This window comes from Paractinoplanes durhamensis (assembly GCF_016862175.1).
In the GTDB taxonomy this organism is placed as follows: Bacteria; Actinomycetota; Actinomycetes; order Mycobacteriales; family Micromonosporaceae; genus Actinoplanes; species Actinoplanes durhamensis.
The window spans coordinates 112611-170281 of record NZ_BOML01000057.1 but is presented as its reverse complement, the minus strand read 5'-3'; the positions used below and the strand labels follow the sequence as shown (position 1 = coordinate 170281).

General features: G+C 72.0%; 49 protein-coding genes (2 of these 49 cut by a window edge). 37 read left to right on the top strand and 12 right to left on the bottom strand.

The window, feature by feature from the left end; genetic code table 11:
- The 3 genes in view from Adu01nite_RS34950 to Adu01nite_RS34940 are tightly spaced (at most 58 nt apart) and all read right to left on the bottom strand, a layout consistent with a single transcriptional unit that may run on beyond the window.
- A protein-coding gene (locus Adu01nite_RS34950; RefSeq protein WP_203733561.1) for a COG1361 family protein crosses the window boundary here: on the bottom strand, positions 1-81 show its beginning. 2220 nt of this gene lie to the left of the window's left edge; the window shows 81 of its 2301 coding nt (coding positions 1-81); it begins with the start codon at positions 79-81; its stop codon lies off the left edge, out of view.
- Positions 82-139: 58 nt separating this feature from the next.
- On the bottom strand, positions 140-649 hold the full coding sequence (locus Adu01nite_RS34945) for a HEAT repeat domain-containing protein (RefSeq protein ID WP_203733560.1): 510 nt from the start codon (positions 647-649) through the stop codon (positions 140-142).
- Positions 642-1634 (bottom strand): eCIS core domain-containing protein, encoded by a 993-nt coding sequence (locus Adu01nite_RS34940; protein ID WP_203733559.1) that lies wholly within the window; start codon positions 1632-1634, stop codon positions 642-644. Before Adu01nite_RS34940 ends, Adu01nite_RS34945 begins: the two co-directional genes overlap by 8 nt.
- Positions 1635-1824: 190 nt before the next feature.
- Between Adu01nite_RS34940 and Adu01nite_RS34935 the strand changes: the two genes are divergently transcribed.
- Positions 1825-4632, top strand: a complete 2808-nt coding sequence (locus Adu01nite_RS34935; protein ID WP_203733558.1) for a helix-turn-helix transcriptional regulator — start codon at positions 1825-1827, stop codon at positions 4630-4632.
- Here Adu01nite_RS34935 and Adu01nite_RS34930 read toward each other — a convergent pair.
- Positions 4578-4850: a hypothetical protein gene (locus Adu01nite_RS34930; RefSeq protein ID WP_203733557.1), complete on the bottom strand. Its 273-nt coding sequence runs from the start codon at positions 4848-4850 to the stop codon at positions 4578-4580. The two genes, Adu01nite_RS34935 and Adu01nite_RS34930, sit on opposite strands and share 55 nt — an antisense overlap.
- A gap of 193 nt (positions 4851-5043) precedes the next feature.
- Between Adu01nite_RS34930 and Adu01nite_RS34925 the strand changes: the two genes are divergently transcribed.
- The 22 genes from Adu01nite_RS34925 to Adu01nite_RS34820 all read left to right on the top strand — a co-directional run bounded on the left by Adu01nite_RS34925 (position 5044) and on the right by Adu01nite_RS34820 (position 29661).
- Complete coding sequence (locus Adu01nite_RS34925; RefSeq protein ID WP_203733556.1) at positions 5044-5292, top strand: hypothetical protein; 249 nt, start codon at positions 5044-5046, stop codon at positions 5290-5292.
- Between the two features lie 11 nt (positions 5293-5303).
- Positions 5304-7241, top strand: a complete 1938-nt coding sequence (locus Adu01nite_RS34920; protein ID WP_203733555.1) for a phage tail sheath C-terminal domain-containing protein — start codon at positions 5304-5306, stop codon at positions 7239-7241.
- A gap of 26 nt (positions 7242-7267) precedes the next feature.
- Positions 7268-7771 (top strand): phage tail protein, encoded by a 504-nt coding sequence (locus Adu01nite_RS34915; protein ID WP_203733554.1) that lies wholly within the window; start codon positions 7268-7270, stop codon positions 7769-7771.
- Between the two features lie 10 nt (positions 7772-7781).
- Entirely contained in the window at positions 7782-8642 is an 861-nt protein-coding gene (locus Adu01nite_RS34910; protein WP_203733553.1) for a T4 family baseplate hub assembly chaperone, read from the top strand.
- Positions 8632-9753: a hypothetical protein gene (locus Adu01nite_RS34905; RefSeq protein ID WP_203733552.1), complete on the top strand. Its 1122-nt coding sequence runs from the start codon at positions 8632-8634 to the stop codon at positions 9751-9753. Before Adu01nite_RS34910 ends, Adu01nite_RS34905 begins: the two co-directional genes overlap by 11 nt.
- Positions 9750-10595 carry a Pvc16 family protein gene (locus tag Adu01nite_RS34900; protein ID WP_203733551.1) on the top strand — a complete coding sequence of 282 codons (846 nt, stop codon included), beginning with the start codon at positions 9750-9752 and terminating at the stop codon, positions 10593-10595. Before Adu01nite_RS34905 ends, Adu01nite_RS34900 begins: the two co-directional genes overlap by 4 nt.
- The gene (locus tag Adu01nite_RS34895) at positions 10592-12646 is read left to right on the top strand and encodes an ATP-binding protein (RefSeq protein WP_203733550.1); all 2055 of its coding nucleotides are present in this window, start codon (positions 10592-10594) and stop codon (positions 12644-12646) included. Before Adu01nite_RS34900 ends, Adu01nite_RS34895 begins: the two co-directional genes overlap by 4 nt.
- Positions 12643-13332, top strand: a complete 690-nt coding sequence (locus tag Adu01nite_RS34890) for a hypothetical protein (protein WP_203733548.1) — start codon at positions 12643-12645, stop codon at positions 13330-13332. The genes Adu01nite_RS34895 and Adu01nite_RS34890 overlap by 4 nt, the downstream gene beginning before the upstream one ends.
- On the top strand, positions 13329-13928 hold the full coding sequence (locus tag Adu01nite_RS34885; RefSeq protein WP_203733546.1) for a hypothetical protein: 600 nt from the start codon (positions 13329-13331) through the stop codon (positions 13926-13928). Before Adu01nite_RS34890 ends, Adu01nite_RS34885 begins: the two co-directional genes overlap by 4 nt.
- The gene (locus Adu01nite_RS34880) at positions 13928-15025 is read left to right on the top strand and encodes a phage late control D family protein (protein ID WP_203733544.1); all 1098 of its coding nucleotides are present in this window, start codon (positions 13928-13930) and stop codon (positions 15023-15025) included. The genes Adu01nite_RS34885 and Adu01nite_RS34880 overlap by 1 nt, the downstream gene beginning before the upstream one ends.
- Positions 15025-15867 (top strand): phage baseplate assembly protein V, encoded by an 843-nt coding sequence (locus Adu01nite_RS34875; protein ID WP_203733542.1) that lies wholly within the window; start codon positions 15025-15027, stop codon positions 15865-15867. Before Adu01nite_RS34880 ends, Adu01nite_RS34875 begins: the two co-directional genes overlap by 1 nt.
- A gap of 9 nt (positions 15868-15876) precedes the next feature.
- The gene (locus Adu01nite_RS34870; protein ID WP_203733540.1) at positions 15877-16260 is read left to right on the top strand and encodes a hypothetical protein; all 384 of its coding nucleotides are present in this window, start codon (positions 15877-15879) and stop codon (positions 16258-16260) included.
- Entirely contained in the window at positions 16257-16610 is a 354-nt protein-coding gene (locus tag Adu01nite_RS34865; protein ID WP_203733538.1) for a GPW/gp25 family protein, read from the top strand. The genes Adu01nite_RS34870 and Adu01nite_RS34865 overlap by 4 nt, the downstream gene beginning before the upstream one ends.
- Positions 16607-18103, top strand: coding sequence for a baseplate J/gp47 family protein (locus Adu01nite_RS34860; protein ID WP_203733536.1), 1497 nt, complete (start codon positions 16607-16609; stop codon positions 18101-18103). The genes Adu01nite_RS34865 and Adu01nite_RS34860 overlap by 4 nt, the downstream gene beginning before the upstream one ends.
- Entirely contained in the window at positions 18103-20049 is a 1947-nt protein-coding gene (locus tag Adu01nite_RS34855; protein ID WP_203733533.1) for a phage tail protein, read from the top strand. The genes Adu01nite_RS34860 and Adu01nite_RS34855 overlap by 1 nt, the downstream gene beginning before the upstream one ends.
- Positions 20046-21554, top strand: a complete 1509-nt coding sequence (locus Adu01nite_RS34850) for an IPT/TIG domain-containing protein (protein WP_203733531.1) — start codon at positions 20046-20048, stop codon at positions 21552-21554. The genes Adu01nite_RS34855 and Adu01nite_RS34850 overlap by 4 nt, the downstream gene beginning before the upstream one ends.
- A gap of 12 nt (positions 21555-21566) precedes the next feature.
- Positions 21567-24716, top strand: a complete 3150-nt coding sequence (locus tag Adu01nite_RS34845; RefSeq protein WP_203733529.1) for a vWA domain-containing protein — start codon at positions 21567-21569, stop codon at positions 24714-24716.
- The gene (locus Adu01nite_RS34840) at positions 24713-25861 is read left to right on the top strand and encodes an eCIS core domain-containing protein (RefSeq protein WP_203733527.1); all 1149 of its coding nucleotides are present in this window, start codon (positions 24713-24715) and stop codon (positions 25859-25861) included. The genes Adu01nite_RS34845 and Adu01nite_RS34840 overlap by 4 nt, the downstream gene beginning before the upstream one ends.
- On the top strand, positions 25858-26223 hold the full coding sequence (locus tag Adu01nite_RS34835) for a hypothetical protein (protein ID WP_203733526.1): 366 nt from the start codon (positions 25858-25860) through the stop codon (positions 26221-26223). Before Adu01nite_RS34840 ends, Adu01nite_RS34835 begins: the two co-directional genes overlap by 4 nt.
- Before the next feature lie 234 nt (positions 26224-26457).
- Positions 26458-27867, top strand: coding sequence for a pectinesterase family protein (locus Adu01nite_RS34830; protein WP_239132924.1), 1410 nt, complete (start codon positions 26458-26460; stop codon positions 27865-27867).
- Positions 27867-28688, top strand: a complete 822-nt coding sequence (locus Adu01nite_RS34825) for a rhamnogalacturonan acetylesterase (RefSeq protein ID WP_203733522.1) — start codon at positions 27867-27869, stop codon at positions 28686-28688. Before Adu01nite_RS34830 ends, Adu01nite_RS34825 begins: the two co-directional genes overlap by 1 nt.
- Positions 28689-28698: 10 nt before the next feature.
- Positions 28699-29661, top strand: a complete 963-nt coding sequence (locus Adu01nite_RS34820) for a pectate lyase family protein (RefSeq protein WP_203733520.1) — start codon at positions 28699-28701, stop codon at positions 29659-29661.
- Positions 29662-29668: 7 nt separating this feature from the next.
- On the opposite strand, the gene Adu01nite_RS34815 is transcribed toward Adu01nite_RS34820, so the two are convergent.
- The 3 genes from Adu01nite_RS34815 to Adu01nite_RS34805 all read right to left on the bottom strand — a co-directional run bounded on the left by Adu01nite_RS34815 (position 29669) and on the right by Adu01nite_RS34805 (position 31595).
- Positions 29669-30658: an ABC transporter substrate-binding protein gene (locus tag Adu01nite_RS34815; protein ID WP_239132923.1), complete on the bottom strand. Its 990-nt coding sequence runs from the start codon at positions 30656-30658 to the stop codon at positions 29669-29671.
- Entirely contained in the window at positions 30648-30992 is a 345-nt protein-coding gene (locus Adu01nite_RS34810) for a hypothetical protein (RefSeq protein ID WP_203733518.1), read from the bottom strand. Before Adu01nite_RS34810 ends, Adu01nite_RS34815 begins: the two co-directional genes overlap by 11 nt.
- A gap of 90 nt (positions 30993-31082) precedes the next feature.
- On the bottom strand, positions 31083-31595 hold the full coding sequence (locus tag Adu01nite_RS34805) for a hypothetical protein (protein ID WP_203733516.1): 513 nt from the start codon (positions 31593-31595) through the stop codon (positions 31083-31085).
- 125 nt (positions 31596-31720) lie between these two features.
- On the opposite strand from Adu01nite_RS34805, the gene Adu01nite_RS34800 reads away from it, so the two are divergent.
- Genes Adu01nite_RS34800 through Adu01nite_RS34780 form a run of 5 tightly spaced genes read left to right on the top strand, consistent with a single transcriptional unit; the run spans position 31721 to position 38713 of the window.
- Entirely contained in the window at positions 31721-32218 is a 498-nt protein-coding gene (locus Adu01nite_RS34800) for a hypothetical protein (protein ID WP_203733514.1), read from the top strand.
- The gene (locus Adu01nite_RS34795) at positions 32218-33579 is read left to right on the top strand and encodes a hypothetical protein (protein ID WP_203733512.1); all 1362 of its coding nucleotides are present in this window, start codon (positions 32218-32220) and stop codon (positions 33577-33579) included. Before Adu01nite_RS34800 ends, Adu01nite_RS34795 begins: the two co-directional genes overlap by 1 nt.
- Entirely contained in the window at positions 33576-34859 is a 1284-nt protein-coding gene (locus Adu01nite_RS34790; RefSeq protein ID WP_203733510.1) for a vWA domain-containing protein, read from the top strand. The genes Adu01nite_RS34795 and Adu01nite_RS34790 overlap by 4 nt, the downstream gene beginning before the upstream one ends.
- 12 nt (positions 34860-34871) lie before the next feature.
- On the top strand, positions 34872-35984 hold the full coding sequence (locus Adu01nite_RS34785) for an ATP-binding protein (protein ID WP_203733509.1): 1113 nt from the start codon (positions 34872-34874) through the stop codon (positions 35982-35984).
- Entirely contained in the window at positions 35981-38713 is a 2733-nt protein-coding gene (locus Adu01nite_RS34780; protein ID WP_203733507.1) for a DUF5682 family protein, read from the top strand. The genes Adu01nite_RS34785 and Adu01nite_RS34780 overlap by 4 nt, the downstream gene beginning before the upstream one ends.
- A 141-nt stretch (positions 38714-38854) precedes the next feature.
- Here the strand turns inward: Adu01nite_RS34780 and Adu01nite_RS34775 are convergent, their stop codons facing one another.
- The 3 genes from Adu01nite_RS34775 to Adu01nite_RS34765 form a co-directional block, all read right to left on the bottom strand.
- A complete protein-coding gene (locus Adu01nite_RS34775) occupies positions 38855-39742 on the bottom strand; it encodes an ABC transporter permease (protein WP_203733505.1) in 888 nt (295 codons plus the stop codon).
- 488 nt (positions 39743-40230) lie between these two features.
- Positions 40231-40797 (bottom strand): hypothetical protein, encoded by a 567-nt coding sequence (locus Adu01nite_RS34770; RefSeq protein WP_203733503.1) that lies wholly within the window; start codon positions 40795-40797, stop codon positions 40231-40233.
- Between the two features lie 161 nt (positions 40798-40958).
- Positions 40959-41957, bottom strand: coding sequence for a LuxR C-terminal-related transcriptional regulator (locus Adu01nite_RS34765; RefSeq protein ID WP_203733502.1), 999 nt, complete (start codon positions 41955-41957; stop codon positions 40959-40961).
- A 181-nt stretch (positions 41958-42138) separates the two neighbouring features.
- Here Adu01nite_RS34765 and Adu01nite_RS34760 point away from each other — a divergent pair, with 181 nt between their 5' ends.
- Positions 42139-42627: a hypothetical protein gene (locus tag Adu01nite_RS34760; RefSeq protein ID WP_203733500.1), complete on the top strand. Its 489-nt coding sequence runs from the start codon at positions 42139-42141 to the stop codon at positions 42625-42627.
- On the opposite strand, the gene Adu01nite_RS34755 is transcribed toward Adu01nite_RS34760, so the two are convergent.
- Positions 42553-44220 (bottom strand): hypothetical protein, encoded by a 1668-nt coding sequence (locus Adu01nite_RS34755; protein ID WP_203733498.1) that lies wholly within the window; start codon positions 44218-44220, stop codon positions 42553-42555. The genes Adu01nite_RS34760 and Adu01nite_RS34755 overlap by 75 nt on opposite strands.
- A gap of 374 nt (positions 44221-44594) precedes the next feature.
- Entirely contained in the window at positions 44595-46841 is a 2247-nt protein-coding gene (locus Adu01nite_RS34750; protein WP_203733496.1) for an ATP-binding protein, read from the bottom strand.
- Positions 46842-47046: 205 nt separating this feature from the next.
- Between Adu01nite_RS34750 and Adu01nite_RS34745 the strand changes: the two genes are divergently transcribed.
- The 8 genes from Adu01nite_RS34745 to Adu01nite_RS34710 form a co-directional block, all read left to right on the top strand.
- A complete protein-coding gene (locus Adu01nite_RS34745; protein WP_203733494.1) occupies positions 47047-50580 on the top strand; it encodes a S8 family serine peptidase in 3534 nt (1177 codons plus the stop codon).
- 83 nt (positions 50581-50663) lie between these two features.
- Positions 50664-51146 carry a MarR family winged helix-turn-helix transcriptional regulator gene (locus Adu01nite_RS34740; protein WP_203733492.1) on the top strand — a complete coding sequence of 161 codons (483 nt, stop codon included), beginning with the start codon at positions 50664-50666 and terminating at the stop codon, positions 51144-51146.
- Between the two features lie 431 nt (positions 51147-51577).
- Positions 51578-52696: a TauD/TfdA family dioxygenase gene (locus Adu01nite_RS34735; protein WP_203733477.1), complete on the top strand. Its 1119-nt coding sequence runs from the start codon at positions 51578-51580 to the stop codon at positions 52694-52696.
- A 15-nt stretch (positions 52697-52711) separates the two neighbouring features.
- Positions 52712-54247, top strand: coding sequence for an MFS transporter (locus Adu01nite_RS34730; protein WP_203733471.1), 1536 nt, complete (start codon positions 52712-52714; stop codon positions 54245-54247).
- A complete protein-coding gene (locus Adu01nite_RS34725; protein ID WP_203733470.1) occupies positions 54244-55143 on the top strand; it encodes a ThiF family adenylyltransferase in 900 nt (299 codons plus the stop codon). Before Adu01nite_RS34730 ends, Adu01nite_RS34725 begins: the two co-directional genes overlap by 4 nt.
- A gap of 33 nt (positions 55144-55176) precedes the next feature.
- Positions 55177-55563: an SCP2 sterol-binding domain-containing protein gene (locus Adu01nite_RS34720; protein WP_203733468.1), complete on the top strand. Its 387-nt coding sequence runs from the start codon at positions 55177-55179 to the stop codon at positions 55561-55563.
- Positions 55560-56789, top strand: a complete 1230-nt coding sequence (locus Adu01nite_RS34715) for an acyl-CoA dehydrogenase family protein (RefSeq protein ID WP_203733467.1) — start codon at positions 55560-55562, stop codon at positions 56787-56789. Before Adu01nite_RS34720 ends, Adu01nite_RS34715 begins: the two co-directional genes overlap by 4 nt.
- Positions 56776-57671, top strand: partial view of a hypothetical protein gene (locus tag Adu01nite_RS34710; protein WP_203733465.1) — the 5' portion only. 7 nt of this gene lie beyond the right edge of the window; only the first 896 of its 903 coding nucleotides appear in the window; the start codon lies at positions 56776-56778; its stop codon lies beyond the right edge, outside the window. The genes Adu01nite_RS34715 and Adu01nite_RS34710 overlap by 14 nt, the downstream gene beginning before the upstream one ends.

Below are 57671 nucleotides of genomic sequence, written 5' to 3'. Positions count from 1 at the left end.
TCGGGCCTGCATCGCGGCGGGCGCCATCGGCGTCGCGAACAGCGCGATCGCGACGACGACTCGACTCAGCACGGCAGACATCCCGCTCACCGTCCACCCCCGACGGCGTGAGCGTCAGCCAAATCACGGACACTCCGCGCTATCGGCGGATGCGGATGAGGGCCTGCTGCGCGGCCGCCCGGACGAACGGGTCGCTGTCCCCGAGCGTCGCGGTCACCGCCGCGGTGGCGCGGTCCCCGCGCAGCTCGCCGAGGGCCTGGCAGGCGTTGGCCCGCACGTTCGGGTCGGCGCTGGTCAGCGCTTCGATCAGGTGCGGCACCGCATCCGGATCTCCGATGCGGCCGAGCGCCGCGGCCGCTTCCATGACGACCGCCGGTTCCTCGTCGGTCAGCAGGTCGATCAGCGGGCCGACGCCGCGTTCGCCGCCGACGAAGCCGAGGGCCAGGGCGATGTCGCTGCGCATGACCGGATCGGGCCGGCCCCGGAGGAACTCGAGCAGGCAGGCTTCGGCGTCCCGGCCCTGCCGCACCCAGTCGTCCCAGGTCAGCGAGGAGCCGTGGCCGGCCATCCGGGGATCGTCGCGGAGCGGCCGATTGGCCAGCCACTCCCGGGCGGCGGAGCAGTGGCCGGCCGGATGAGGGCTAGGCAAAGGAACTCTTCGCCCAGTCCGGAGCGCCATTCACCATCGTGAGCACCTGTTTCGCGGTCGCGCCCTTCACCGGATTGGCGCAGGTGGCGCCCGGCCCGCTCTTCACCCGAAGATCGAATTCGAGCGTACGCGTGACGGTGCGTCCCGGTCTTTTGCCGAGTCCCGGCGGATCGTTGATCGTCACCGTCGAGGTGCCGCCGCATGCCGTCGAACGATTGTGCCATGGGGCGAACGTCGGTGACTGCGGATAGAGCTGGAACATTTCGGTCCAAGTGTTCGGATTCATTCCGGGAATAGCGGGAACGTTCGTCTTCTCCCACCATTCAAGAGTGCATTCCGGACCTGGTTTCGGACCGGCTGCCCGCGCCATTTTGATCTCCAGGTCGAAGCTGTGACCCATGTGCGTCGCATTGTCGATCTTGGCGATATTCTTGATCCCCACCGACGACACGCAGCAGTCGCACGTGCCCTGTCGCTGCACGCGCCGGGGGCTGCTCGTCCGCGGGGACAATGCTTGATCGGCGTGGCGAGCGCTGGCGTCGCCGAATTCGTCCGCCGCATCCGGGACGACGCCGGCGTCCCCGCCCGACTGCTGGAGCACATGGGTCAGCTCGTGCGCGATGAGCCGCTGTCCCGACTCGGCCTCGGGTTTGAAGGCTTGATCAGCGAAAACGACATCCGAACCCACGGTGTAGGCCTTGGCGTTGACGGACCGGGCCGCCTCGGCCGCGCGCCCTCCGGTGTGGATCCGCACGTGCCCGAAGTCGTGGCCGAACCGGGTTTCCATCAATGACCGCACCGGTGGATCAAGAGCGCGGCCGGGCTCCGCCGCCACCTCGTCGACGATCGGCGGGGCCTCGATCCGCTGCGCGGCCTGATTGCCGATGCTGCGCCGCAACACCCCGGAGTGGACCCGGCCGGGCATCGCGGAATTGCCGGATGTCGTCCGCTCGGCGCTGTTCGGCTTCTGGGCGAAAGTGCGCATGGCTGATCTCCAGCCGCTCGGTGATCGAACCGCAATGATAGTTCACGAGTCCTTGATCCTGGAGCCTGTGCGCATCGCGTATGCCGTTCCCATGTCCGAGATCCGACTGCTCCGGCCACGTTATTCGATGGAGTTGAACCGCCCCGGCGGCTCATGGTGAATAGTCGTCGAAGCGGTCGGAGGTGAGGCGGTGCCATTTCGGACATTGGCCGATCAATCGATTCTGGTCGGGCGCGAGGGTCACTGCCGGGTCCTCGATGGGCTGGTTGCGGCGGCCGCCGAGGGGCACGGCGGTCTCCTGGTGCTCGCCGGGGAGCCGGGAATCGGCAAGACCGCACTGCTGACGTACGCCCTGGCGGCCGCCCGCGGCGCCACCACGCTGGCGACCACCGGCCTGGAGTCCGAGGCCGCCCTCCCGTACGCGGGCCTGGGTGATCTTCTGCGGCCCCTGCTCGACCTCGTGCCCAAGCTGCCCGGGCCGCAGGCCCGAGCCCTCCGCGCCGCCCTCGCGCTCGAGGAACACGAAACCGAGATCAGCCGGTACGCGGTGTGCATGGCGACGCTGTCGCTGCTCACGATCGCCGCCGACCAGGGACCGGTGCTGCTCGTGGTCGACGACGCGCACTGGATCGACCGGCCCTCGCTCGCCGCGCTGCTGTTCGCCGGGCGCCGGCTGGCCGCCGACCCGGTCGCCATGGTGGTGGCCGCCCACGACACCGCCCTCGACGATCTCGACGCCGCCCACCTCGACGTGCTGCGGGTCGCCGGGCTCGACCACGAGGCGACCGGGCGGCTGCTCGACCGGCTGCGCCCCGACCAGCTGCCGCCGGGTCTGGTGACCGAGCTGTGGCGGGCCACCGGCGGCAACCCGCTGGCCCTGGCCGACGCGGCCGACTCGCTCACCGGCACCCAGCTGGCCGGCGTGGCACCGCTGCCCGACCCGCTGCCGATCCGGGCCGGCCTGCACCGGGCGTTCGCCGCGCGGCTCGCGCCGTTGCCCGCCGCCACCCGCGGTGCCCTGCTGGTGGTCGCGCTGAGCGGCTCGGCCGAGGCGGCCGGCATCCACGCCGCGCTCGACACGATCGGCGCCGGCCGGGCCGCACTCGACCACGCCGAGCAGGCCGGCATGATCCGCCGGGCCGGCGGCCGGGTCGCGTTCACCCACCCGCTGCTGCGCAGCGTGGTCCAGCGCACCGCCACCCCGGCCGCCCGGCGCCGGGTCTTCGACGCACTCGCGGCCACCTCCACCGGCGGCGAGCGCGCCTGGTATCTGGCCGCGGACGTCGGCGGCCTCGACGAGCCGGCCGCGGCCGAGCTGGAACGGGCGGCCGACGAGATGCGCCGGCGCGCCGGGTACACCGATGCGGCCCGCGCCCTGCACCGGGCGGCCGAGCTCACCGCCCCGGCCCGGCGTGCCCGGCTGCTGTTCGCCGCGGCCGTCGACGCGCAGCGGGCGGGCGATCTGACCGAGGCGGCCGCCTGGCTCGACGAGGCCCGGCTGCTCGTCGACGACCCGCTCATCGCCGCCGACATCGCCCTCGCCCTGGGCCGGGTGCTGGCCCGGCGCGGCACCGCGGCGATCGCCCAGCGGGTGCTGGTCGGCGCGGCCGACACGGTCGAGACCGCCGACCCGCGGCGCGCGGCCGGGCTGCTGTCGGCCGCGGTCGACCCCGCGCTGACCGAGGGACGCATCCACGACGCGGTCGCCTACGCCCGGCGGGCCGTCGCGCTGGATGCCGCCGACGGCGGCGCGCGGATCGTGCTGGCCGAGGCCCTCATGTTCGCCGGCGAGCTCGGCGAGAGCCGGGTGCTGTTCGCCGCCGAACGGGACCGCCTCGACCAGCTCGACCCGCTCGCCGACGCGGACACCCTGGTCATGCTCGGGCTGTGCCGCGGGTGGCTGGAGGAGTACGAGTCGGCCACCGCCGTCCTCGGCCGGGTCATCGACGCCGCCCGCGACGCCGGCGCCCTCAGCGTGCTCATCCGCGCGCTGGCCTTCGACGCCGAGGTCCGGCGGTGCACCGGCGAGTGGTCGGTCGGCTACGCCGAGGCCGAGGAGGCGCTGCGGCTGGCCCGCGAGCTGCATGAGGTGGCGCCGGTCGGGTTCGCGCTGGTCGGCCTGGCCCGGTTCGATGCGGCGTGCGGGCGGCACGACGCGGCGCTCGAACGGCTCGCCGAGGCCGCCCGGATCGCCGGCCCGCTCGGCACGCCCGGGCTGCTCATCTTCGCCGGCACGGCCGAGGGCCTGGTGCATCTGGTGGCCGGCGATCACGACCGGGCCATCGCCTGTCTCGACGGCGTACGGGAATTCACCGAGAAGGCCGGTCTCGGCAACCCCGACTTCCTGCCGTGGTGTGCCGACCTCATCGAGGCCTACTGGCGGGCCGGCCGGAGCGCCGAGGCCCGCGAGTTGCTCACCGGGCTGGAGGCCCGGGCCGGCCGCAGCGGGCTCGGGTCGGCGGGGGCCGCGGCCGCGCGGTGCCGGGCGATCCTCGCCACCGACCCCGGCGAAGCCGAGTGGTGGTTCCGCGAGGCGCTGCGCCGGCACGATCTGCGGCCGCAGCCGTTCGAGGCGGCCCGCACCCGGCTGCTGGCGGCCGAGGTGCTGCGCCGGCGGCGACGGCGGGTCGAGGCGCGGGCGCTGCTGCATGAGGCGCTGCCGGTGTTCGACCGGCTGGGCTGCGAGCCGTTCGCGCGCCGGGCGAGCGCCGAACTCGCGGCGGCCGGGGAGCGCGGTTCCGCCCGTACGCCATCGGTGATCCCTCGACTGACCGCGCAGGAGCTGCAGGTGGCGCAGGCCGTCGCCGACGGGATGAGCAACCCCGAGGTGGCCGCCGCCCTGTTCATCTCGCGCAAGACGGTGGAGAGCCATCTGACGAACGCCTACCGCAAGCTGGGCCTGCACTCGCGCACCCAACTCGTGCGGCACCTCGCGCAGAACGGTCAGAACCGGGGGGACGGGTCGGGGAGCCGGGCCGCGACCGACGGGTCGGCGTAGGCCTCCACCACCAGGCCGCGCACGTCGGCGAGGAACCCGGCATCGGCCTCCATCCGGCGCCGGATCGCGCCGGCCAGGTCACGGTCGGCCCCCGGCTCACCGGCGACGGCCGTCCGCACCACGTCGGCCAGCCGGCGCGTGCCGGCCCACGGGGCGCCGGTGGTGTCCTCCCGCAGCAGCAGGACGACGACGGCGGAGACGAACACGGTGTCGACCACGACGCGGACCTCCTCACCGTGTTCCCTTACGTTCCTCGCTCCCGGCCGGATCCGGCCTCGGTGAGATACCCAGGTTGCGGACCGCGTGGACACGCCCGGTGGGCACGGTGCACGGTCAGGGAGTTCCCCGATGCGGCACCGGGGGCGCGGCGGGTGCACTGGGTGGCGAGCTGTCTGCCGAGGGAGTACCCAGATGCCGGTCACGATCACCAACCTGCAGTCCGCCGGGCCGCTGCACGTGCCGCTGGCCAGCGGCCGGACGCTGCGCCTGTCACCCGGCCAGACCTCCGCGGAGATCCCGGACGTCGAGGTCGACGACAACGACGCCGTCGAGCGGCTCCGGAACGGCGGGCTCGTCGAGGTGGCCGAGGTGCGCAAGAGCGCGCCGGCGGCCCGGGGCGGCCGCGCGGCGCGCGGCCGTAAAGCCGGCGACGACGAGTAGAGGAGCGAACCGTGGCCACAGTCAGCTACCCCGGCGTCTACGTCCAGGAGACGGCCGGCGGGAACCGTCCCATCGCGGTCGCCGGCACCTCGACCGCGGCCTTCGTCGGGGTCGCCGAGCAGGGTCCGGACGACGTCGCCGTCCGGGTCACCAGCTGGACGCAGTTCGTCCGGGTCTTCGGCTCCTTCATCGACGACAGCTACCTGGCCCAGAGCGTCTTCGAGTTCTTCAACAACGGCGGCAGCCAGTGCTACATCGTGCGGGTCACCCGGACCGACGCGAAGGCGGCCGAGGTGACCGTGCAGAACCGCGCGGAGGTCGCCGGCTTCAAGTTCACCGCCCGCAGCAAGGGCGCCTGGGGCAACCGGATCTACCTGCAGATCGAGGAGGCCGGCACGGACCCGGGCAACCTCTTCCGGATCAGCGTGCGCCTGCAGGACGACCCGTCCGTGCTGCCCGCCGACTTCCGGGACGTGGCGCCGGTCGAGGTGTGGGACAACCTGAGCACCGTCAAGGGCGCCCCCAACTACGTCGTCGACGTGCTCAAGCAGCGGTCCGCGCTGATCGTCGCGCAGGTGCTGGGCAGTAACGACACCGTGCAGCGTGGCGTGCACCGCGGCGGTCTCGCGCCGAAGCTGCCGCTCGGCGACGCGCGCTCGCTGCAGATCGGCCTCGACGGCGACGGCTTCCAGGCGATCAGCCTCCCGGACGCGGCCGCCGCCTCGACCGACCTCGGGGCGGTGGCGACCGCGATCCGCGACGCCGTGAAGGAACTCCACCCGTTGAAGGCCTCGACGATCACGGACACCTTCCAGAACTTCGCCTGCGCCCCCGAGACCGTCGACGGCAAGCAGCGGCTCGTGCTCACCTCGGGCACGAGCTCGGAGACCTCCGCGGTGCTGGTGCAGCCGGGCGTCACGGCGGACGCCACCGGGCTGCTACGACTGGGTCCGGGCCGCGGCGGCGTCTCCGAGGGCGGTACGGCCCCGAGACGCCCGGCCCGGACCGACATCGTGCAGGTCGGCGACGCCGCCGTCACCAAGCCGGTCACCGCGGTGGTGGCCGGCTTCGACGGGGACGCCGACATCACCGAGACCACCTTCCGCGACGCCTTCCACCGGCTCGACACCATCACCGACGTCAGCCTGCTCGCGGTGCCCGGCGAGGCCAGCCCGACGATGATGGACTTCGGCACCGACTACTGCGCCGGCCGCCCGCTGCAGGACATCTTCTACATCGGCGAGGTGTCGCAGCTCGAGGACACCGCCGAACGGGCCGCCGCCTTCCGCCGGTCGCTCAACTCGGCCAACTCGTACGGCGCCCTCTACTTCCCGTGGATCCGGACGCTCGACCCGACCGGGCGGACCGCCGAGGTGCGGGCGGTGCCGCCGTCCGGGTTCATCGCCGGTCTGTACGCGCGGATCGACGGCACCCGGGGTGTCTGGAAGGCCCCGGCCGGGGTCGAGGCCGGCATCCGCGACGCGGTGGGGCTGGTGGCCGAGATCAGCGACGTCGACCACGGCACGCTCAACCCGGCCGGGGTCGACGTCATCCGGCGGTTCACCGGCGCCGGCATCGTGGCGTTCGGCGCCCGGACCATCACCTCCGACCCGCAGTGGACGTACGTGCCGGTCCGGCGCACCGCGATCATGCTGCGGGTCAGCATCTACCAGGGCATCCAGTGGGCGGTCTTCGAGCCGAACGACGAGACGCTGTGGTCGCAGCTGCGCCTCAACATCGGGTCGTTCATGACCACCCTGTTCCGCCGCGGAGCGTTCGCCGGAAGCACCCCGAGCCAGGGGTTCTTCGTCAAGTGCGACGCCGAGACCACCACCCAGGCCGACATCGACCTCGGCATCGTCAACATCCTGGTCGGCTTCGCGCCGCTCAAGCCCGCGGAGTTCGTCGTCGTGCAGATCAGCCAGCAGGCGGGCCAGTCCGGCCAGTAGTTCCTTTGGAGGGGAGGGCCTCGCCGATGGCGCGGTTCACGGTCAACGCCAACCGGTTCGACCCATACCTGGGCTTCAAGTTCAAGGTGAAGTGGGACGGGCACTACATCGCCGCGCTCAACAAGTGCAGCGCGCTCAAACGGACCACCGAGGTGACCCCGTGGTATGAGGGGGGCGACTCGAGCGGGCCGCACCAGCTTCCCGGCAAGAGCAAGTACGACCCGGTCACCCTCGAAGCCGGCGTCACCCACGACACCGCGTTCGAGGAGTGGGCCAACAAGGTGAACAACTTCGCCGCCGAAGCGACCATGTCGCTGGCCGGATTCCGCAAGGACATCACCATCGAGGTCTTCAACCAGCAGGGGTCGAAGGTGCTGGCCTACAACGTGTTCCGCTGCTGGGTGTCGGAGTACACCGCGCTGCCGCAGCTCGACGCGGCCGCCAACGCCGTCATGATCACCTCCATCAAGCTGGAGAACGAGGGATGGGTCCGGGACCTGTCCGTCGTCGAGCCGCGCGAGACGACGTAGGCGGCACCGGATGCGCGTGACACTGCCGGGTGGTTGGTGGGACGACGGCGGGCGGCTGCATCGTGCGGCCGAGCTCGGCGTCCTCACCGGCCGCGACGAGGAGGCGCTGACCGGCGTGGCGGCGGCCGCGACGCCGCGGGCGGTCACCGAGGTGCTGGCCCGCTGCCTGCACCGGCTCGGCGACCTGCAGCCGGTGCCGCCCGCGGTGGTGCGCGAACTGCTGGTCGGCGACCGGGAATGGCTGCTGCTGCAACTGCGGCGCGCGACCTTCGGCGACCTCGTCCGCGGCGATCTGATGTGCCCGTGGCCGTCCTGCGGCAAGCGGGTGACGCTCGAGTTCTCGGCCGGGGATGTGCCGGTTCGGACCGCACCCGATCCGCGGCCCTGGTACGAGCTGCCGCTGCCGGGGTCGTCGGTGGTGCGGTTCCGGCTGCCGACCGGCGGGGACGCGGAGGAGTTGGGGCCGCTCGCGGTGCGCGACCCCGGGAGTGCGGCGACGCTGCTGCTGGCGCGCTGCATCGGCCGGATCGGCGAGGTGGCCGACCCCGGTCCGGAGGTGGTGGCCGATCTCCCGGCCGACGACCGGTGGCGCATCGAGAGCGAGATGGAACGGCTGGCGCCCGCGGTCGACCGCGAGGTGGACACGCCGTGCCCCGAGTGCGGGCGCACCTTCACCGTCACCTTCGACATCCATCAGTACGTGTTCGGCGAACTGCGCACGAACGTCTCCACCCTGTACCGCGAGGTGCACCAGCTGGCGTCGCACTACCACTGGAGCGAGGCCGAGATCATGGGGATGCCCCGCGATCGCCGCGAGACCTACCTGGACGTGCTGGCCGGCGAGCTGGAGCGGCTGAACGATGGCGCCTGACGGCTACCTGCGGCGGGTGCTGGCCGGCGAGACCCGGGCGTTCGAGCACCGGTCCACCCTCGAACGGCTGCTGGGCCTCTCCACCGGCCCGGCGCTGACCCCGCGCTTGATGCCGGCAAAACCGATTTCGGCGCGTACGCCGTGGGCCGCCCCCACCGACGACCCGCCCGAACCGTTCCTCGGCCGGCCACCGGAACCACCGAATCCACCGGCCGAGTTGCCGAAGCCCGCTCGGACGCTGCCGAAGTCCGCTCGGACGCTGCCGAAGTCCTCGGGCGAGATGCCGGAGCCGGTCGCGGCCGGGTCGTCCGAGACGCCGCCGTCGACGTCGTTCGTGACGGCGCCGGATCGGCCGGTCGCCCCGGTCAGCGTGCGGGTTCCCGGAGTGACCGAACCGCAGCCGCCCGGCGATCGCCGCGAGAGGTCTCGGCCGCCCGCGACCAATCATGGCGCGGCGCCGCAGGACGTCCGTCCGGGCGAAGGGCAGCCGGAGCGTGTGCCGGTCGCCGAAGCCGTCGCCGCGCCGCGTGTGCCGGACCGGCCGCCGAGCCACGTGCCGTCACTACCGGCCACCGACGATCCGGTCCGGGAGCCGGCCCCGAGCCGCGCGCCGGAACGTCCGGCCCGCGCGCCGGAGTCGCCGCGTCGCCCGCTCGCCGCCCACCGCGTACCAGCGGATCCTCAGCCGGCCGCCGCCGTGCCGCCGGAATCGGCCATGCCGCCCAGCGGCCCGTTCGAGATGGCCATCCGCGCTGATCCCGAGCGTGCGATACCGGCTGTCGCGAACGGCTCCGATCGGCGCCCGCGACCGGTCGTCCGCGCCCAGGCAGTGCCCGAGCGCACCGGCATCGTCGAGACGCCGTCGCCGCCCGCCGCACCCGCCGCCCCCGGAGCGACCCGGTCCACCGAGGCCGCCGCAGCCACGATGCCGGGCCCGGCACCGGCCGTACGAGCGAAGCCCGAGGCGAACTCGGCTGATGCGGTGCCGCCCGCCGGGAACGGCAGCCCGGCGGTCCTGCCGCCGCCGGTCCGGTGGGCGGGGCCGGATGCGGCCGTGCAGTTCGCCGAACGACGGTGGCTCCGGCGGGTCCGGATGGGGCTGGTGCGATGAGTGCCTCCACCGCGCTGGGGATGGTCAGCTCCTCGCTGCGCAACATGCTGATCGGTGAGCTCGAGCTCGGCCTCACCGTCGGGGTCACCGTGCTGTCGCCGGACGAGGCGGCCAGCAGCGACCGGCGGATCAACCTCTTCCTCTACCGGGTCCAGGAGAACCCGTTCCTGCGCAACGCCGAACCGTCGGTCCGGCCCGGCAACCCGCCCGTCCTGATCCCGCCGCCGCTGTCGCTCACCGCGCACTACCTGATGACCGCCTACGCCCCCAACGACACCCAGACCGGCAACGCCACCGCACAGCAGATCCTCGGCGAGGCCATGCGGGTGTTCCACGACTTCGCCGTGGTCCCGCCGGTCTACCTCGACGCCGGCCTGATCACCGCCCGCGAGGAACTGCGCGTCACCCTGGGCACGCTCGACCCCGAGCAGATCGGCCAGCTGTGGAGCACCTTCACCAAGCCGTACCGGCTGTCGGTGCTCTACCAGGTCAGCACGATCCAGCTGGACGCCCGGCCGGACGACGACACCGCCGTGCCGCAGCGGGTCCGCCAGGTCGGCGTGCCGGGTGTCATCCAGTTCGCCGGCCCGCCGATCGTGGACGACGCCGGCCCGGCCGCCGGCCCGCCGGGCACCACGATCACCTTCACCGGCCGGCACCTCGCCGGCCATCGCGCCCGGGTGGAGATGGCCGGCGTCCCGCTGCTGGACGGCACGGTCCTGACCGGCGGCGAGACGTTCACCGCCACCGTCCCGGACGACCTCGAAGCCGGGTTCTACGACCTCCGGGTGGACGTGTCGCACCTGTTCCGGCGGCTGTTCCCGTTCGAGGTGACGGCATGAGCGCCATCCACCCGTACCCGAGCGATGTTGCCTTTTTGACGGATGAGCTGCGCCGGCTGAATCTGTTGATCCGGGAGCGGCTGAGCGGGTTTCCGCCGGAGGGGGAGCGGACGCAGTTCGCGCGCAATGTCTATGTGACCCGCGAGGAGGTCGAGGATGCCCTCGGCGCTCCGCCGCACCGCACCCCGTTCTCCGGCGAGGCGGACGCCGTGGCCGCCGAGATCGCCGCCCGCACCGAGGCCTCGGCCCGGCACGGCATCGTGCTCGGCCTGCCCACCCTGACCAGGCTCTTCGGCCTCGACGAGTTCGAACGGACGGTCCTGGTCATCTGCCTCGCCCCGGAGCTGCGCCGCGACTACGACCGGATCTACGCCTACCTGCAGGACGACCTCACCCGGCGGCTGCCCAGCATCGACCTCTGCCTCGACCTCCAATGCGACAGCGAGGCCGAGCGCTGGCACCGGCGCGCCACCTTCGAGGACACCGCCGCCCTGCGCCGGGCCGGCCTCGTCGAGATCGTCGACGACAACCAGAACCCGTCCGGCTCCAGCGGCCTGGCCCGCTTCCTCCGGCTCGACCCCCGCATCCGGGCGCTGCTGGTCGGTGACTCCACGATCGACCCGCGCCTGGTCGGGGTGGCCCGCCCGCTGATCGTGCCGGCGGCCGGCGAGGAGGACGACGCCGGCCTGGAACGCCTGGTGCGCCGCCGGCTCGGCGACCCGGCCGAGACCCGCGCCCTGGTGGTGGGCCTGGCCGGGCCGGGCGGGGTGGAGTCGGCAGCCGCCGTGTGCGCCCGCGCCGGGGTGCCCGTCCTGGTGCTCGACGCCGGCGCCGAACCGGCCGCCGAGCTCGTCCGGCTGGCCGCCCGCGACTGCCTGCTGCAGCAGGCGGCCCTGGTGGTCCGGGACGCCGACCGGCTCGGCGAGGCGACGCTGCGCGCCCTGGCCGCCGGGATCGCCGACTTCGGCTGGCTGGTCGTGCTCGTCACCGCCGAGCCGTGGGTGCGGGCCGAGACGTTCGCCGGCGCGGTGGTGGTCGCTCTGCGGGTCCACCCGCCGACCGGCGACCGGGCGGTCGAGGCCTGGCGGGAACGGCTCGGCCCGGCCCTGGCCCGCCCGCTGGCGGCCCGCTACGCGATCAGCCGCGAGCGGATCGCGATGGCCGCCGACACGGCCGCGGCGCTGGCCGCCGCCCGCGGAGCCGGCCGGCCCGAGATCGCCGACGTGGTCGAGGCCTGCCGCACCCAGACCCGCGGCCGGCTGGGCCTGCTTGCTACCGAGATCGAACCCGAGCGGTCCTGGTCCGATCTGATTCTTCCGGCCGACCTGGTCGACCAGCTGCGCGAGTTGTGCGACCAGGTGCGGCTGGCCGGGCTCGTCCACGACGGCTGGGGTTTCGGGCGCCGCAGTGGCCTGACCGCGCTGTTCAGCGGTTCGCCCGGCACCGGCAAGACGCTCGCGGCCGAGGTGGTCGCCGGGGCGGTCGGCCTGGACCTGTTCGCCGTCGACCTGTCCGCGGTGGTCAGCAAGTACATCGGCGAGACCGAGAAGAACCTGGCCCGGGTGTTCGACGAGGCGGCCGCCAGCAATGCCGTGCTGTTCTTCGACGAGGCCGACGCGCTGTTCGGCAAGCGCACCGAGGTCTCCGACGCGCACGACCGGTACGCCAACATCGAGACCGGCTACCTGCTGCAGCGCATCGAACGGCACACCGGCGTCGTGCTCCTGGCCACCAACCTGCGGCAGAACCTCGACGACGCGTTCACCCGCCGGCTGCGCTTCCTCGTCGAGTTCCCGTTTCCGGAGGAGGCCGACCGGCGGCGGATCTGGCGTGCGCACCTGCCGGGTCGCGCGCCGATCGGCGACGACGTGGACATCGCCCAGCTGGCCCGCGCGTTCCCGCTGGCCGGCGGCAACATCCGCAACGTCGTACTCTCCGCCGCTTTTCTCGCCGCCGCCGACGGCGGCGTCATTCGCCAGCCGCACCTGCTGCACGGCACCCGCCGGGAGTTCGACAAGGTCGGCAAGGTCTGGACCGGGGGTGGGCAATGAGCGACGGGTTCCCCAACAAGCCGCGGATCCTGCGCGGCGCGTTCGTCGAGTTCGGCCTGTCGGTGCCGCCGCTCGTGGTGGTCTTCCAGTTCAATCCGGTCCAGCTCACCCGCAACCGCGGCATCACCTACGCGGTGCCCGCCTCGATGGCCGGGGCGAACGGGCTGACCCTGCGCGATTTCCACAACAAGTTCCCCGACCTGCGGGACGTGCAGCGCGAGCAACTCGTCACGGTGGCCGAGCAGACCATCGGCTTCGACATCCGGCTGGACGCGAGCGACCGGCTCGACGAGGGCGACGCGCTGACCGAGCAACTCGGCATCGGGCCCCAGCTGGCCACGCTCGAGCAGATGGTGACACCGAAGAACGAGAGCCTGATCGGCGGGCTCGCCAACGACATCGGCCGGCCGCTCGGGTTCAGCTTCACCCGCAACAGCAACCCGCCGCTCGTGCTGTTCGTCTTCGGCCGCAAACGCGTGCTGCCGGTCAACATCACCGCGCTCAACATCACCGAGACCGAGTTCAGCGCCGGCCTCGACCCGGTCCGGGCGAGCGCGGCGGTGAACCTGACCGTGATCGAGGGCGGCAACGCGCCGTACAAGTACACCCGGGCCGCGACCGAGGCGATGTCCGTGCTGAACCTGGCCCGGGCCACCGACGTCGCCAACGTGGTGGTGCCCGGATGAGCGAGACCTCCCGCTATCGCGACGTCCCGATCGTGGCCGTCCCGGACGCCCGCGGCCGGGTGCTGGCGGCGCGCGAGCTGCGGCTGCTTCCCACCGTCACCGGCACGTTCACCCATCCGGTGGCGGCCGGCGACCGGCTCGACCAGCTGGCCGCCACCTACTACCGGCGCCCGCTGGTGTGGTGGCACATCGCCGACGCCAACCCGGCGGCGCTGTCGCCGCTGGCCCTGGTCGGGGCCGAGCCGGTGACCACGCTGACCGTCCCGGTGACGATCCCGGGCGACCCGCCGTGGACCGAGGTGCGCCGCGCGCTGGCCGCGCTGGCCGGCGTGGAGGACGTCACGGTCGTGGACGAGGTGGAGCTCGCCGACGAACGGCGCACCGTGGGGGAGGCGCAGTTCGTGGTCACCGTCGGGCGGCCGGTGCGCGCCCTGCGGGTCCGGCGCAACGAGGCGGCCGCCGCGGTGGCCGGGGAAACCGTCGCCGACGTCGTCGCGGTGATCCGGGATGCCGGGTTCACGGTCGCGGCGGTGTCCCGCGACGACGGCGTGGGCGCCCCCGTCCTGGTGCCGCCCGCGCCCGCCGGGGGTGCCTGATGGCCCACGCGAGCCTGGTGCTGACGATCGGCGGCGCGGAGATCGACGAGGTGTACGCCGGTCTGCTCGCGCTCGAGGTCGAGCTGGACGACGACCTGGCCGGCATGTTCCGGCTCAGCCTCGCGCTGCGGCTGCGCTCGGACGGCACCTGGACGCTGCTCGACGACGACGTGTTCACGCCGTGGACCACGGTGGTCGTGCGGGCCGGCGTGGACGACGCCCCGACCGAGCTGATCTCCGGCTACGTCACCCACGTGCGGCCGGAGTTCGGCGCCGTGCCCGAGCAGTGCCGCCTCGAGGTGCTCGGCACCGACACGAGCGTCCTGCTCGACCGGGTCGAGGTGCTCAAGGCGTGGCCGGCCCACAAGGACAGCGACATCGCGGGCCAGATCCTCAAGGACGCCGGCTTCGAGGCGAAGGTGACCGGCACCGACGTGGTCCACGACGACAAGGTCGCCACGATCATGCAGCGCGAGACCGACCTGGAGTTCCTGCGCCGGCTGGCCCGGCGCAACGGCTTCGAGTGCTTCGTCGACGGCAACGTCGGCTGGTTCCGGCCGCCCGCCGTCGCGGAGAGCCCGCAGCCGCTGCTGGCCGCCCAGTTCGGCGCGGAGACCAACGTGAACCGGCTGGTGGTCGAGCTCGACGCACTCGCACCGGCCGAGGTCCACGCGTACGGGATCGACCGGATCACCAAGGAGCCGATCGCCGCCGCCGCGCGCCCGGGGGTGCAGCCCGCCCTCGGCAAGACCGGCGGCGCGGCGCTGAGCACCGGCGGGGTCAAACCGGCGAGCGTGGTGCTCAACCGCACGGTCGCCACGTCGCAGGCCGAGCTGGCGGTGCTCGGCCAGGCCGTGCACGACCGCGCCGACTGGTTCGTGGTGGCCGACGGCGAGGTCGGCGCCGACCGGTACGGCGCGGTCCTCAAGCCCCGGACGACGGTGACCATCAAGGGCGTGGGCAGCGCGTTCAGCGGCGTCTACTACGTCCGCCGGGTGACCCACGTGTTCAGCCCGGACGGCTACCTCCAGCGCTTCTCGGCCCGGCGCAACGCGATCGGCCCCAAGGGCGACGAGAACTTCGGGGGAGGACGCTGATGACGATCGAGCGAGTCGTCGCCGACCTGGCCGAGCGGGTCGACCGGCGCTACTACGGCAAGTACCGCGGCATCGTCGTGGACAACCAGGACCCGAACCGGATGGGCCGGGTGACCGCCCGCGTCCCCAGCGTGTTCGGCCCGGACGCGGTCACCGGCTGGGCCACCGCCTGCGTGCCGACCGGCGGCCTGCCCGGCGAGGGGCTCTTCTTCATCCCGCCGCGCGACGCCGGCGTGTGGATCGAGTTCGAGGAGGGCGACCTCGAGTTCCCGATCTGGGTGGGCACCTACTGGAGCAAGCCCGCGGCCGGCTCCGAGGCGCCCAAGCCGGCCGACAAGACCGGCAAGCCGGCCGGCGAGGTGCAGGACCCGCCGACCTGCCGGGTGCTGCGTACCGGCAAGGGGCACACCGTGCAGTTCGAGGAGGCCGACTCCAACGAGGCCATCACGATCGTCGACGGCGCCAACCACCACGTGATCCGACTCGACAAGACCGGCATCACGATCACCGACGGCGTGAACGCTCACCAGGTGGTCCTCGACAAGGACGGCATCGCGATCGGCGACGGCAAGAACAAGCACAAGGTGGTCCTCGACCAGACCGGCGTGAAGATCGCCGAGAAGGACGGCACCGCGATCGAGGTCACCAACGGCGGCATCTCGATCGGCACCGGCGCGACCGAGAAGCTGGTGCTCGGCTCGGCGCTCAAGACCGCCGTGGACACGTTCATCAATTCGCTCAACACCCACACCCACACCGGCAACCTGGGCGCGCCCACCTCGCCGCCGGCCGTGCCGTTGAGCCTCGAGGTGCCGCTGTCCGACAAGCACAAGGTCAAGTGAGGCGGCGCCATGCTGAATCCCGGAACCAAGGCGGCCGACCAGGGCATGGCCGGCGCCATCTTCGGCCACGTCGACGCGGTGCTGGGCAAGCCGCTGCAGGACAAGGCCGACGCGGCGACCGGCGACGCGAAGGTGGCCGCGCAGAAGATGCTCGACGAGGCCCGGGTCAAGTGGCGGGAGCTGTCCTTCGCCATCGCGGCCGGCGTCGTCGAATATCTGAGGACCAACCTGGAGATTCACGGTGTACGCACGGGGGGCGCGGTCGCGGCCACGGTCGCCGGCCAGACCGAGTCGTCCGCCCCGAGCGCGCACCGGCACGGGATCGGGGTCACCGCGAGCCAGGCCGGCGTCGTCTTCGTACAGACCAACGACGGCGTCGGGCTGATCCGATGACCGGCGGGCCGGACTTCCCCTTCACCCGCGCCGTGGCCACCGACGAGGACGAGGAACTGCGCGGCCGGATCATCCAGGTGCTGTTCACCGCGCCGGGCGAGCGGATCGCCCTGCCCGAGTTCGGCTGCGGCCTGTTCGGGCTGGTCTTCGACCCGGCCGACGCGGTGCTCGCCTCGGCCGTCGAGTTCACCGTCGGGCAGGCCCTCACCCGCTGGCTCGGCGACGAGATCGTGGTCGGCGCGGTCGACGTCAGCCCGGCCGACGAGGGCGGCCGGCAGCTGATCGTGCAGGTCGACTACCTGCGCCGGAAGGACCTCGCGCGGCGCGCGCTGCGGGTGAGCTTCGCATGACCAGGCCGGTGATCGACTACACGGGACGCGACTACGACAGCCTCCTGCGGTCGATGCGCGCCTTCGCCGTGCAACGGTTCGCGGGCTGGGACCCGGCCAACGAGGCCGACGTCGGCAACGTGCTGCTCGAACTGTTCGCGCACGTCGGCGACGTCCTCGCCTACTACACCGACCGGGTCGCCACCGAGAGCTTCCTCGGCACCGCCCGCTCCCGGGCGAGCGTGATCCAGCACCTGAGCCTGATCGGCTACCGGCTCGGCACCGCCGCCCCGGCGGCCGCCCTGCTGACCCTCAGCGTCCCCGAGGCGGTGCAGGACACCGTGACGGTGCGCCGCGGGGACGCGTTCGCCACCAAGAGCGGCCGCGGCGCGCCGAGCATCCGCTTCGAGTACACCCGGGCGGCGCCGCTGGTCATCGACTTCTCGGCGGTGCCGGCCGGCGCCGCCGACCACCGGCGGGTCGTCACCGGCATCCCGGTCGAGGAGGGGCGGCTCTTCACCGACGAGTTCGTCGGCGTCGGCGACGGCACGCCCGACCAGCGGTTCCCGGTCGTGCACACCGGCGTCATGCTGCGCCCGGGCGTCGCCGACGTGGCGGTGCGCGGCACGGTGGCCGGTGGCCCGCCCGGCGACTGGACGCTCGTCGACACGCTGGCCTTCAGCGGCGCGCAGGACCGCCGTTTCGTCGTCGACATCGACGCCGCCGACGGCGCCACGCTGGTGTTCGGTGACGGCACGTTCGGCGCCGTGCCGAGGGCGGGGGAGCGGCTCACCGCGACCTACCGGACCGGCGGCGGCCGGGCCGGCAACGTCGCCGCCGGCACCATCCTGTCGATCGTCGACGCCCCCGAGTTGTCGCTGGTCGGGGCGACGGTCACGAACCCGGCCGCGGCCAACGGCGGCGCCGACCGGGAGAGCGTGGAGCACGCCGTCGAGCACGCGCCGGCGGTGTTCCGGTCACTGCGCCGCGCGGTGACCGCCGCCGACTACGAGGCCCTCGCCCGCGACTTCAAGGGCGTCGGCAAGGTGCGGGCCACGCCCTCCGGCTGGAACCGGGTGATCCTGCGGGTCGCGCCGGCCGGCGGCGGCAAGGTCAACGACGTGCTCGAGGCCGGGCTCCTCGCCTACTTCGAGGACAAGCGGATGCTCTCCCAGGTCATCGAGATCCAGGACGTCGACTACGTACCGATCGTGGTCACGGCCGGGATCACGGTGCGCAGTTACGCGGTGCCGGCCGACGTGGTGACGGCGGTGCGCGAGGCCGGCGCCGGAATGTTCGCCGAGGACGCCGTCGACTTCGGACAGGCGCTCTTCCTGAGCCGCTTCTACGAGCTGTTCCAGCAGGTGCCGGGGGTCGAGTCGGTCACCATCACCGAGTTCCGCCGGACCGGCGCCGCCGACCTCGTCGAGCGCACCGGGCGGATCCTGCTGAGCCCCGACGAGATCCCGGTGGACGGCGGCCTGACCGTCACCGTGGTGACGGGAGCGGTCTGATGCGGCTGCGGAACCTCACGGCGAGTGCGCACGCGGCGGGCGGTCGCATCGACCTCTCCTGGGAAAATCCCGATTTCGTACGCCTACCAGGCGCGCGCGTCGTCCGCCGGGAACGCACCTTCCCCACCGGACCCGACGACGGCGTGGTCGTCCGCGACGCGTTCGGGATCACGTCGGTGTCGGACACCGGCCTGCGCGGCGAGACGGTCCACTACTACGCGGTCTTCCCGTTCGCCGAGCCGGCCGGCGGCCCCCGCACGTACGAGCCGAACTCGGTGAACCGGGTCAGCGCGCTCGCCACCACCACGTACGACTTCGCCGGTCAGCTCTACGGCATGCTGCCGGTCGTCTACCGCCGTTTCGACCCGCCGGACGGGCCACTGCGCCGGTTCCTCGACATGCCCGGCCGCGAGCTCGACGCCCTCTACAGCCTGACCCGGTCGCTGCTCGGCATCCGCGACGTCGAGCACACCGAGGGCGACCTGCTGCCGTTGCTCGCCCAGTGGATCGGCTGGCCCACCGACGAGCGGCTGCCGGTCTCGGCGCAGCGGCTGCAGATCCGGCTGGCGCCGCGGCTGTACGCGGTGGTCGGCGCGCCACCGGTGGTGCGGTCCACGGTGGCCCGGATCACCGGCCGGAGCAGCCAGGTCAAGGAGTACGTGCACAACGTGGCCCGGACCAACGACCCGGAACGCCTGCTGCTGTGGACGGCGGTCCGGGACACGGCCGGCGCCTGGACGCCGGACACGCTGCTCTCGCCGCACGCCACCTCGGCCGGCCGGATCCGGCACGTCCGCGACCGGGACGGCGCGGAGCTGTTCGTCTTCCACGTGGAGCGCCCGCACGGCCCGGACATCTGGGCCAAGCGCTACGCGGACGGGCAGTGGGCGCCGAGCGAACCGCTGGTCGACCGGCCGGGCCGCGACCTCAACCCGGCGGTGGCGCGGCACGGCGACGTGCTGTGGCTGTTCTGGGAACAGCTCGGCGCCGACGGGCGGTGGGACCTCGCCGCCCGCACCCGCGCCGCCGACGGCACGTGGTCGGACGCCGCCGTGCCGGCCGGGGACGGCTCGCGGCGCAGCCCGGCCACGGTCGCCGACGACGCGGGCGGCCTGTGGCTCTTCTGGCGCGAATGGCTCGGCCACCGCTGGCAGATCCGGTACGCCCGGCACGACGGGACCGCCTGGCAGCCGGACCCACCCGCGGTCATGCCGGACGACAACGGGTCGCCGGTCGCCGCCGAGGACGATCTCGTGGCCGTGCCCGCCCCGGACGGCGGCGGGATCTGGCTGTTCTGGGCCCGCCCGGAGCCGGGCGGCCCGCCCGGCCAGACCCGCTGGTCGATCGCCTGGCGGGCCGCGCAGGGCGCCGACCCGGCCACGGTGACCTGGTCGCCGGTCCGCCTGGTGCCCAAGGACAACCCGGCCGACCACGAGCGCGAGCCGTACCCGCTGCGCACCCCGGCCGGCGACCTGGAGCTGTTCCGGGCGTCCACCCGCGGCGCGGCCGGCTGGACCGTGGCCCGCTCGGTACTCGACGTCGCCGCCCTCACCTGGGGGCCGGCCGAGACCGTCACCCCGGCCGCCGCCGGTTCGCGACGCGCCCCCGCCGCCGTCCCGCTCGACGACGGCAGCACCCTGCTGATGCTCCGCTCGGCGGCGGCCGTGGCCTGGGGCGCCGGGACCCTCGACACCCGGTACGGCGGCACCCGTACGGTCCGGGCGAGTGACGAGGCCGCCCGCGACCGCCGCCGGCAGTTCACCGACGACCAGAGCTACACGTGCCGGGTCGGCCGCACCTCCCGGGAGACGGTCGGCGTGTTCCTTCCCGGGCCGCCGCCCGGACCGGACGAGGCCGAGCGGCTCGCCGGGGTGCTGCACGAGTTCATGCCGGTGACGGCCCAGGCCGTCCTGCTCAAGCCGAACGGAGAGGAGATTCCCCGATGAGCGACTTCTCCATGTCGCCACTGGAGGTGCTGCTGGCCAACCGCCGCAACGGTTACGTCGGCCTGCACATCGAGCAGGGCGTGCCGCTGCTCGACCGCGACCTCAACCTCCTGCAGGACCTGCTGGTGGCCGGGATGCGGTCGCTGTTCACCCGCTACGTCGGCGAGGGCGTCCCGGCCGGCACCGACGGGTTCCGGATCTCGGCCGGGACCGGCGGGGGAGCGGTGCAGGATTTCGTCATCGGCGCGGGCCCGTTCCTGGTCGGCGGGCTCGAGGTCAGCTCCGGCGCGGACGTGACCTACACGAGCCAGAACCGCGACGGCCTGACCGCCCCGACGCCGGCCCAGCCGAACCCGCGGATCGACACCGTCTACCTCGACGCGTTCTTGATCGAGGTCGACTACCAGAAGGACGACACGCTCACCAACCCGGACGTCGGCATGCCCACCTCGGTGCGGCTGAAGCCGCACTGGGTGGTGCGGGTGGCCGAGGGCGAACCGGTGCCGCCGGCCGCCGACGGGCACGCGGTCTATCCGCTCGCGACGCTGACCCGGCCGAGCGGCGTGCCGACCATCCGCGCCGACATGATCACCGACCTGCGGCAGCGGCGGCTCACCGTCGCCGACATGGAACAGCGGCTCAGCCTGATGGAGAAGGTCCTGCTGATTCCGGCCTTCGTGCCGGCGCCGGGAGCCGAATTCTCGCCGCGCAGCGGACCGGTGGGCCAGCCGGTCACGCTCAAGGGCATCAACTTCGATGTCAGCCAGCCCGTCGTCCTGTTCGGCTCGGTGCCCGGCACCCTGATCGGCACGCCGACCGCGCGGCAGATCGCGGTCGCCGTCCCCGGCGGCCTGACGCCGACTGACGTCCCGGTGAAGGTACCGATCACCGTGCGTAACCCGGGCGGCGAGACGGTGTCGCGCGAGTCGTTCACGGTGCGGGCGGACCCGGCGTTCGGCCTGCCCGGGCATCAGTTCGACCCGGCCAGCGGCAGTGCCGGGACAACGGTGACGCTGTTCGGGTTCAACTTCGCGGTGAGCCCGCCCTCGGTCCGGTTCGACACCGTCGACGCCGATGTGGTGGGGGTCCCGACGCCGACCTCGCTGACCGTCGAGGTGCCCCGGGGGCTGGTGCCGGCCGGGCAGACCTCCGCCGAGGTCAACATCACCATCACCACGACGGCGGGCTCGGACGTCAGCGAGGACGCCTTCCGCGTCGAGCGTGGCGTTCTGCCACCGGTCTTCGCCGCGACGCCGTTCCGGCCACGCAGTAACCCGATCGGACAGAGCGTGACCCTTTTCGGCACGAACTTCGACGTCCCGCCGGTCTCGGTGAAGTTCGGCGACACCCCCGCGCAGATCTCAGCCGCGCCCTCCGCGAACGAGATCTCCTGCCTGATTCCTGCAGTCCCGCAACCAATCCCGCCGAACGGGCTGGAGGTGCCGATCACCGTCACCACCGGCGGCGGAACGGCGACCGCACTCCACTTCGTCATCCTTTCCTGATCGGAGAGCGCCGTGAGCTTCGACATCTACGCGGACCCTACGAACAAGCCCTTCTCTATTCTCGACGGACAGACGACGACCATCACGATCACCGACCAGCACGCGGGTACATCGGTGGACCCCGGATCCGACATGGAGATGTTCATCCGGGTGTCGATGTCTCCACCAGGCCCGGTCCCCACGTTCAAGCTGGCGGCAAGGCGGGCGACGGACACCGTGTTCGGTCCCGCGGTCACGGTGTCCGAGCAGCAGAACGGATCGGTCTTCCCGCCCAATTCGTCCGATGATGTGGGCGACATCCAGCGGCTGGTGAAGGTCCTGAACGGTGCCAACCAGGCGGTGGTCTATCTGATCAAGTTCGCGTTCCGGGATACGAACCCTCCGCCGCTGATCTGGCAACTCTCGATCACCGGCAAGGCCCCCGACCGCAAGTCCATCGTGGTCGTGGGCGACTCGCTCACTGAGACGCAGCAACCGTGGATCGACGTGGTGACGCCGACCCTCGCGTACAACCTGCTCAACGGCGACAAGCTCACCGAGACCCTGACCGTCAAGAACATGGGCACCGGCACGTTCAAAGTCACCGGGACGACACCGGCCCTGCCCGGCACCGTGACCCTCGGCGACGTGAACACCCCCCTCATGACCCCCGTCGGGCCGGGCGACACGTTCGACCTGCCGGTGGTGTACGCGCCGGTCGGTAACAGCGCGACCTCGGTGAACCAGACGCTCACGGTGACCACCGACCCGGTCGACACCGGTGCGGGCGTCGTCGCGGGCCACAACCGGCAGGTCGTTCTGACCGCGGTCGCGGCCAGCCTCGAGGTGCACATGCTTCTCGACGTCTCCGGCAGCATGGGCTGGGACTTCGACGGCAATTCGCTGCCCGACCGAGATCCCAACTCCCGGCTGGCCCAGCTCAAGGACGGACTCAAGCCGTTCCTCGGCAAATTGGCGCACTTCGGGACCGGCCACGGCGATTTCGGGGTGTTCCAGTTCCCGCAGGGCACGCCCGGGAACGACACGACCTATGAGGTCATCGCCAAGCAAGCCATCCCGGACATGTTCAGCGACGAGTTGCTGAAGCACATCAACGATCTGGTGCCGTTCAACAGCACCCCGATGGGTGACGGGCTCAACCACCTGGTCGGTGCCGGCGCTTCGGTCTTCAGCGCGGAGACCGGCAACCGGCGCTGGATCATCCTGTTCAGCGACGGCGCGCACAACTCCGGCCAGCACAGCCCCACCGAGTTCGTCCCGCCGAACGGCAGCGTGCTGCGGGAGAAGAAGATCCATCTCTTCGCGATCGGGTACGGCCGGAAGCCGCAGAGCAACGTCCAGTTCGACCTGCTCACCCAGTTGCAGACGGGCTCGTTCGAGGGCGGCGCCGTGAACGGCGGCAACATCATCGCCGTCGAGCGGCCGAATACCTCGGCGACCGACCTGGCCGCCGCGCTGTCGGCACCCATCAAGGCGCAGCTCACCGTGAAGACCGGGACATCACGCGACCCCGACGCGGTATTCCTGTCCGGCCAGGGCGAGGCCCGGCACGACATCCAGGTCACCCCGTACGACGGCCGGGCCGCTTTCACGATCAACTGGAACACTCCGCAGGACGGCCGGCTGGAACTCGCGCTCCTCACCCCCGACTGCGGCATCATCACCGCGGACAGCGCCGGTCACGGCCCCTTCCCGAACATCCGGTTCCAGGCCGGGCAGCGGAGCAGCGCCTACTACGTCGACGCGGACTTCATGGCCGCCCACCCGGGCACGTGGACCATGCTCGTCACCGTCCCGCCGATCATCGGACTCGCCGCGGCCGGGCCGGTCGGACCACCCCAGGTGTACGAGCGGTACACCTACGACGTGCTGATGGAGTCGACGCTGCTGCTGCGGCTGGAGATGGACCGGGCCGAGTACTTCGCGGGTGACCCGATCGGCGTCACGGCCAAGCTGACCGCGCGCGGTCTGCCCGTACGCAAGCAATCGGTTGTTCTGTCGACGCTCGAACCCGGGCAGGCCTTCGCGAACTGGCTCGCCGCCCAGGTCGTACCGGAGGAGGCGTTGGAGGAGGCGCGGCAGCGGCTCGCCGGGAAGGACACGTCGCCGGCCGGCATCAAGGGGCTCGGTGCGGAGATCGCCGGTCTCATGTTCGATCCGTTCACCCAGCCCGGCGTGGTCACCATGAACGACGTGCTCAATGCCGGCCGCTATCAGGCGACGGTCGCCGGGTCCGGCGTTCCGGAGCGGCGCGACTTCTACGTGACGGCGATCGGCACCACCGAGGACGGGGTCGAATACCGGCGCGAGGCCCAGGCGTCGGTGCAGGTGCTGGTGCGGCCCGAGGCGGCCTCGACCGTGCTGAGCATCCAGCAGACCGCGCCCGGGACCGCCACCGTGGTGGCCATCCCGAAGGACCGGTTCGGGAACGTCATCATCGCCGAACCGCTGCCCGGCGGGCTCGTGCAGATCGTCGGCAGTGGGTTCGAGACGAGCGGACCGCTGGTCAACAACGTCGACGGCAGCTACCAGCAGGAGATCACGTTCCCGCCCGGGACCGCGCCGTCGGTCGGCCTCGAATCGCTCGGCGAGCCGGTCGTCACGGTCCGGCCGATCCCGCCGCTCGACGACCTCTACTTCGTCGACGAGGTGCTCTCGTTCACGCCCGGCGCCATCAAGGACGCCAACACGCACGCCGACCCGGCGGCCGCGCTCGGCACGGTCGTCGCCAAGCCCACCAACCAGTTCCTGGCCCTCGGCGGGCACGGCCGGCTCACCGTGGCCATCCGCGACCACGCCATCGTGGCGACCCGCTCGCACGACGACGTCACGGTCTTCGTCGACCCCGGTCACGAGGGGCGCGGCTATCGGGTGGAGGCGTTCGACGTACGGGCCAAGCGCTGGGTGCCGCTCGGCGAGTCGCCCGGCCTGACCCAGTCGTTCCGGCTGCGCGACGCCGGCCTCGACGCCACCCGGGGGATCCGGGTGACCGACACGAGCGGCCGGATCCGGGACGACGCCGGCCTGCCGCTGACCTCGCCGGGGGCCTGCCTGACCGGCGTCGGCGTCCTGAAGATCGAACGGCACGTGCCGTACGGCGGCCGCTTCTGCCGCTGGTGCTCGTGGTGGCGCTGGTGGCCGGCGCCGAGGCGTGAGCGATGAGCCACGAGATGGCCGTGCGGGCCCCCGATGCCGAGCCACCGGGGGTCCGTGCGGCACACCGTCCGGAGACGGCCGCGCCGGACATCCGGCGGCTGATCGGCAACCGGGTGCTGCGCTGCGGTCCCACCCCGTGCGACTGCGGCCCGGAGGAGCGGGCGCGGGCGTCCCTGCAGCGCAGCCCGGAGGTCAGTGAGCCGTCCGACCCGGAGGAGATCGAGGCCGACCATGTCGCCGACCAGGTGATGCGCTCGGTCGCCATGGGGGACGGCGACGAGGACGACCTGGCCGCGAAGGACTCCGGCATCAGCGGCGGCGGCGACCGGCCGGACGTGGCCTCGACGCTGACCGCCGCCCGCGCGTCCGGCGGCGAGCCGCTGCCCGGACCCGTGCAGACGCTGATGGAGAACAGTTTCGGCCGGTCCCTGGACGTGCGGATCCATCGCGACGCCGCCGCCGACAGGTTGTCCCGCTCGGTCGGCGCGCACGCCGTCACCACCGGCCGTGACGTCTTCTTCGCGGCGGGCCGCTTCCAGCCCGGCTCGGACGCCGGCCTGCGGCTCATCGCCCACGAGCTCACCCACGTCGTGCAGCAGGGCCACGCCACCGGGCCGAAACTGGCCCGGAAAAGCAGCGGCGCCCTCAACTGCCCGCCCTATGACGGCTACGACACGTCGAAGGATCTCAACGCCTACAACTGCGCGGGACTGGCGCACCGTTCCTACGACTTCAAGTCGCTGCCGGACACCAAGGCCCTTCTGGCCAAGGGAAAACCGGTCTCGGCCACGGGCGTGTGCGGCTCGGTCGGCGACGTGCAGCATTGGCTCTGGGAGTACGACGTCGGCCTCGAATACGCCGACGGCAGCCGGACTCCGATGTCCCGGGACTTCCACACCGTGGGTGGCCCGACCGACGGCGACCCGCTCCCCAATCCGCCCAGCGAGGTGTGGACGAAGAACGGCCATCGAAAGGTGTACGGGCCGGGCACCGGAATGAGTTTCAAACCGGTGCCCAGGGATCAGGCCCGCACCAATGATGCCGCGGACAAGCCGGTGACCGACAAAGCGGGCAATCCTATCTACAAGGTGCGCGCCAATTTCGCCGAGTCGTCGTTCTGCCTGCCGTGCCTGCCGGGGAAGAAGCCGTGACCTCGGTGCTCGACACGCCGTGGCCACCCGGCGCACCCCGCTGCCGGCCCGGCGATGTGCTGGTGCTGGCCGAGAACGGCGTGGTGCGACTGTTCCGGGTCGACGACGTCGTGCGCCTGGTGCGACTGCTGCCGGTCGGCGACGATCGGCTCGTCGACGAGGACGTCGCGCTCGACTCGGTGCGGCCGGCCTATGCGGGCCAGGTCCACCTGCTGCTCGTCCAGCTCGGTGGCGAGTTTGCCTCGCCGGCCGAGGCCGCGGCCGTCGACTTGGCCGGCGCGGTGGCGGAGCCGATCCCGCGGTGCGTCCGGCTCGACGGCCTTGCCGCGGTAACGCTGGCACACCGGCCGGCCGGCGGATGACGGAAGCCGTGGCGGGCGATGGCCCTCCACGGCGCGCGTCAGGCTGGTCGAAGACCAGGCGGATCGGGCGGTAGCCGGAATTCGGTCGCGTTTTTCTGTTGTCCGCCTGCATCGACCGGCATCTACCTCACGTAACGACCATCCCGGGCCGATCCGCTCCCAGCCGTCGGATCCGGGCTACTTCGTCGTGAGGGGAACCTGGAGATGTCCGGGATTCGAAGAAGGACGCGGCTGTTGCTGGCCGCTGTGGTGCTGGCCGTCCCCGGCGCCCTGATCGGTTATGCGGCGCTGCCGTCGGAGGCGGCCGCCGTCCCGGTCGCCGGCAGTACGTATCAGCTGGCGGTGACCAAGAGCGGCATGTGCATCGACGTGACCGCCGGGTCGAAGGACAACAGTGCGCTGCTGCAGCAGTGGGGCTGTGCGGACGGCGCGACGTGGCAGCAGTTCAAGCTGGTCGCGGTCGGCTCCAACTACCAATTGGTCAACGTCAACAGCGGTAAGTGCATCGACGTGCCGGGCTACTCCACCAGCTCCGGCGTGCAGATCCAGCAATACACCTGCGTGTCGAGTCAGACCAACCAGCAGTGGAAATTGACGGCGAGCGGCTCCGGAACGTACCAGATCATCGGGGTCGGCAGTGGTCTCTGCCTTTCCGACAAGGATGCGTCGACGGCCTCCGGGGCGGCGATCATCCAGGAGACCTGCACCGCGAACTCCAACAAACAATGGGCGTTCAATCCGGTCGGGAGTACGGCTCCGGCGGGCAGCCTGGTCGTGGCGAAGGACGGCACCGGGCAGTACAGCACCGTGCAGGCGGCGGTCGACGCGGTGCCGGCCGGCAACACCAGCCGGGTGACCATCGCGATCAAGGCCGGGACCTACCGGGAGAGCGTGGTCATTCCGTCGAACAAGCCGTTCATCACGTTCCAGGGGCTCGGTTCCGGCCCGGCCAACACGGTGATCGTGAACAACAAGCCTGCTTCGACGGCCGGCACCACCGGCTCGGCCACGGTTTACGTGCAGGCCAAAGAATTCAACGCCACCAATCTGACGTTCAACAACGATTACGACGAGACGGTGGCCGCGTCGCAGGCACTCGCCCTGGCGCTGTACGGCGACAAGGCCGTCCTCAAGAACGTGCGGATCACCGCCGATCAGGACACCCTGCTGATCTACAACAGTGCCCGCGCGTACATCGCGAACTCCTACATCGAGGGCACCGTCGACTTCATCTACGGCAACGGCAGCGCGGTCTTCAACGCCTGCACCATTTACGAGAAGCGCAGCACCGGCGGGCCGATCACCGCGGCGAACACCCCGGCGACCCAGACGTACGGCTTCCTCATCTACAAATCGACGATCACCGGTGCCACGAACAACACCACTCAGCTCGGCCGGCCGTGGGGGCAGGGCGCGCAGGTGCTCTATCGGGAATCGTCGCTGAGCGCGACCATCGCCACCGCCCAGCCGTGGATCAACATGTCCACGAACACGTGGCAGAACGCGCGTTTCCTCGAATACAAGAACACCGGCTCGGGCGCGACGGTCAACAGCAACCGCCCGCAGCTGACCGACGCGCAGGCCGCGAATTACACCCCGCAGAAATATCTGGCCGGCACCGACGCGTGGAACCCGGTCGGCTGATGGGCACCCGCAGATCCGTGCTGGCAGGCGGCCTGGCCGGGGTGGCCGCCGTCGCCTTCGGCGAGCTCCCCGCGTCGGCCGCGACCGCCGCGAAGGTGTACGTGGCCGGGGACTCGACGGCGTCGACGTATGTCACCGGCTACCAGCCGAGGACCGGATGGGGGCAGGCGCTGCAGCTCTTCCTGACGGCGGACGCGACCGTGGTGAACGTGGCCAAGTCCGGCGCCAGTTCCAAGAGCTTCATCGACCTGGGCCGGCTCGACCACATCCTGGGCCTGATCAAGAGCGGCGACTATCTGCTGATCTCGTTCGGGCACAACGACGAGAAGGTCGACGACCCGACCCGCTACACCGAGCCGTCGACCACCTACAAGTCGTACCTCAGCCAGTACGTCGACAAGGCCCGGGCCAAGGGCGCGAAACCGGTTCTGATCACCCCGGTCGAACGGCGCCGCTTCACCAGCGCCGGGGTGGCCACCGCGTCGCACGGCGCCTACCCGGCCGCGATGCGCGAACTCGCCGCGGCCAAGGGCGTGCCGCTCGTCGACCTCAGCGCGTCCAGCATGGCGCTCTGGAACCGGCTCGGCGTCGAGGGAACCAAGTCGTGCTTCCTGTTCCTGGCGGCCGGGCAGAGCGCCAACTACCCGGCCGGCGTCGAGGACAACACGCACTTCCAGGCCCACGGGGCGATCGAGGTCGCCCGGCTGATCGGCCTCGCCCTGCAGAGCCAGGCAGTGCTGCCCGCCGAGGTGTTCAAGCAGCTCACCACCGTCAACATCCCCGACAGCAAGATCGTCTGGCCGACGACCGCCCCCTACTGAAGGATCCCCCATGTCCATCAAATTCCCCCGTAGGCGCCTCGTCGCCGTCGTTTCGGCGGCCGTCGTCGCCGGCTCCCTGATCGCCGTCAGCCAGCTCGATGCCGCCGCGGCCGAGTCCAGCCCGGTCGGTTTCGCTTCGATGAACGGCGGCACCGCCGGTGGCGCCAAGGGCACCGTCGTGACCGTGACCACCGCGGCCGCGCTCAAGACGGCGCTCACCTCCACCACCTCGCAGACCGTGAAGATCTCCGGCATGATCACGATCGCCGGGATGTACACCGTCGCATCGAACAAGACGATCCTCGGCTCCGGCGCCAGTTCGGGCGTGACCGGAGGCGGGTTCAACCTCTCCGGCGTCAAGAACGTGATCATCCGGAACCTGGTCTTCAAGAACGCCAGTGACGACTCGATCAACGTGCAGTCCGGCACCACCAACGTGTGGATCGACCACAACGATCTGTCCAACGGCTACGACGGGCTGATCGACATCAAGCGTGGCTCCGACTTCATCACCGTCTCCTGGAACCACCTGCACGACCACGACAAGTCGATGCTGCTCGGGCACGACGACGCCAACGGCGCCCAGGACATCGGGCATCTGCGGGTGACCTACGTGCACAACTGGTTCGACGGCACCAACCAGCGGCATCCCCGGGTCCGCTTCGGCAACCCGGTTCACGTTCTCAACAACTACTACAGCAACATCGGATCGTACGGCGTGGGCTCGGCGATGAACGCGGGCGTCTTCGTGGAGCGCAACTACTTCGAGAACGTGGCCAAACCGACCATCACCACGGTGGCCGAGTCCGACCCGGGCAACCTCAAGGTCCTCAACAACTACAAGGTCAATTCGGGTACGGAGGAGGTCCGCAACCCGGGCAGCGTGGCCGCGATCCCGTACTCGTACACCCCGGAGGCCAACAGCACCGTGAAGGCTACCGTGATCGCCGGGGCGGGCACCGGAAAGCTCTAGGCACCGTTCAGGCCGGCGGTCTCACCGTAGGAACGGCGATCCCGCCGGTCTGGACGCCCCACTTGGCGAGGATGGCCTCGTACGTACCGTCCGCGATCAGCGCTTCGATCGCCTGCTTGAGCACGTCGGCCAGGTCGGTCCGGTTCTTCGACACCGCGTAGCCGTAGGCCGTGGATCCGTACATGTTGCCCACCAGCCTCAGTCGGCCGTCGGCCTGCTTCACCGCGTAGGCGGACGCCGGCGACTCGGCGATCATCGCGTCGTCCTTGCCGGTCAGCACGGCGTTCGTGACGTCGGCCAGCGTCGGGTACCGGTCGATGGTGATCTTGGCTTTGCCGGCATCGGTGCAGGTCCTCGATCGGACGTTGAGGTCGTCGACCTCCACCGTTGCGGTCCGCACCGCGACCTTCCGCCCGCAGGCGTCGTCGGCGCTGATCTCGGCACCGGCCTTGGCCGCCCACTGGGCGCCGGCCACGAAGTAGGACACCATCGTGACGTATCTCAGTCGGTCCATGGTGATCGTGAGGGACGAGACGCTGACGTCGTACTTGGCGCTGATCGCGCCTTGGATCATGTCTTGGCGCGGCGCCGACTGCCACTGCGGCGTCATTCCCAGCTTGCCGGCGACCGCGTTGAACAGGTCGACGTCGAAGCCGATCACCGTCCTGCCATCAGCGTCCAGGAAATCGCTCGGCTCGTACGTCGGGGCCACGCCGACCACCAGCCTGCCTCTCGCCCTGATGTCGGACGGCACCTTGGCGGCGAGCGTGGCATCGACAGACACGCTCGGGATCGTGACCGGGCGCGGTGTGGCAAGCGGCTCGACTCCGGTGAAACGTCCGCGAATGGCGGGCACGCCTACGGTCACCACCAGCACCATCGCGGCGGCCGCCGCGATCGGGCCGAGCGTCGTCGGCGCACGGCGGCGGCTGTCATAGGGTGCGCTGTCGCGGGCCAGCGCCCGGATGAGCTGGGCGGCGAATCCGTCAGGCCGCATCGGCAGCCTCCGGCCGGCTCAGCCCGGCATTCTCCGGAACCGGGGCATTCTGTGTGATCTCCGGCGGGACCTGCTGCGCGATCTTCTCGATGATCAGGGGTGCGCCGACGCCGACGCTGAAGGTGCCGAGAACGCTGATCGGGCCGCTGGCGCCGACCGCCGCGGCCAGGCCCGCACCGGCGCCGAGACGGATCAGGATCGAGGCCACGAGCGGGCCGGCCCGGCGCCGTTTGTTCCAGGGCCAGCGTCCGTTGCGCATGATGGTGGCCCATTCGAGGCCCTCGACGACAGCGCCGCCGAGCAGTCCCCACAGGGCGCATTGCCAGAGATGCACCCGGCCACGGTAGTGAGCGAAGGTGTTTCAGGCCGGACCGGCTGTGTGGGCGGGTCAGTAGTGGCCGTAGACCCGCCAGAGCTGATTGGTTCAGCGGACGACGTAGAGACGGCGGGGTTTCGCTGCCTCTTCTTGCCTGGACGTGATGGAGCGGATCAGCAGCACCGCCACGAAGACGGTGACCGTGTCCCGGGCCAGCGCGTAGCCGGCTGCGGCCCACTCGAAGTCGGCGGCGGCGATCGCGCCCTGCAGCACCACACCGGCGAAGGCCGCCGTTGCGGCGGCCCCGGCCACGACGGCCGTGCGGTTGCCGCCCTGCCATCGCTGGACCAGCCAGGCGAACAGCACCGCCGGCACCACCTGGGGGACGGCCTGGGTCAGCCCGGCCAGCAGATCGCCGGTCGACGGGACCAGCGCGGACAGCACCATCATCGGGAGCACGCTGTAGCGGAGCGGGCCGTGCCCGGCCTGCGCGACCAGCCAGATCGCGCCCACCGCGGCGGCCGGCCACACGATCCCGTCGGTTGCCGACCCGGCGAACAGGGCCAGCAGGTAGATCAACGCGAACCCGGCGGTCCGGGCGACGTATCGGGACAAGCTCACAGCCGGCCTCCACGGTCGGGGGAAGCTCCGGATCGGCCGCTGACCAGGCGAGTTGAGCCTTGGCGCAAGTTTTGTCGGACCCATCCGATACAACTACGCGCACCTGTTCGTGAGGAGGTTCGGTTGTGACAAGCGAGGGTGTCGCCTACGAGCGGCGCGGCGCAGCCCCGGTCATCGCGCCCGTGCGGCCACGCAAGCTGGCCAAGGTGCCGTTCGTGGAGCTTGCCGAGGGCCGGTTGCAGGGGGTGGTGTCGAGCGGGTCGGACCCCGCCCGGGTCTACGTCTCGTCGATCACCGCGGGCGAGCACGGCCTGAGCTGCAACACCAACAACAACCGTCCGTGCGGCGGGCTCAGCGGCGCCCACCCCTGCAACCACCTGCGCGCGCTGGTCGACGCCGCGGTCGCGCAGTATGGTGCCGATCGCGTCGCCCGCTACCTACGGGTCGAGCCGCCCGAGGACGAGACCGACATCTGGCCGGCGCTGCACCCGGTCGCCGCGCCCGGCCGCACCCCCGAGGTGTTCAGCAGCTTCCTGCGCCACCTCGCCTATCTGGAGTTGCCGCCGACCACCGATCCGCTGCCCGAGCTGCAGTGGTTCCCGGCCGCCGGCGCGGTGCGCTGATGCTCGCCGACGCGCTCCGCGCCCACCCGGCCGGGCTCGACGAGGCGTTCGGCCTGGTCGACGGCCTCGACGATGCTCTCGTGCACGGCCTGGCCCGGCTCGACGACGATCGTGCCGCCGCCCTCGACGCGCTGGTCGCGGCGTTCTCGGCGACCCCGCTGGCGGAGCGGGTCACCGAGGCGATCGGCAAGATCATTTCGGGTACGGTGACCGACGAACACCTGGCCGTCCTCGCCGGTTGCCGAGTGGCCCTGCTCGGCGCCGCCCACGACGCGCTGCTCACCGGCCTCGACACCGCGCGCGGCCGCACCCGCGAGCCGTTTCCCGTCGCGGCGGCCTCGATCGATGCCGGCCACCTCAGCGCGGGCAGCCGGTCATGGCTGCGCGAGCTGGCGATCGCCGGGTGGCGGGGCGTCGATCATGAGCTGGCCGCCGGCGGCTCCCCGGCGGTGCAGGCGCTGCTGGCCGAGCCGTCCCGGCGCCGGCTCGCGGTGCTGCTCGACGGCTTCGCGGCCGAGCTGCGGGCGGCCGCCCCGGTCGCCACCCTGCCGCGGGTGCCGGTCCGCCGCTGGGCCGACCTCTGGGCCCGGGCGCTGATCCTCGCCCAGGACGGCCGGCCCGCCGATCCCGCCGACCCGGTCGACGGCCGGTTCCTGATCCTCGGCGCCGACCTGCACGAGCACCCCACCGTGTTCCGGTGCCAGGTGCATGGCCTGCTCGAAACGGCCGGCCGGGTCCGGCTGGTGCGCACCAGCGTGGCCGCGGCCAAGGTCGACACGATCAGCGGTGCGGCCGCGTGGCGGATGCTCTCCGCGTTCCCGATCCTGCTGGCCGGCCTGGCCGAGCACCGCAGTCTCGACGTGGCCGGGATGGCGCTGACCGCCGGCGGCGACCTGATCTGGGACGAGACGCGGGCCGCGGCGGGCGAGCCGGCCGATCCGTTCGCGAGCGCCCGGGTGCTGCTCGCCGGGGCGGTTGCGGCGTCCACCGCGCCGCTCGACCGGCACCCCGCGGTGCTCGCCGAGCCGGTGCTGCTGGAGGGCTACACCGCGACCACCGACGCGTTCGATCTCGGCGGCGTCACCGTCGGCCTCGACGTCGACCGGCTGCCCGCGGCCGGCCCGCTCACCCCCGAGCTGGTCGCGGCGTCCACCGCCTGCATCGGGCTGCTGCGGTTCGACGGCGGCTGGGCGGTCCAGCCGATCGCGCTGCAGGCCACCGTCCGCAAGAAGCCGGTGGTGGTGCACACCGGCGACTGGGCGCTCGGCCCCACCGAGGCCAAGGCGGCCAAGGCGGAAGCGGCCGCCGGCACCGCGGTCGACGTGTTGCGCGAGCGCGCGGGAAGGCTGCTGCGCAAATGAGCACCGCGGAAAATCGGCGACAGGTTCTCTACTGGCGGCTGCTGGCCCGGCTCTTCGACCCCGAGGAGCAGGCCGCGCTCGAGTCGGCGAGTGTCGCGATCGTCGACGACCTCGGCCTGCCCGCGGCGCTGCTCGACCCGGCCGTCTCGATCGACACCGTGGTGCAGCGGTTCCCGCAGCTGGCCGCCGAGCTCGACGGCCTGATGACGCCGGGCGACGACGATCGCGAGGGCGAGGTCCGGCGCGCCGCGCTCGCCTCGAAGCTGCTGCTCAACGTGTTCGCCACCGGCTCCGGCGCGGTCAGCGCCGGCCGGCTCGCCCGGTGGCAGGCCGACGCCGGCTGGTTCGAGCGCGCGCTCGGCGCCGAGCCGGGTCAGCTGCGCGGCCGCCCCGAGGGCCAGGTGCTGGCCGGTCTCGAGGGCGACCTGGTCAAGCGGATGCACCTGCGCGAGGTGCTCGCCGATCCCAAGCTGGCCAAGCAGCTCACCCCGAGCATGTCGCTGATCGAGCAGCTGCTGCGCGACAAGAACAACCTGGACGGGGTCGCGCTCGCCAACGCCAAGCGGCTGATCCGCCAGTTCGTCGACGAGGTCGCGGAGGTCCTGCGCACCCAGGTCGCGCAGGCGAGCGCGGGCACGATCGACCGGTCGGTCCCGCCGAAGCGGGTGTTCCGCTACCTCGACATCGATCGCACGATCTGGAAAAACCTGCCCAACTGGAACCCCGACGACGAGCGCCTCTACGTCGACCGGCTCTTCTACCGGCAGACCGCGAAACGGGTCACCCCGGCCCGGCTGATCGTGGTGGTCGACCAGTCCGGGTCGATGGTCGACTCGATGGTCAACTGCACCATCCTCGCGTCGATCTTCGCCGGGCTGCCCAAGGTGGACGTGCACCTGATCGCCTACGACACGCGCGCGCTCGACCTCACGCCGTGGGTGCACGACCCGTTCGAGGTGCTGCTGCGCACCAACCTCGGCGGCGGCAACGACGGCCCGGTCGCGATGGCGCTGGCCCGCCCCAAGATCGCCGACCCGCGCAACACCGTGATGGTGTGGATCTCCGACTTCTACGAGTTCGACCGGTCGCAGCCGCTGCTCGACGGCATCGAGGCGGTGCACCGCTCCGGCGTCCGCTTCATCCCGGTCGGCTCGGTCAACAGCTCCGGCACGCAGAGCGTCAACCCGTGGTTCCGCCAGCGCTTCAAGGACCTGGGCACCCCGGTGATCTCCGGTCAGATTCGCAAGCTCGTGGTCGAGCTCAAAAACTTCATCGCCTGAAAGGCCTTTCACATGAGTGACATGCTCCGCGCCCCCGCCGAGATCAAGTACGCCGACGAGCTCGACTGGCTCGAGTCGGTCGACGACGGGCCGAAGCCGTTCTCCTGGCGCCTGAGCCCCAAGATGGTGCGCCTGTTCATCCTCGGCTCCGAGCGCGCCGACGGCCTCGACCGCGACGTCGAGCAGAAGTGGTACGGCGACCGCAGTTTCGTCGAGCGGTCCATCGTGACCCTCGCCTCCGACCGGGGGCTGCTGCTGATCGGCGACCCGGGCACCGGCAAGAGCTGGCTGGCCGAGCTGCTGGCCGCCGCGATCAGCCGCAACTCCACGCTGGTGGTGCAGGGCACGGCCGGCACCACGGAAGACCACATCAAGTATTCGTGGAACGTCTCGATGGTGATCGCCAAGGGCCAGTCCCGCGCCTCGATGATCCCGTCACCGATCATGACCGCGATGGAGGGCGGCGTGATCGGCCGCTTCGAGGAGCTGACCCGCTCCACCAGCGACGTCCAGGACGCCCTGATCTCCATCCTCTCCGAGAAGTACGTGTCGATCCCCGAGCTCGACGCCGACAACATCGTCTTCGCCAAGCCCGGCTTCTCGATCATCGCGACCGCGAACAGCCGCGACCGCGGGGTCAACGACCTGTCCTCGGCGCTCAAGCGGCGGTTCAACTTCGTCCGCATCCCGGTGGTGACCAACAAGAAGAGCGAGGCGGAGATCGTCCGGTTCCGCACCGAGGAGCTGCTGCGCCGGCACAACATCGAGCTCGAGGTGCCGCCCACGCTGCTCGACGTGCTGCTGCAGAGCTTCGCCGACCTGCGGGCCGCGGCGGGGGCGGCGACCAGCGACGACGAGAAGCTCGAGTCGGCGCTGTCCACCGCTGAGCAGATCGGCGTACTGGAAGACGCGATCCTGCACAGCAACTTCTTCGGCGCCTCGTCGCTCAACGCCGAGACGCTGGCCGGTTCGCTGGTCGGTTCGCTCGCCCGGCGCAGCCCGGAAGACCTGGCCATCCTGAACAAGTACTGGCACGGCGTGGTCGAGCCGCGCAGCAAGGAGAACGGCGGCGAGTGGACCGGCTTCCTGGAGGGCGGCCGCCAGGCGATCGCCACCCTGTCATGAGCAGCCCTTTCGACGCGCTCCGCGACCAACTGCTCGGGGCGGCCGAGGCGCTCGGCGACGGGCCGGCCGCGCTGCCGGAGATCCTCGCCGGGATGGTGGACGACGTCGACCACGCGCTGCGCGAGCCGTTGGAGATCTTTCCGGTCTGCCACCACTCGCCGGCCTCCGCGCTGGCCATGGTTCGCCGGCTCCGCGCGAAACAGCCGAAGGTCATCTACCTGGAGCTCTGCGAGGACATGGCGCCGCTGCTGACCGAGCTGCGCAACTGCCGGCTGCCGGTCGCGTTGCAGGCCTTCGCGTCCGAGCTGGACGGCTTCCCGGTCGAGTCGGCGCCGCTGAGCGTCATCGCCCCGATCACCGCGGGCTCCGCCGAATACCAGGCCATCGCGTACGCGCTGGAGACCCCCGGGGTGGAGCTGGTGCTCGTCGACCGGTCCACCGACCACGTCTTCCAGTGGCAGCCCGACGTGCCGGCTGCACCCGAGGCCGACGACCTGCACGGCGACGCCGTCGGCGTCGAGATCGGCGACCTGCGGCCGCGCTTCGCCGAGCTGGAGGAGCACCTGCTGCACCACGGGCGGGTCCGGCACTGGTCGGAGTGGTGGGACCAGTACGTCGAGCAGCCGCTCGCGGGCGCCGACCACGACACGTACCGGCAGGTGATGGTGTTGATCGGAAGTTTGTTCCGGCGGCTGGCGCCGCACGACACCGCGCGGTGGGACAGCGACGAGGACCGCGAGCGGTACATGTGGACGCGCATCCGTCAGCACCTGGCCGCGAGCGGCGTCGATCGGGCCGACTGCCTCTATGTCTGCGGCGCTTTTCACGCGGCGAGCCGGCTCGCCGAGGTGGGTTCGGCCGACGGCACCCCCGACTTCGAGATCACCCCGCGGACGGGTACGAAATGGCTGTACGGGCTGATCCCGAGCAGCCACTCCGCGATCGAGGCGCAGTTCGGGCTCGCCCCCGGCTCGGTTTCGATCGCCGCCGCCACCTGGCAGAAGTCGCTCACCAAGAGCCGGCTCACGCCGTTCGAGCTGGCCGGGCAGAAAGGCACCGGTAAGGCGCTGCCCGCACCGGCCGCCGCGGTGGCGCCGGCCGATCAGCTCACCGGTTATCTCTCCGGCCCGCCGGCGCTCGACGGGCTCGACGAGGAGGAGCTGCGCGGCTGGTGCGTGGACATCGTCCGGCTGGCCCGCCGCAGCGGCTACCTGGCGAGCACGGCCGACGCCATCGCGATCTTCGAGACGTCGATCCTGCTGGCCGGCATGCGCGGCCGGGCCCGGCCCACGCCGTATGACTTCGCCGACGCCGCGGTCACCTGCATCGAGAAGGACGTCGTCCCCGGCCGCCGCGACGTGCAGCGGCTCTGCGAGATCCTGCTCGGCGGCGACCGGGTCGGCCAGGTCGGCTACGACGCGCTGCCGCCGCTGGCCCGCGACGTCTACGACCGGCTCGCCCCGCTCGGGCTCAACCTGGAACAGCGCACCATCCAGCGCGCCCTGCTCGACCTGGCCGCGAAGCCGGAGTTGGCCGCCTGCTCCCAGCTGCTGTGGATGCTGCGCTACCTGCTGCCCGACCACGCCGTGCGCCCGGTGATCGGCTCCCGCCGGCTGGGCGAGAAGCACTTTCAGGAGAGCTGGGATCTTGACCTCGGCCGGCACCAGCGCACCGTGATCGAGCTCGGCTACGAGGGCGTGACCGTCGAGCAGGTCCTGGAGCAGCGCCTGCGCCGGGCCGCCTGGGACCCGAAGGCGACCGCCGCGGTGGCGCTCAAGGCGGTCGAGGACTCACTGCTCTTCCTGGCCAGTCCCCGCCTCACCGACGAGTTGGGCACCCGGGCGGTCGAGCTGCTGGCCGCCGAACGCACGGTCGACGACGCCCCGGTCGTGCTGCGGCGCATCCGGCGGCTGCTGGCGCACTACCGCAGCACGGCGCCGGCGCTGCCCGGCTGGTGCGAGCGATTCGTCACCGAGGGCTACGCGCACTACTGCACCCTGCTGCCGACCGCGTTCGTCGACGACGACGCCGGCGTGCGGCAGGTCGGCGCGATGCTCGGCTTCCTGTTCAGCATGGAGAGCCTGGCGCTGTCGCTCGGCTGCGACCGCACCCAGCTGGAGCTGGCGGTCCGGCAGTCGCACCCCGAGTCGCCGGCCAAGGTGGCCCTGCTGTGGGCGGCCAAGCATCAATTGGGTGCCCTGCCGCTGCCCGACCTGCGCACCAGGGTGGACGAGCTGCTGGCCAACCCGCTGGTCGTGCCGGCGTTCCCGCAGTACGTGAGCGGTTTCGTGCAGGCGCTCGAGCCGGTGCCGAGGCTGGCGCCGTTCGTGGTCGAGACGCTGTCGAACGCGTTCGCCCGCCTGCCCGATCCGGTGCTGCTGCCGTGGCTGCCCACCCTGATCACCACGCTGCGCACCCAGGCCGCCGAGCTGGTCCCGGTGCTGACCCGGGAGGCGGGCCGGACGTTCCCCGGCACGCTGGCCGCGCTGGACGACTGGACCGCGCCGTGGAACGCCCGCCGCGCGGCCCCCGGGCCGGCGGCCGCTCCGGCGAGCGGGGCGTTCGCCTTCCTGGCCGAGCATCCGGCGGCGACCGACGCGATCGCCGAGTTGCTCGGCTGCCCGGGCGAGTGGCCGCCATCGGAGCCCGCCACCAGCGGCCCCGCGGCGCTGCTGACCGACTTCCCGGAGACGGCCGCGGCCGTGCGGATGCTGGTGGGCCGATCCTGACGTGCGGCCACGGCCGTGCGCAGGCCGGTGAGCCAGCCCTGACGTGTGACCGGTGCGGCCGTGCCGCCGGACCAACTGGTCAGCCGCGGCCGTGCCGCCGGGGCAGCCGGTCAGCCGCGGCCGTGCCGCCGGGGCAGCCGGTCAGCCGCGGCCGTACTCCTTCTCGCCGCGCCAGAAGTAGACGAACCCGCCGAGGCCGGCCACCGCCGTCCAGCACGCGGCTTCCGTCCACAGCAACGAGGGCGTCCCGGCCGGTTCCACGTTTTCGAGCAGGGCCAGCCGGACCAGCTCGATGAAGACAAGCAGCGGGTTGGCCTCGGCCAGTCGCAGCTGCCAGCCGTGCAGGTGCTCGCTGAACCGGGCGACCGGGTAGAGCACCGCCGACGAATACAGCCAGATCCGGATGATGAACGGCATCAGCTGGGCGAGATCGGGCAGCTGGGAGCCGAGCCGGGCCGCCCACATCGCCAGCCCGGCATTGAAGATCGCCTGCAGGAGCAGGGCGGGAAGCAGCATCAGCCATTGCCAGGTCAGCCGCTCGCCGGTGAGCAGCACGATCGCGACGAGCACGGACATCGAGGCGACGAGGTTGCGGGCCTCGGCGATGGCCAGGCCCAGCGGCAGGCTGCCGCGCGGAAAGTGCAAGGCGCGGATCATCCCCAGGTTGCCCCGGATCAGGTTGATGCCGCCCTGCACCACACTCTGGGTGAAGCCGAAGACGAAGACCCCGCAGCACAGGTACGGGATGAAGTTGCCGACCGCACCCCGGGTGTCCGCGACGACCCCGAAGATCAGGTAGTACACCGCGGCATTGAGCAGCGGGGTCAGCACCTGCCAGAGCGCCCCGAGCCGGGTGCTGCCGAACCTCGACGAGGTCTTGGCGTGGGCGTAGGCCGAGACGAAATGCCGGTTCGCCCACAACTGCCGACCGTAGGCCGAAAGGCCCGGCAGCGCTCCGGTCGAGGCCAGACCATGGCGCCGGGCCAGCTCGCCGGCGGAGAGACGGGTGTCCTCCAGCAGATCGCTCATCCGGAACTCCGATCCCTGATCGCGCGGTCGTGAACCGCCCCCGTGGCGGCCACGACGCAACGCCACCGTATCGACGTCAGGTCGAACAATAACCAACTCGGCGAAGGGACGCAACCGTTACGTCGTGGCGTTCGGCGGGCCGGTGGGCGATCCCGCCTACGGTCTGGCCATGGCGGTTGTCGCTGTTCACGGGGTTCGTCCCCGGCCATCGCCGGGCCCACCGGAGCTTGAGCCGGCTCCTCGCCCCGGGCCTGGAGCTGGGCGAGACCGCGAGCGCGATCCCGCAGCTGTCCGCGATGGCGGTCGCGTACCCGATCCCGCAGCTGTCCGCGATGGTGGTCGCGTACCCGATCCCGCAGCTGTCCGCGATGGTGGTCGCGTACCCGCTCCGGGAACGCCCCCGCGAGCTGCTGATGTCGGGGCGGCGTCCCGGCCCGGATCGCGACGTGTTCCGGGCCGGGCAACCAGAAGTGGCGCTACTGACCCGGTCAGAAGCAGGTTCCGCAGTTGCCGTTGCCCTCGCCGCCGCCCTGACCGTCGCCCCACGGCACCACCTCGCCGGTGTAGCCGTCCGGCTTGCGCAGCGGCCGCCGGGCGACCTCGGGCGAGTCGGCCGCGAGCGGCGTCGCGGTGGCGACCGGGTCCTCGCCCTCGGCCTGGGTGACCTCGATCGACAGGCAGTTGACCGGGACCGCCCGGTACGCCTCCCAGATCGGCGTATCGGCCGGGCGGGGTGCCGCCTCCATCAGGCAGGTGGCGTAGTGGCCCGGAAGGGCGCGGAACGCGGCCACCCCGAACCCGACGGTGACCGGCTGCCACGGCTGCGACGCCGCCGGGAACATCCGGATACCCCAGTCGGCGATGGTGCCGCTGGAGTTGCCGGACCCCCACCAGGCGACGGCGTAGCCGGTCGGCGCGGTGGTGGCGGTCGGCGCCTCGCACTGGGTGGCGGTGCCGGTGACGACGAGATATTCGATGTCCGGCTCGTAGACGAGGCCGGGCGACAGGGCCCCGTCGACGCAGCGGGCCATCGCCCACGGCTTCGGCGTCGGCACGGCGGAAGCCCCCGCGGAAGGTGCGGCGGAAGCCCCCGCGGAAGGTGCGGCGGAAGCCCCCGCGGAAGGCGCGGCGGAAGGTGCGGCGGAAGGTGCGGCGGCGGCCGGCGCGGCGATCGCGAGCAGAGCCATGACCAGCGCGGATCCGAGTGCCGTGCGCATCAGGAATCCCGCCCGGGCACGGCGACCGCCTGGGCCGCGCCGAGGACCAGCGCGAGCTGGAACCGGTTGTCCACCTCGAGCCGGTCCATCAGGGAGCGGAGGGTGTAGACCACGGTGCGCCGGCTCAGGCCGAGGTTGTGGGCCACCGCGTCCTCGCTCTGCCCGGTGGCGAGCAGGGTGACGATCGACTGCTCGCGCGGGGTGAGCACGAGCGGCGCGCCGGCCGTGGGCGGTTCGGCAGCCGCGTCCCACACGCCGGTGAAGACCTCGACCAGCCGCGCCACCGGGTCCGGCTCGCGGAGCTCGAAGACGCCGGCGTCGAAGTCGAGCGGATCGACCGGGAACACCGCCACCCGCCGGTCGAAGACCATCAGCTTCAGCGGCAGGTCCTCCGCCTCCCGGTGCTCGCTGCCGGTCAGCGGTGCGCGCCAGTTCAGCCCGCGGCCGGGCAGGCCGAGCGTCCGCATCCGGACGCCGCGGGCCAGCAGCGCCCGATCGACCGGGTCGGAGGCGGCCACCACGGTCGGCGTGATGACCTCCTCGGTGTTGATCGCGAGGTGCTCGTGCCGCTCGGCCGCGGCCAACTCGGCGATCCGGGCCCGGGCCGCGGACCGGGACGGCAGCCGGCGCAGCATGCCCGGCCGGGACCGGTCCAGATGCAGCCCGGCGATCGCGGCGAGGTGCCGCTGATAGCGGTCGCTGACCACCACCGGGTGCCGCCGGCGGTGCAGCATCGGGGCGATCCGGTCGGGTTCGACCGCCGCCCACGCCCGGTCGGTGCCGCGGTGGGCCGGCCGGACCGCACCCGCCGCGACCAGCTCGTCGAGGGCCTCCTGGACCCGGCCGACCGGCACGTCCACCTCGCGGGTGAGCCGCTCGGCGGTGGCCGGCCCACCCAGCGAGAGGGCCCGATAGACCAGATCGGCGTGCGCGGACAGCCCCCAGCGGCCGAGCGACGGGATCACCGGCGTACCTGTTCTGCTTGATTTGATATTCATGAATCTCCCCCGTTCGACCGCGACTAAAGCAGGGCCCACGCAAGGTCACAAGACCGAGCCGAAAGTCGACAACGGACGGTTGCGCAATTGCGCAACGGGTTGCCGATCGGCACCCGGCGCGGCGCCCCCGGCGTGCCGTAATGGTCGGCAGCCAACCGATGGCACACCACGGGGAGGAACCATGAGATCACTACTGCGTACCGTCGCCGGAACGGCCACGCTGGGCGCGCTCGTCACCGGGCTCGGGGTCGTCGCGACCGCCGGGCCGGCCGCCGCCTCGGTCGACGAGTGCACCAACGGCCGCAACGGTTTCGTCAGCATTCCGTACAACCAGGCCGGCAACACCCAGAGCTACATCCACCTCGGCTCCGCGCTGCAGACCCTGGTCTCGCTGGAACGGCGCACGATCAACGGGCAGGACCGGGTCTTCGCCAAGATCCAGCCGCGGCAGAACGGCTCGGGCTACACCCGGCCCGGCAACCAGGTCTGGCTCGACTGGTCGACCACCGGCGGCAACGGCTGGCTCCAGTGCGGCCCGTTCAGCGTGTCGGCCAACAACGCGCCCAACACCAGCGCGGCCCAGCGCACCAACTCGTCATCGAGCTGGGTGTTCCGGGCCTGCGGCCTGGTCGACGGCATCGGCGGCTGCACCAGTTGGTGGCACCAGTAGGAACGACCGGGTGCGTTCCGCGGCCAACGGGGTGCCGGCGTGCATCTCGGCCCGCAGGGCGTCGCGGTCACCGTGCAGGGTCAGGCCGTCGATCAGGTGGCGGGCGGCGCCGGGGTGACCGCGGTCGGCGCGTTCGCGCAGTTCGGCCCAGTCGCCGCCGGCGGCCAGCGCCGCATGCAGCGGATCGTCGCCGAAGCCGTCCCGGATCACGGCGCTGACCAGGGTCCGGTGGCATTCGCCGGTGATCAGGTGGCGTAGCCGTTCCACCGCCGGGAGCCGGCCGCGCAGCAGCTGTGCGGTCTCCGGCCGGCCCCGGCGGGCGGCGCTGTCGGCCAGGTCGAGCGTGTCGCCGGGATGGTGGTCGACCAGGGCCTGCCACACCGTGTCCGGCAGCGGCTCGGTGCGCCGGAGGCGGCGGGCGTGCTGGTGCAGGAAGTCCGCGGTCCGATAGCCGGCCGTCACCGCCATGCCGGCGCCGACCGGGGTGAGACAGGCGGCGGCGCCGTGCAGGCGGGTGGTGGCGTAGTCGAGCGCGCGGTCGAGCCAGTCCGGCGGGGCGGCCGCGCGCTGCGCCGGGGTCAGGTAGGCCGGTGCCGCGGCGGCCAGGAACTCACTGGTCACCGGGGTGCCGGCGCCGGCGCGCCGGGCGTCCAGCGCGGCCGTGATGATCGCGCGGCCGGCGCACTGCCGCGGGTCGGTGGTGTCGGCGTTCGCCCAGCGCCGGATCAGCTCGGGCCCGGCCGCCAGGACCTGGGTGACACCGGCGTCGGTGCTGCGCAGGGCAATCCGCAGGCGGGGATCGCCACCGGCCAACTCCTCGGCCCGGCCGCGCTCGGCGGCGCTGAACGCCTCCGGCACGTCGATCACGTGCGCCAGGCCGAGAAGGTCCCGCTGTTCGGCGTACACATCAGATTGTCCGGGGTTTCGCGGGGCGACGCGGCAGTTGTAGTCGTCCGGCCACAGCGTGCCGACCGCGATCGCCCCGGCCGCCAGCACGGACCGCATCGCAGCGGCCGGCACCGGGCATCGTTGCAGCTCATCGAGCCACAGCACGGTCCGCGGTCCCGCCTGGCCGGCGCTGTCGGTGACCAACCACCAGTCCGGCAGCGCCTCCCGCACCGCCTCGAACAACGCCCGCGTCTTCCCGGTCGACGACCCGCCACGCAGCAGCACGAACGCGCCCGGCCTCAGCAACCCCCGAAGATCAAGATCAAAGTCCCTTGCTGCGTACGCCGTGAGCGCACCGACCGTGGCCGACGTCCGAATCGACGGGTGCACGCCGAGCCGCCCGGCCACCGCCGCCCGCACCCGGATCGCCCCCGGCGGCGGGGTGAGGTGGGCGGCCACCGCCCGATCCCGCGCCGCGAGCCACGGCCGTTGCGCCGCCCGGTCGAGGCCGCACGCGGTGAGAAAGGCGGTGAGCGTCTCCGGGGTCGGCGTGGACTTCCCGGTGAGCAGGTCACCGACGGTGCTCGGCCGCAGCGCCGGGCAGGCCCGGACGAGCGCCTTGTAGGACCGGCCCCCGCGAAGGGCGTTCAGCGCCGCCACGAACTCCTCGGGGGTGCACACGTGGTTGGGGTCCGGAGCCGGCACCGGACCCACGGTAGGCCCGGCCGGCCCGGGCCGGAATGCCCAGGCCACCGGATTCACCGGTCCGGGCGGGTCCGGACCGCTGGCCGGACCGCCCGCCCGGTTGCGAGCCTTGGTCCTGTTTCGCGATCCGGCCGGGTGCGAGGCGAGGTCCGGAGTGTCGCCGCCGCTGTCAGGCGCGCTCCGGGCCCCGCCGTGGCGCCGGCCGGGCCGCGAAACAGGACCCGGTGCCACCGATCACCCGAAGGGACCCCCGGATGAGCGACTACGTCCAGATCATCGGCGACCTGCTCTCGGTGGCCGCCGGCCTGCTCTCGCTGGCGACCGCCGCCCGCGGGCGCCGTCCCCGAGCCAGACCCGCCCGCCGGTCCCGGTGATCAGCGGCTGGTCAGCCGGGCGGCGGTGCGGCCCCAGGCCGGCAGGCCCTTGCCGGTCACCAGGGCCAGCGCGGCCGTCGCCTCGGCCCGGCCCTCGGCCTCCGCACCGCGCGCGAGCAGCAACTCGGCCAGGGCCGTCCGGGCCGGGATCAGCGGCCACGCCGCCCCCACCCGGTCGGCCTCGGCGATGACCTCGCGCAGGCCCTGCTCGGCCACGTCGAGGTCGCCCTGCCGGTGGCGCAGGCGGGCCAGGTACAGCCGGGCGTCGGCCATCGCCAGCGGCAGCCGGTCCGGCCGGGTGAGAAATTGCCGCAGCCGTCCCTCCAGCCCGGCCCGCCGGTCGTCGGCGAGGTCCAGGCCGAACGTGGTCAGCTCGACCAGCGGGCGCAACCGCTCGTAGTCGGCTTCGTCGACCAGCTGCCGGCCGGTCGCCAGCATCGTCGCGGCCAGCGCGGTGTCGCCGACGTGCAGCGCGCCCTGTGCCCAGTTCAGGCAGGCGCGGGCGCGCTCGCGAGGGTGGCCGGCGAGGCCGGCCGCGGCGGCGGTGACGGCCCGGCCGGCGTCCGGGTCGCCGCTCTCCAGCAGCAGCGACAGCCGCGCGATCTCGACCGCGAGGACGGCGGACGGCTCACCCGAGCGGTCGGCGGCGAGGGCCGCCTCCGCGCAGCGGGCCTGGTGCTCGGTCAGATGCCGGTCGACCACGGTGTCCGGCGCGGACAGCACGGCCAGGGCCCGGGCCCGCCGCCCGTGGTGCCGCAGGTACGGCACCGCCCGTTCGATCTCCTCGTAGCCGGCCCGGGCCTCGCCCTGCTGGCGCAGCATCCGGCCGAGCGCCAGGCCCAGCTCGCCGCGGGCGCCCGGCGGCAGGCGGCGGTCGGCGACCAGCTCGCGCAGCACCGGGATGGCCGAGGTCTGCGCGACACTCTCGATCGCCGAGCGGCCCAGCTTGCCGGCCAGCCGGACCCGGACCGGGCGCGGCAGTCCGGTGTACTCGACGGCGCCGAGCAGGAAGCGGGCGGCGGTGGCGTCGTCGCCGCGCGCGGTGGCCAGCTCGGCCGCGGCCTCGGCGTTGCGGACGTGGTCGGCCGGGCTGTCCGCTTCGCGGTAGTGGTGGGCCAGCCGGGCGTACGGGCGTGGTTGCTGTTCCTCGAGGAGCCGGGCCGTGCGCAGGTGCAGCAGCCGGCGGGTGACCGGCGGCAGCAACTCGTGCACGACCTGCCGGGCGAGGGTGTGCCGGAACCATAGCCGCCCGTCGCGTTGATGCAGGAGCCCGGCCGTCCGGGCCTGCTGCAGCGCCGCGCCGACCGTGCCCTCGTCGGTCTGCACGATCGCGGCGAGCGGCCGCGGGTCGGCGGCCTGGCCGAGCACGGCGGCCGCGCCGAGGACCTCGCGGGTGGCCTCGCCGAGGTGGTCCAGGCGGGCGACCAGGACGTCGCGCAGCAGGGCGGGGACGGCGAGGTCGCCGAGGGTGTCCGGGTTCCGGCGGATGGCGTCCACGTCACCGTCGGTCAGCACCGACCGGACGACCTCCTCGACCAGGAACGGAATGCCGGCGGTCCGCTCGTACAGATGAGTGCCGAAGGAGGACCCCGCCAGCAGCGCGGACGCGAGCCGGCCGACCTCGGCGCGGGTCAGCGGCGGCACCCGCAGCCGGCGGACCGCCGGACCCGGCTGCCACCCGGCCGGCAACTCGTGCTCCCGCACCGTGATCAGCACGGTCAGGCCCGGCACCGGGTTCGCGCCGAGGTGGTCGAGCAGTTGCAGGGTCGCCGGGTCGGCCATCTGCAGGTCCTCGACCGCGAGGACCACCGGCGCCAGCGCGGCCAGCAGGGCCGCCGCCGCGCGCAGCAGCCGCGCCCGCTCGGCGTCGAGATCCGGCAGCGCGGCCGGCGGCGGCGGGAGCCGGTCGGCGAGGAACGGCAGCAACCGGGCCAGGGCGCCGGCCACCGGATCCGGCGGCCGCAGCGGTGGCAGGGTGCCGGTGGCGTGCGCGACGTGGAGTCCATCCAGGAGCGGGCCGAGCGGCTGCGGCTCGCGCAGGTCGTCGCAGTGCGCGACCACCACCGGCAGCCCGCTGTCCGGCAGCGACTCGGCCACCAGCCGGCTCTTGCCGACGCCGGCCTCGCCGCTGAGCAGCACCAGCGCCGACGGCCGGGCCAGCTCGGCGCCCAGGGCGGCGAGCAGCCGCTGCCGCCCGACGAAGGGACCGGGCGCGGGCAGGGCGAAGAACGCGGTCAGTGGAGACACCGAAATGGACGATAGCTCGGCTCGCGGGCGGCCCGTTTCGGGGAACGGCGCGTTCGGTTTCGATGTCGTGAACGACGAAGATCGACGACCCGGACCGAGGTCGATGCGCTTGTAGCGTCACCGGCACTTCAGCCTCTGATCGAGTCGGGGTATTACGTTGACGCTTTCCTCCATCGGCCGGTCCGTGCCGCTCATCGTCGCGGCCGTGACCGCGCTGGCAGTGACCCCGCCGGCGCCCGCCCACGCTCAACCGGCCACCACTACCGCTCGCGCCACCAACACGACGATCACCCTGATCACCGGGGACAAGGTGATCGTCCGGCCCGGCGTCATCACCGTGCAGGGCCCGAACGGCGAGCAGATCGGCGCGCACATCACCACCGTCGGCCCGGACACCTACGTCTACCCGGACAGCGCCATGCCGTACGTCGGCACCGGCCGGCTCGACAAGCGCCTGTTCAACGTCACCTACCTGCTGCGCGAGGGCTACGCGGACAGCGCGGCCGACCGGCTGCCGGTCATCCTCGGCTACCGCAACGCCGCCGCCCGCCGCGCCGACGCCCTGCCCGCGGCCGCCACCGAGGTGCGCGCCCTGCCCAGCATCGAGAGTCGGGCGGTGCGCACCGACCGCGCCAAGGCCAAGGATTTCTGGACGTCGTTGACCGGCGCCGCCGGCACCACCGACTTCACCGACGGCATCGACAAGGTCTGGCTGGACGGCCGGGTGCACGCCGCCCTCGCCGACAGCGTCGCGCAGATCGGCGCCCCGTCGGTGTGGGCGGGCGGCAACACCGGTGCGGGCGTCGACGTCGCCGTCCTGGACACCGGCGTCGACGCCGAGCACCCGGATCTGGCCGGCCAGATCGAGTCGACCGCCAGCTTCGTGCCGGGGGAGGACGTCACCGACCGGCACGGCCACGGCACCCACGTCGCCGCCACCATCGCCGGCACCGGCGCGGCCTCCGGCGGGACCGAGCGGGGCGTCGCGCCCGGCGCCGACCTGGAGATCGGCAAGGTGCTGGACAACGGCGGCTCCGGCTACGACTCCTGGATCATCGCCGGCATGGAGTGGGCCGCCCGGGACCGCAAGGCCACGGTGGTCAGCATGAGCCTCGGCGGCGCGCCCACCGACGGCACCGACCCGCTGAGCGAGGCGGTCAACGAGCTCAGCGCCGAGACCGGCGCCCTGTTCGTGATCGCGGCCGGCAACAGCGGCCCGACCGACACCACGGTCGGGACGCCGGGTGCCGCCGACGCGGCACTGACCGTGGGGGCGGTGGACGCCGACGACCACCTCGCCGACTTCTCCAGCCGCGGCCCGCGCCTGATCGACAGCGCGCTCAAGCCGGAGATCACCGCGCCCGGTGTCGGCATCCTGGCCGCCCGGTCGCAGTTCGCGATCGAGGGCGAGGGGCTGTACCAGACGATGAGCGGCACCTCGATGGCCACGCCGCACGTGGCCGGGGCGGCCGCCCTGCTCGCCGCGCAGCACGCCGGCTGGACCGGCGGGCAGCTCAAGGACGCACTGATCAGCACGGCCAAGGAGACGCCCGACTACGGCCCCTACGACGCGGGCAGCGGACGCCTCGACATCGCGGCGACCACCACGGCGACCATTTTCGCGACCGGCACCGCCTACCTCGGCATCCACCCGCTCGACGAGCCGTCGGGCCCGGTCACGCAGCCCATCACGTACACCAACACGGGCCTGAATGCTGTTGATCTTGATTTGGCCCTCAATGGACCCGATCTGCTGAGCCTGTCCACGAAAAAAGTCACCGTGCCCGCCGGTGGCACCGCCTCCGTCACCGTCACGGCCGGCAATACGACCGAGAAGGCACGCTGGACCGGCACCGTCGTCGCCAGCAGCGGCGGCATCAAGAAAGCCGACACGGTCGTCGGGGTCAGCACCGAGGACCCGCCCCGGCACCTGGTCATCACGCCGACCGGGCGCAACGGCGAGCCGATGCCCGGCGAGATCATGCTGCTGCGCGAGGGCGACCCGGCCGGTGCGTACTACTACTTCCTGACCAACGACGGTCACCCGATCGACGTGCTCGTGCCGCAGGGCCGCTACGCGGTGTGGATGTGGGGCGCCGTCGAGGGCAGCCATGGCCCGAACTCGCGCGGTGTCGCGCTGGTCAGCGAGCCGACCGTGACCGTCGAGAAGGACACCGCGGTCAGCCTGAAGGCCGCGGCCACCCGCGAGATCCAGGCGATCACCCCCAAGCTCACCGCGGACGCCGAGGTCCGCCTCGACTACCACCGCGAGCTGGGCGGGACCGCGTCGGCGACGGACGCGTACATCATTCCCCGCGAGTACGACAGTATTTGGGTAACCCCTGGTCAGAACGCTCGCGACGGCAAGATGTCGATCACCGCCCGCTGGCGCAAGATCCAGCCGCTGCTGACGATCGACGCCTTCGACGACCTGATCCTGCTGCCCGGCTCGACCTCCCCGGCCGAGGGCACCCAGCAGCTGGAGGCGGTCTTCGCCACCGATCTGACCAAGGTCGACGTCAAGGACAAGATTGCCGTCGTACGCCGTGACGACCTCGACGAACAGGTGGCCGCGGCCGAGAAGGCGGGTGCGGCGATGCTGCTGATCGTCAACGACGAGCCCGGGCGCTACTTCGACGCCACCCACCGGACGAAACTCGCCGTGGTGTCGCTGACCAAGGACGGCGGCGAGCGCCTGATCGAGCGGCTCGGCGCCGGCAGGGTGAGCCTGCGGGTCACCGCCAACCCCACCACCGATTACCTGTACGACCTGGTGCGGTACTGGCCGAACGGGGTGCCGAGGTCGGTCATCTACCGGCCGTCGGAGCGGGAGCTGGCCCGGGTCGACGTCGACTTCCAGAGCACCTCGGGCCGGGAGATCTCGGAGAAGCGTTTCGACTACCACCCGGGTATGCCGGTGCAGGTCGGCTCCACCATGCTGATGCGGTCCGACCGCTTCCGCACCGACTGGGTGACCGCGCAGGACGACATCCGCTGGTCGACCGACATGGACGATCTGTATTCGTTCCAGCGCGGCGGCAGCACCACCTACCAGCCGGGCAGCCGGACCAGCGAGACGTGGCTGGGCGCGATCCAGCGCCCCCGGATCAACGACGCGGTCACGCTGCCGTACCGCGACGGCGACCGGATGGTGGCCGAGATCCCCGGCTGGGGTGACTCCGGCGCGAACCACGCCGGCGTGGCGTTCCCGGACGGCGGCGAGATGACCGCGACGCTGTCCCAGGGCCGGAAGGTCATCGAGCAGAACAATTACAACTGGATCGACACCAACTCCGGCCTGAGCCCGAAGCGCCTGCCATACCGCCTGGTCACCACGACGAAGCGCGACGCCACGTCGTACCCGTACTCGATCGCTACCCGGACGACCTGGGACTTCGTCTCCGACGCCAAGACGGCCCGGCTGCCGCTGATCCAGCTCGACTACCAGGTCGACACGGACATCTCGCACCGGGCATCCCGCTCGGCCGGGATCACCGTCCTCCCGTCCCACCTGCCCGGCGCCCCGAGCAGCAGCGCCATCCGGGACGTCACGCTCGACGTCTCGTACGACGACGGTGCCACCTGGGTGAAGCAGCACCTGGTCCACACGAAGGACGGCTGGACGACCGGCCTCCGGGCTCCGAAGAACGCGCAGCACGTCACGCTGCGGGTGGCCGCCAAGGACACCTGGGGCAACAGCGTCGAACAGACGATCACCAGGGCCTTCGGCCTGAAGTGACCACCCGGCCGGGCCGCGACGTATCCCGTCGCGGCCCGGTTATCCTTTTCCGGCCGGGGAGAATGCATCGAGGAGGTCGTCGCGTGGCGAGCAGTAAAGCGGATGCTGAACGCCAGCGTGAGCTCAACAATCGGATCAGCACCCTGCTGCAGCACGCGTCGTCGGCGATGGTCGCCCGCAAGACCGAGGTGCTCGCCGACTTCGACCTCACCCCGACGCAGTACACGGCGATGCTCATGCTGCGCTGCAACCCGGGCGTGTCCGGTGCCCATCTCGCCCGCCTGTGCCGGGTCACGCCGCAGTCGATGAGCGTGGTGACGGCGACCCTCGACGAGCGCGGCCTCGCGTCCCGGCTGCCAGTGGCCGTGCACGCCCGGATCACCGCGCTCGTGCTCACCCGCAAGGGTGTCGCCCTCCTGACCCGGGCGGACGCCGCGGCCCGGCGGGTCGACGAGCGCTACGAGCAGGAGTTCACCGAGACCGAGCTGGCCACCCTGCGCGGCCTGCTCGGCCGGGCCGGCCGGGCCCTCGACGAGCCCGGCTCAGCCGACCGCGCCGCGTCCTGAATAGGCCGTTTCCTTTTCTTCCCCGGTAACCGCAGGGGCGAATTCTGTTCGCCGGCCATCTAAATGAACGTCTATTTACGCAGCTATTAGCGGGTGTCGCGCAGGCGCATATCACGGCCGTGCAACCTTGCCTCTGTCGTGACGACGACTCTGGCCGCCGATCCGGCCCTCGACCACGTTTATGCAGGTCAACATGATTGCTGGAAAGTTTCGTGTCCATCTCGGACCGATGAAGCGCGGCGTTTCTGTGACCTGGGTAACCCATTTCCGGCGAATTCATTGGTGACCTTCGACGTATTGCGCAACCTCCCATGATCGTGTCGGTTGGCGGACAGTAGCGCGGGTTTGGCAGTGTCCACATTGATGTAACCTGATTGCGGAGACAGGCAACTGATTCAGATCAGCTGACTGCGACACGGGGGAGATACGTGGTGACATCTGGCCTTGCCTCGGTGACCGACGCCGACGGCCGTGCGTGGCCGGTCCGGCCGGCGGCGGACGCGGCGCTGACGCTCGGCGACGACGAGCGGGAGTGCTTGCGGGAGGTCGCGCTCGACCTGGCGACCCGCCATGCGGACCGGCCGACCGGGCTGCACCTGGACGATGGCGACCTGATGGTCGACATCAAACTGCGCATGCTGCGCGGCGGCCCCGAGCGCCTGGTGCAGGCGCTCACCGAGTTCCGCTACCGGAGCAACGCCGACGGCGCGCTGCTCATCCGCAACCTGCCGATCGACGACCCGCTGCCGCTCACGCCGCACGGCGGCAACTTCGACGACGACTGGCAGGGGCTCCGGGTCAGCTCGATGGTCCAGCTGGCCGTGATGAACATCCTGGGCGACATCATTTCGTACGCCGATGAGAAAGCCGGCCGCATCATCCAGGACGTGGTGCCGATGCCCGGTGCCGAGAAACGTCAGGAAAACTCGGGCAGCTGCTTCCTCGAGCTGCACACCGAGGACGGCTTCCACCCGCAGCGGCCGCGGTTCATCAGCCTGCTCGGTCTCCGGCCCGACCAGGAGCGCACCGCCCTCACCCTGGCCAGCGGCATCGGCCGGTCGCTGGCCGCGCTCGACGGCGGCACCCGCACGGTGCTCAGCCGGCCGCTCTTCCACATCCGGCTGGCCAGCTCGTTCGTGGGCGATCGGGAAGATCTCTACGCCGGGCCGGTCCCGGTGCTGAGCGGCTCGCCGACCGACCCCGACCTCTGCGTCGACTTCCACGCGATGGTCTCCGAGGACCCGGAGGGCCGGCGCGCTCTCGCCAGCCTCCAGCGGGCCTTGTTGACCCACCTGGTCGGCCACGTGCTGGAGTCCGGCGACCTGCTGATCGTCGACAACGACAAGGCGGTGCACGGCCGGACCGGCTTCACCGCCCAGTACGACGGGCATGACCGCTGGCTGCGCCGCACCTTCGCGGTGCCCGACCTGCGCCGCTCGACCGCCGACCGGCTCCCGAGGTCGCACGTGCACCGGCCGATCTTCCGCACCGACCCGGACGGCTTAGTGACGGCGGGCCACCCGCTGCGCGGCCCTTCCGTCCCCGAGTAGTAAGGACCACCGACGATGTCGGAGATATCGACGAAGACAAACCGGCAGGGTCTCCTGCTGGTGGTCGTCGGCGCCTGCTTCCTCATGGTGATGATGGACAACACCATCCTCAACGTGGCGCTGCAGGCGATCCAGGAAGGCCTGAACGCCAACAACTCCCAGCTCCAGTGGGCCCTCGACTCCTACATTTTGGTGTACGCGTCGCTGATGTTCACGGCCGGCGTCATCGCCGACCGGTGGGGCCGACGACGTACGCTCGCCATCGGTTTGGTGATCTTCGCGGTGGCCTCCGGGTTCGCCGCCTGGGCCGATTCGCCGGGCTCGCTCATCCTGTGGCGGTCCATCATGGGCATCGGCGGCGCCGTCGTGCCCCCGGCGACCCTGGCCATCATCAAGAACGCCATCCCGGAGAAGGACCAGGGCCGGGCCATGGGCATCTGGGCCGCGCTCGGCGGCCTGTCGGTCGCGTTCGGCCCGATCCTCGGCGGCGTGCTGCTCCAGCACTTCTGGTGGGGTTCGGTCTTCCTGATCAACGTGCCGGTGGCGGTGATCTGCGTGGCGCTGCTCTTCGTGACCGTGCGGGAGTCCCGCTCCGACGCCGAGTTCCATCTCGACCTGCCCGGCCTGCTGCTCTCCACCGCCGCGATCGGCGCGGTGGTCTACGGCGTGATCCGGGCCGGCGAGAAGAACGACTGGTTCGCCCCCGCGTCGGCCGGCATGATCGCGCTCGGCCTGCTGGTGGTGGTCGTGCTGATCCTGGTCGAGCGGCGCACCGCGCACCCGGTGCTGGACGTGCAGCTGTTCCGCAGCCCGGCGTTCGCCGGCGGCACGAGTGCGATCTCGCTCGCGTTCTTCGCCCTCACCGGCGGCACCTTCCTGCTCGTCTTCTACGTGCAGCTGGTGCTCGGCCACTCGCCGCTGGAGCTGGGCCTGATCCTGCTCCCGGTCGCGTTCGGCAGCGTCTTCTCGGCGGTCGGCAGCGCCGCCGCGGTGCGCCGGCTCGGTTTCCGGATCACCGTGACGACCGGTCTGCTACTGCTCGCGCTCTCCTTCGTCGGGCTGCTGCTGGCCACCGCGACGTCGCCGCTCTGGCAGCTCGAGGTGAGCCTGTTCGTGGCCGGTCTCGGCATGGGCTTCGTGATGGGCGCCACCACGTCGCTCGCGATGTCCGCGGTCCCGGCGCAGAAGGCCGGGGTGGGCGGCGCGGTCAACAACACCGTCCGCCAGGTGGGCGCGGCGCTCGGGGTCGCGATCATGGGTTCGGTCCTCTCGATCGCCTACCGCGACCGGGCCACCGACGTGCTCAACGTGCTCCCCGAGCAGATCCGGGACCGGGCCGGCGACTCGCTCGGCGGCACCCTGCTGGCGCTGGGCGGGAAGTCCCCGGAGCTGGCCGCTCAGGCCCGCGACGCCTACGTCGGGGCCATGCACGTCACGCTCTGGGCGGCGATCGGCGTGCTGCTCGCCGGCGCGGTCGCCACCCTGATCTGGGTCCCGGCCCGGGTCACGACCGCCGCGGACGCGCCGGTCCTGGTCGGGGAGGCACGATGACCGACTTCGAGATCGCCACGCCCGCCGCGGCCCGCGCGCTCACCGCCGAGGAGTTCCAGGCGGTCTTCACCGCCCGCAACCACGGGGTGATCAGCCCCGAGGACCAGGCGCGGATCGGCGCCGCCAAGATCCTGGTGGCCGGGTGCGGCTCGATCGGCGGCGCCGCGGTGGAACCGCTCGTGCGGCTCGGCTTCCGGCGCTTCGTGCTGACCGACCCCGGCACCTACGAGCTGACCAACCTCAACCGGCAGAACGCCACCGTCGACGACCTGGGCCGCAACAAGGCGGCCGTCGCCGCCGACCGGGTGCGGGCGATCAACCCGCACGCCGAGGTGGAGGTGGTCGAGGTGGGCGTCGGCGACGCCACCGTCGACCGGCTGCTCGACGGGATCCAGGTCGTCATCGACGGGGTCGACGTGACCACGCCGTCCGGGCTGCGGGCCAAGGGCCTGCTGCACGAGCGGGTCCGGGAGCGCCGGCTGCCGCTGATGACCGGCTGGGACATGTCCGCCACGCAATACGTGCGGGTCTACGACTACCGCATCGACCGGCAGATCTTCGACGGCGCGGTGACCCGCCGGCAGCTCGACGAGATGCCGATGTGGGGGCTGCTCGCCAAGCTCATCCCGGCCACCAAGGTCCCGCGCGACCTGCTCGCCCTGATCCGCACCGGGCTCGGGGCGAAGGAGTTCACCTTCCCGCAGCTGGTGCAGGCGGCCGACATGTTCGGGGTCATCGCCGCCACCATCACCGCCCGCCTGGTCACCGGCCGGCCGGTGCCGTCCTCGGCCGGTGTCGACGTCCACGCTCTCACCATGCCGTGGTCCGCGCGCCTGCGCGACCGGCTCCGCCAGCCGGTCGAGGCCGCCCGGCTGCTGCTCGCCGTACGCCGCTAATTCTTTGGAAATCGACAACTCGGAGGGATCACTGTGTCCACGTACCAGGATTCGGAGACCGCGTACGCGGTGTTCGGAGAGCTGTTCAACATCCTCGTCGCCGACCAGAACTTCAACGACAAGCTGGCCGCGGCGGGTCTGACCGTCCGGCTCGTGCACACCAAGCCCGACTGCGTCATCTTCGTCGGCCCCGGCTCGGTCCGGCTCGGCGCGGACGCTCCCGAGGACGCGGCCGTCACCATCAAGATGAGCTGCGACACCGCCCACAAGCTGTGGCTCGGCACCCTGCTGATGCCGGCCGCCGTCGCCCTCGGCAAGGTGCGGATCAAGGGCAAGGTGGCCAAGGTCCTCGAGCTCGTGCCGATCCTGCAGCCCGCCTTCGACCGCTACCCGGCGCTTGCGGACGGTGTGGTCAAATGACCTCGACCTTCGTCGAGCCCGACCTCAACTTCGACGAGCCGCCGCGCTCGGTGCGCAGCTTCGTCGAGATGGTCCGGGAGTTCGCCCAGGACGTCGTGCTGCCCCGGGCGATCGAGCTCGACCAGCAGGCCGCCGACGACTTCGACTGGGAGGTGATCCAGGCCGGTCACGACATCGGGCTGACCCGGGCGCTGCTGCCGCGCGACCTCGGCGGCCTCGGCGTCGGCGTGATCGGCGTGACGATGGCGATGGAGGAACTGGCGGCGGCCGACCCGGGCATCGCGCTCGCGTTCGGCGCCACCATGCTCGGCCAGACCCCGGTCCTGCTCACCGGCGACCCGGTCCTGCAGGAGCGGTATCTTGCGCAGTTCTCCGGCCCGCGCGCCGTGCTGGCCAGCAACGCGGTCGCCGAGGAGGAGGCCGGCACCGACCTGGTGATCCCGCAGCACTTCGCGGACGCCCGGATGCGGACCACGCTGCGCCGGGTCGACGGTGGCTACCTTCTCAACGGCCACAAGCGCTTCATCACCAACGGCACGGTCGCCGCCTTCGCGGCGGTCTATGCCAACCTCGAGGGTCACCCCGGGGCGACCGGTCTGACCTGCGTCGTGGTTCCGCTTGATGCGCCGGGCGTACGCCGTGGCGACGTGCTCGACAAGATGGGCTACCGCAACTGCCTCGGCGGCGAGATCTGGTTCACCGACGTGTTCGTGCCGGTCGAGGACCTGGTCGGCGGCGAGTGCGAGGGCACCGCGATCAATGTGGCGCAGGGCAACATGGCGCGGTCGTCGGTCGCGGCGATCTCCACCGGCATCGCCCGGCACGCCCTCGAGGCCGCCGTCGCGTGGTCGGGGGAGCGGATCCAGGGCGGCAAGCTGCTGCGCGAGCACCAGATGACCGCCCGCCGGCTGGCCGACATGGCGGTCAACGTGGACGCCGCCCGGCTGCTCTACCAGCGGGCCGCCGTGCAGGTCGACAACCAGCTGCCGGCGCCGGAGAAGGAGCCGGCGATGGCGAAGCTGTTCGCTGACCGGGTGGCGATCGAGACGGCGAGCGCCGCGGTGGCGCTGATGGGCTCGCGCGGCTACATGAAGGAGTACGGGCTGGAGAAGGTGCTGCGCGACTCGTACGGCACCCGCATCTTCGAGGGCACCCCCGAGGCGCTCGCGCTGTCGATCACCGAGTGCCTGTACCGGGACGAGGACGACGACGATGACGATTTCTGAGCTCGACGTCGAATACTCCCGGGCGCTGGTGACCCTGCACCGCTCGCTGCGCTATCCCGATCTGCCCGAGCTGGCCGGCAGCAGCGTGCTCAGCGTGATCGAGGGCCTGGGGGACGACCTCACCACGGTCAGCTTCAGCGCCGACGTCGCCGACGAGCGCTGCCTGCAGGCGGTCTTCGGGTTCCGGCTGGCCGAGTTCGTCGACCTGTCGATGATGGACTCCCGGCTGGCCCGCCGGACCGCGCTGCTCGCCGAGCCGCCGGACGCCACCGTCGTGCACACCGTCGTGCTCGACGCGGACGGCCGGATCCTCGGCTACGTCGGCCTGCTCGGCTCGCGTGACCTGCTGCCGCGCCGCCTCGACGACCCGCGCCGCACGCGCTACCCGGTCGAGGTCGCGCACGGGGTGGACCTGCTGACGCCGTTCGCCGGCACCGGCCTGACCACCCAGCAGGTCTTCGAGATCAAGCGGTTCTGCCGGGCCGGCGACGTGCCACCCGGCCGCACCAGCGAGCGCGTGCCGTGGCACCTGATCCTCGCGCTCGGCCGGACCACCCAGGCGATGGGCCGGCCGCTGATGATCGGCGACAGCCGGGAGAACGGGGCACTGCGTCACCTGCGGCTGATCGGGTTCGACCCGCTGGTCATCCCGGGCACCAAGCCGGAGCTCCCGCGTACGTCGCTGATGTGGGAGAGCTACATGGTGCCGCAGCCGGCCATCCCGTTCGCCGGGGTGGTGCCCGCCGACCTGGCCGGCTACCTCGACGCCATCGAGGACGGCCTCGGTGCCGGGCACGACGAGAACTGGCAGCGCCGGACGATCGCCCGGCTTTCCGCTGTGCGGAGGCAGCGGAAGGCCGAGCTCCACACCGAGAAGGAGAC

Coding starts and splice junctions, on each gene's coding strand:
- Adu01nite_RS34900 (WP_203733551.1), top strand. CDS start 9,750: ATGAGTGCCTCCACCGCGCTGGGGATGGTCAGCTCCTCGCTGCGCAAC.
- Adu01nite_RS34820 (WP_203733520.1), top strand. CDS start 28,699: ATGTCCATCAAATTCCCCCGTAGGCGCCTCGTCGCCGTCGTTTCGGCG.
- Adu01nite_RS34940 (WP_203733559.1), bottom strand. CDS start 1,634: ATGCGCACTTTCGCCCAGAAGCCGAACAGCGCCGAGCGGACGACATCC.
- Adu01nite_RS34870 (WP_203733540.1), top strand. CDS start 15,877: ATGCTGAATCCCGGAACCAAGGCGGCCGACCAGGGCATGGCCGGCGCC.
- Adu01nite_RS34825 (WP_203733522.1), top strand. CDS start 27,867: ATGGGCACCCGCAGATCCGTGCTGGCAGGCGGCCTGGCCGGGGTGGCC.
- Adu01nite_RS34905 (WP_203733552.1), top strand. CDS start 8,632: ATGGCGCCTGACGGCTACCTGCGGCGGGTGCTGGCCGGCGAGACCCGG.
- Adu01nite_RS34875 (WP_203733542.1), top strand. CDS start 15,025: ATGACGATCGAGCGAGTCGTCGCCGACCTGGCCGAGCGGGTCGACCGG.
- Adu01nite_RS34860 (WP_203733536.1), top strand. CDS start 16,607: ATGACCAGGCCGGTGATCGACTACACGGGACGCGACTACGACAGCCTC.
- Adu01nite_RS34855 (WP_203733533.1), top strand. CDS start 18,103: ATGCGGCTGCGGAACCTCACGGCGAGTGCGCACGCGGCGGGCGGTCGC.
- Adu01nite_RS34760 (WP_203733500.1), top strand. CDS start 42,139: ATGAGATCACTACTGCGTACCGTCGCCGGAACGGCCACGCTGGGCGCG.
- Adu01nite_RS34780 (WP_203733507.1), top strand. CDS start 35,981: ATGAGCAGCCCTTTCGACGCGCTCCGCGACCAACTGCTCGGGGCGGCC.
- Adu01nite_RS34890 (WP_203733548.1), top strand. CDS start 12,643: ATGAGCGACGGGTTCCCCAACAAGCCGCGGATCCTGCGCGGCGCGTTC.
- Adu01nite_RS34730 (WP_203733471.1), top strand. CDS start 52,712: ATGTCGGAGATATCGACGAAGACAAACCGGCAGGGTCTCCTGCTGGTG.
- Adu01nite_RS34865 (WP_203733538.1), top strand. CDS start 16,257: ATGACCGGCGGGCCGGACTTCCCCTTCACCCGCGCCGTGGCCACCGAC.
- Adu01nite_RS34885 (WP_203733546.1), top strand. CDS start 13,329: ATGAGCGAGACCTCCCGCTATCGCGACGTCCCGATCGTGGCCGTCCCG.
- Adu01nite_RS34775 (WP_203733505.1), bottom strand. CDS start 39,742: ATGAGCGATCTGCTGGAGGACACCCGTCTCTCCGCCGGCGAGCTGGCC.
- Adu01nite_RS34725 (WP_203733470.1), top strand. CDS start 54,244: ATGACCGACTTCGAGATCGCCACGCCCGCCGCGGCCCGCGCGCTCACC.
- Adu01nite_RS34915 (WP_203733554.1), top strand. CDS start 7,268: ATGGCGCGGTTCACGGTCAACGCCAACCGGTTCGACCCATACCTGGGC.
- Adu01nite_RS34765 (WP_203733502.1), bottom strand. CDS start 41,957: ATGAATATCAAATCAAGCAGAACAGGTACGCCGGTGATCCCGTCGCTC.
- Adu01nite_RS34910 (WP_203733553.1), top strand. CDS start 7,782: ATGCGCGTGACACTGCCGGGTGGTTGGTGGGACGACGGCGGGCGGCTG.
- Adu01nite_RS34880 (WP_203733544.1), top strand. CDS start 13,928: ATGGCCCACGCGAGCCTGGTGCTGACGATCGGCGGCGCGGAGATCGAC.
- Adu01nite_RS34895 (WP_203733550.1), top strand. CDS start 10,592: ATGAGCGCCATCCACCCGTACCCGAGCGATGTTGCCTTTTTGACGGAT.
- Adu01nite_RS34790 (WP_203733510.1), top strand. CDS start 33,576: ATGAGCACCGCGGAAAATCGGCGACAGGTTCTCTACTGGCGGCTGCTG.
- Adu01nite_RS34795 (WP_203733512.1), top strand. CDS start 32,218: ATGCTCGCCGACGCGCTCCGCGCCCACCCGGCCGGGCTCGACGAGGCG.
- Adu01nite_RS34785 (WP_203733509.1), top strand. CDS start 34,872: ATGAGTGACATGCTCCGCGCCCCCGCCGAGATCAAGTACGCCGACGAG.
- Adu01nite_RS34850 (WP_203733531.1), top strand. CDS start 20,046: ATGAGCGACTTCTCCATGTCGCCACTGGAGGTGCTGCTGGCCAACCGC.
- Adu01nite_RS34715 (WP_203733467.1), top strand. CDS start 55,560: ATGACCTCGACCTTCGTCGAGCCCGACCTCAACTTCGACGAGCCGCCG.
- Adu01nite_RS34815 (WP_239132923.1), bottom strand. CDS start 30,658: ATGCGGCCTGACGGATTCGCCGCCCAGCTCATCCGGGCGCTGGCCCGC.
- Adu01nite_RS34840 (WP_203733527.1), top strand. CDS start 24,713: ATGAGCCACGAGATGGCCGTGCGGGCCCCCGATGCCGAGCCACCGGGG.
- Adu01nite_RS34925 (WP_203733556.1), top strand. CDS start 5,044: ATGCCGGTCACGATCACCAACCTGCAGTCCGCCGGGCCGCTGCACGTG.